Source organism: Nocardia sp. FDAARGOS_372 (assembly GCF_002554515.1).
GTDB lineage: Bacteria > Actinomycetota > Actinomycetes > Mycobacteriales > Mycobacteriaceae > Nocardia > Nocardia farcinica.
Window position 1 is genome coordinate 6180986 of the sequence record NZ_PDDW01000001.1, and the last position, 57671, is coordinate 6238656.

Consider the following 57671-nt stretch of genomic DNA (forward strand, 5'->3'; position numbering starts at 1 on the left):
CCTCAGTTGTCCGCCACCGCAGCACCTTTGACCCGAGACCGCCTGGAGCCGGACATCGATTCACCGGCGACGCGGCTGCTCACCACACGCGTCGACGGCACGATCGTCGGCGCGCTGGCATTGGTCATGTACTCGATCCCCACCGGGCTGCGCGCGTATCGAAGATGTCGTCGTCGACCAAGCCTCACGCAGCCCGGTGCTGGACAAGCACTGACCACAGCTGCGCTGACCATCGCGCCATGGAGCGCGCACTGTCAACCTCACATCGACGCCGACGAAAGCCGCAGCCGATACACCTGTACCAGCAACTCGGATTCATCGCACGCCAGTCCACGACCTACCGTGTGAACCCCTGACAGAGGTCGAACCGTCACGTCGCAACGCCGACCAGACCGAAGGACACGTATGGACAACGCTCAACCGACGGCCGAGGCCCAGATCCGCCAATATGCGATCGCTCTGGCCGCCCTCGCTCACAACGGCCTCGTCTTCGCCACCGACGTCTTCGACCGGCAGCGCTACGAACAGGCAGGACAGATCGCTCCGGACCTGCTCACGCTCATCAGCAACAGCACCGTCGAGAACCTACACAAGAACGTGTTCCTCGAAGACGGGTACATGACCCCCAAAGTCGATGTCCGAGGCGGCGTCTTCGATGACGAGGGCCGCATCCTGCTCATCCGCGACCGCAGCGACGAAAAATGGACTCTGCCCGGCGGCTGGTGCGACGTCCTGGAACCCCCGTCGCTCGCGGTCGAGCGCGAAGTCGAGGAAGAATCCGGAATCAACGTGCGCGCCACCAAACTCGTCGCGCTGCACGACCGCGACGTACAAGGACACCAACCCGCGTTTCCCTACCACGTGTACAAGCTGTTCTTCCTGTGCGAGAGCGTTTCCCACGGCCAACCCAGCCCGGTCGAGACCATGGAAATCGGCTGGTTCGACACCGACAACCTGCCCGAACTGTCGACCACCCGGGTACTCGACTCCCAAATCCGCCTTCTTCACGACCACTGGAACAAGCCAGAACTCCCAACTGCGTTCGACTGACGAACCGTCATCACCCCGGCTACATCGCGACCGCCGCCGTAGTCCGCCCGGATACGCGACTCGTCGCTGCTGGGCGATCCGCGATACCAAGAACCCCCACCGCCCGTCGAGGAAGGTGAGGGTTACTTGGGTATCGGAAGGCTTGACATAGTTGATAGCTTCCAGCGTTGAGTCTATGCAAACCCGCCCGAACGCGCCTATTCGCTTCCCTGAAACGGGCGCGTTCCGAGGTAGCTGCGTCGGGCTCGCTCTCCGGGTCACCGTGCTCGCCGGGTAGTCGGCTGAAGCGGCCACAGGCCGCGACGAAACGCGAGGGAACCGTTTCGTACCCGGTCACGTCTAACCAGGCATGACACAAAACCAGCACGTAGTGATTCGGCCGGTGCCGCAGTACGAACCGGCGCTGGAATCTGAACCCACCTGCAATCCCGCCGCGAAGTGGGAACAGCATCTAGCCGTGCTGGAGAGGCCCGAAGACCCTGACCGGTAGTAGCTGGCCAAGGGTGCGCTGCCGTCCTGTCCGGACGGCAGCCGCGACCCTTCTCGCCCGAGGCCGGGTCAAGGGTGCACATCTCAGATTGTCGGGGTTCGGAGTGTAGCCACTATCACTGCCCCACCCAGTTCGATGACACCTTCGCTCACTAGCTGTCCAAAGTCCCAGGTCGGGCGCGTTCTTATATCTTCGATGTGACCAGCCGACCTGAACACACTCAAGTGGACTGGTCACTGCGGCCCTCGATACGCCTACGAAAATGCAGCCTGTCCGCCTCGCCCGGCACATGCTCGGTCCAGAAGCACTCGTATCCGGCCTTCTCGATGGCACTCAAGCTGTCAGGGTTGTTGGCGCGGATCATGCAGCGAAAGGATCGCACCCCTCTGGCGACCTCATGCTCGCTGATGGCCTGCTTGGAGGCCGAAGCGTACTTACGACCACGGTGGCTCAAGTCGATGTATGTCGCTGTCCCCAGGCAGGGGTAATCGGTGGGGTCTTCCGTCTCAGCGCTATCAGGATCAGGTTGGTCCTGGATCGACGCGAAGACCACTCCCACCGGTTGATCGTCAGCGAAGATGACCCAATTGTGCTGCCTCCTGGATTTTCCGGGACGAACTTCATTACCGAGGTGGACTCCAGTTTCGACTCCAGGTTCGTAACCGAGAACGAAATCCGGCGCAACCTGCTTCGCGAACTCCTCGGTGCCCGCCCAGGTGCGGACCTTCGATTGGACAGCCTCCGGGCACTCGGTGAGGTAGCGCAATTCCACCATGAAGGCGACCGTACCGAACTATCAACACTGCGGCTGCGGATCCTCAGCATGGAGACAACCTGCAGGCAGCGTGGATCTCATCGTGCCGTCTACTCGAATTGGTTCTGAAGAGATCTCGTGCTCATCTGGGACAAGGTTGTATGGCTCAGACATCCGACAGCCCTCGTACGTGACGAGGGCTGTCGGTTCGTGGGCTATCCCAGCAGCGCGGTGAGCTGTTCGCGGATTCGCTGGGCTGCGGTCTCAGCGTTGTGGTGTCGGTGGCGGATTCCAGCGACGATGTGGTCGGGTGCTTTCGACAGGAAGGCGTCGTTGTTCAGCTTCTTCTCGGCGGCTTCGATTTCCTTGAGTGCGCCGGCGAGTTCTTTCTCAAGGCGACGTTTTTCGGCCTCGACGTCGATTGCTTGCGACAAGTCGAGGCTGACGCGTGAATCGCCGACTGGCAGCGTGGCGGTGGGATCGAAGTCGGGGGTCGGGGGATCGAGGCGCAGCAGTTGCCGGATGGCTGCCTCGTGGTCGGCCAGTGCCGCGGTGAGGTCGAGTTTGGCGGGCACCCGCTGGCTAGAGCGCACACCCTGCTCGGATCGGAACCGGCGAACATCGGTCACGAGCTGCTGGAGCTGAGCCACCGTAGCCTCGGCCCCGGCGTCACGGAAACCGGAATCTTGCGGCCAGGATGCGATGACGACCGATTCTTCGCCGGTGAGGGTTGTCCACAGTTTCTCGGTGACGAACGGCACGAGCGGGTGCAACAGTCGCAGCAAGGTGTCGAGGACGTGCCCGAGGACCCTGCGCGACGCCTCGGCGGGCGGACCGCCTTGGGCGAATACAGCTTTGGACAGTTCCAGGTACCAGTCGAAGGTTTCGTCCCAGGCGAAGTGGTACAGCAGGTCGGACAGTTTCGCGAACTGGTAGTCCTCGAAGTAGTTGTCGACTTCGGCGATCACGGTGTTCAGACGCGACAGGATCCACCGGTCGGTGACCGACAGTTCCTCAGCCGGGGGGAGCGGCCCGCTGGTGGTGGCGCCGTTGAGGAGGGCGAATCGGCTCGCGTTCCACAGTTTGGTGGTGAAGTTGCGGCTGCCCGCGACGGTCTCTTCGGCGATGGGTGCGTCGGTGCCGGGGTTGGCGGCGCGGGCGAGGGCGAAGCGGAGGGCGTCGGTGCCGTAGGCGTCCATCCAGTCGATCGGGTCGACCACGTTGCCGAAGCTCTTGGACATCTTCTTGCCGTGTTTGTCGCGCACCATGCCGTGCAGGGCGATCTCGGCGAACGGAGGTTGTCCGGTGGCGTAGAGCCCGAACATCATCATGCGGGCGATCCAGAAAAACAGCAGGTCATACCCGGTGAACAGCACTGTGTTCGGGTAGAACTTGGCGAGGCTTTCGGTCTGGTCGGGCCAGCCCATGGTCGAGAACGGCCACAGGGCCGAGGAGAACCAGGTGTCGAGAACGTCGGGGTCCTGGGTCCAGCCCTCGGGAGCGGTGTCGTCGGGTCCGACGCAGATGGTCTCGCCGGTGGAGCTGTACCAGATGGGGACGCGGTGTCCCCACCACAGCTGGCGGGAGATGTTCCAGTCGCGCAGGTTGTCGACCCAGTCGAAGTAGCGACCGGCCAGCTCGGGTGGGTGGATGGCGACGCGGCCGTCTCGGACGGCGTCACCGGCGGCTTTGGCCAGCGGTGCGACTTTGACCCACCACTGCATCGACAGGCGGGGTTCGATGACGGTGCCGCAGCGTGAGCAGTGTCCGACAGCGTGGGTATAGGGCCGTTTCTCCGCGACGATGCGCCCCTCGGCGCGCAGGGCGGCGACGACAGCGCTGCGGGCTTCGAGCCGATCGAGCCCTTGGAACGGGCCGGGAGCGGTGATGATCGCGTGTTCATCCATCACCGTCAGCGAGGGCAGGTGGTGGCGTTGGCCGATCTCGAAGTCGTTGGGGTCGTGGGCTGGGGTGACTTTGACCGCGCCGGTGCCGAATTCGGGATCGACGTGCTCGTCGGCGACGACGGGGATGCGGCGCCCAGTCAAGGGGAGTTCGATCTCGCGGCCGACGAGGTCGCGGTATCGGGGGTCGTCGGGGTGCACGGCGACAGCGGTGTCGCCGAGCATGGTTTCGGCGCGGGTGGTCGCGACGACGATCTCGTCCTCGCCGTCGCCGTAACGGATGGACACGAGTTCACCGTCGAGGTCCTTGTGGTCGACCTCGATGTCGGAGATCGCGGTGGCGCAGCGCGGGCACCAGTTGATGATGCGTTCGGCCCGGTAGATGAGCCCGTCGTCGTAGAGGCGTTTGAAGATCGTCTGGACCGCGCGCGAAAGGCCCTCGTCCATCGTGAACCGTTCGCGGTCCCAGTCGACGCCGTCGCCGAGGCGGCGCATCTGGTCGGAGATCGCGCCGCCGGACTCGGCCTTCCATTGCCAGACGCGTTGCTCGAACGCTTCACGACCGAGGTCGTGGCGGGAAAGTCCCTCTTTGGCGAGTTCGCGCTCGACCACGTTCTGGGTGGCAATGCCCGCGTGATCCATACCGGGCTGCCACAGGGTCTCGTAACCCTGCATGCGTTTGCGGCGGGTGATGGCGTCGATCTGGGTGTGCTCGTAGGCGTGGCCCATGTGCAGGCGGCCGGTGACGTTCGGTGGCGGGATGACGACGGCGTAGGCGGGTTTGTCGCTGGCGGCGTCGGCTGTGAAGTAGCCGTTGTCTACCCACCGTACGTACAGTTCGCCCTCTAGTTCTACCGGTACGAAGGTCGTCGGCAGGGTGGTGGGGTCGATGCTGTCTGTGCGGTGGGTTTCGGTCACGGTGGACCAGCATATTGGCTGAGCATCGATGCTTTCACGGCCGCCGGTCGGAGTCGGGTTCGGGTTGGGCTCGGTCATGGAATCCCCAGCACGTTGATGGGACTGCCCAGGGTGGCTTTGCGGCCCCGGGCGAGGGTCAGGGCTTGGTCGAGGTCGACTGCGGCCATGTGGAGTAGATCGGTCAATCGGTCGGGTTTGCTCGCGCAGACGAAGCCGGCGAGTTCGGCGGCGGGCCGGTTGTCGGCGAGGATCGTCTGGAAGTAGTCGAGGTTCTTCTCGACGGTGAGGCGTACCGCCTGGAGTTCATCGACCTGAGCGACCGACAGGCGCGCGAATCGGGCGTGCACCCGGTATTCGTGGAATGGGCCCGGGATGCACGCGATCGTGTTCGGGTGGCCGCGCCGGTGCCGGGCGGCGAGCAGGTCGATGGCGAAAGACCAGTCCTGCCATTTGCGGATCCGAGGGTCGTAGCCGCCCGCGGCGAGGGCGTCAGCGCGCCGGTACACGATCGACATCGGCGCGTGGTGTTTGCGGACCAGTAGCTCTTCGCGGCACGGGTATGCCGAGATCGTCAGGCCCTGGAAGGTGCCGAACATCTGGGAGTAGGTGTGGACGAATGCTAGATCGGGCTCGGACTCCAAGAGCCGGACTGCCCGTTCCGGGTAGCTGCCAGTAGCGAGGAGCGTGGTGTCGTCCGCCAGTCGGTCGTCGGAATCAAGCGGAAGGACATACGGGTATTGGGCAGCATCCAGCCCGGCGTTGCGGGCCGCCTGCGCCCCCTGGTTCTCGCCGAGTCGCACCACGCGAACCTCAGGCAAGGCCGAACATGCATCGAGGCTGGCCAGGGTGTCTGGGTCGTCACTTCCGTCATCGATGACCACGACCTCGCCGCGGAACGACAGCCGTTGTCGGAGTGTGGATTCGACGGCTTCGCGCACGAAGTTGCCGGTGTTGTAGCAGGGCACGATCACGGTGAGCCCGAGCGTATTTCGGCTCATGAGCGGACCTGGTTGTTGGTGGTGCGGTAGGCGCGGACGGTGATCTTGTTGGCCTCGAAGTAGTTGCCGGGGGAGTCGGTGTTGCGTTCGCAGTGCCGAGTCAGGCTCATGTGGCAGCTCCATCCGTGGTAGAGCCGTTCGATGGTGGTGCGGAAGGTGTCGGCGGTGTAGGCGGCTTCGTTTTCGATCAGTACCCGGCGGCCCTGCCTGTCGGTGCGCGTGATGTCGGTGAACACTTCGAGAAAGTGACCGGTGCCAACGGTTGCTCGCTGGACGCAGCGGGTCAGGATTTCGCGGACCTGGTCCTGTCGTAGGTAGTGCAGGACGTCCTTGGCTATGACGACTCCGAATCGTTGTCGCACGGGGTAGTTCTCGATGCGTTGCTGGACCAGTTCGATCCGGTCGGCCCAGTCGTCGGGGCCGACCAGGCGGGTGCGCATGATCTCCGTCGGGACCTGGTCGACGGCGACGACGTCGAAACCGGCGCGGGCCAGGGCGACGGTGTAGGTGCCCATGCCGTAGCCGAGGTCGAGCGCGGTTCGCGGTGTGTGCGGATCGAGGGCGTTCAGGAATCCGGCGAACCGGTCGGACACTGGTGCCGACAAGCGCTCGGCCGTTGCCGCGTGGCTTGACAGCGCGGCGAGATAGAAGGCGGTGACTTCCTTTTGCGAGCGTTCTGTGCACATAGGTTTGCTCCTAGAATCCGTCGACTTCCACGATCTGGCCGGGTATCCGTAGCGATAGCGCGAGGGCCTCGGTGACGCGCATGGGCAGGTAGTGGTCTTGCAGGCGGCTGCGAGTTTCGGTGCCGCGCAACCAGTTCTGCATCAGGGCGCGGTTGCTGTCGCTGTGGAAGAGTCCGTCGAAGGTCTCGCGGGTGACGTATTCGTCGGCGGTGAGCAGCGAGGCGTTTGCGCGGGTGAGGATTTCGGCGACCGCGCCGATCTTGTCGGCGTTGGGGCCCCGGGGGACGTCGTAGCAGTGAACGTGGACCGAGTACAGCGTTGAGAGCTGGGCCTCCAGATCGACACTGCTGGTCCGGCCGTTCTTGTTGTACACCCCGTCCGGAAAGGTCGACCAGTTCCGGATCGATGGTGTCGTCTGCTCGAAGGACAGCGTGCCCAGGGTGATTGTGGCGTCAGTGTCGGCATCGACGAGCCGGAACGTCGAGGTGATGTCGGTCTCGCCGAAGCGTCGCGGTTCACGTCGCAGCACAGCGCATTTCGCGTGGCCGCCGAGCAACTTCGTCGCCCGCGAGGACACCCTGCTGCCTTGGTCGGCGGGAAACGCCCCAAACGAGCTGATCTGCAACCGCAACGGCCGACCAGCGAAGAGCAGCTTGTTGAGTGCAAGGACCTGCACGGCGAGGTCGATGTAGTGGTAGCTGCCGTGCATCAGCATCCCGTACCCGTACCGGTAGGGGTGGTCGTCGCGGGTGACGAACTCGTGCTCGAGATTCCAGACACCACCTGCGGCCCGTAGGTGGAACGAGGTCACCGGCGCCCGCCAGGCGAGCATCCGTTCCCGTAGTGGTGCGATGAGCCGATCGTTGTAGATGCTGTGATAGCGGCTCAACGTCATCACCGAGTGCCGTGACCGCTTGGCCGAGGCGCCTGCGATCAGCTCGGACATGGTTGACGAGATCTGGGTGGGATCGAATGCGCCCGCGTTCATCGGAGCCAGGACTGGTTTCTCCACCAGCGAGGCGATGCCCTCTTCGACGCAGCGGCGCAGATACGGCTCGTGCGAACCGACCTCGGTGGCGATGTAGGCCAACATCGGCAGCCCGGGAACCCGCAGGAATCGCAGCGCGGTGAGTGCGGAATCGAGAGCCAGTGCGCGATCGCCTCGATCGGCCTGGACGAAGAACTTCATGCGCGGCTGCGGATCGGCGCCGAGCAGGCGAGCCTCGATCACCTCACGCTCGGATTCGAGGTCAATCAGCGACCAGGAATCAAGATGGCCCTCGTCGATTGCCGTTTTGATCACGGGCATGTACTTGTTGCGGACGATCTCGTCGTATCCGATGACGACCAGCTGGTGGATGCTCATCGAGTCCTCCATTCTCACGCGGCGGTTCTCGATGTCCGTCGCCTGGTAGGTGGGCCACCAACGGCGTCTGCGTGCCGGTGGGGCGTTGAAGGGTGTGAAGCGTGATGGCTTGAACGTCCGATCACCGCGCCGAGGGGCGAACGACAAATCGGAAGGTCTCGCTCGTGGGAGTGGCTGACGCTCCTTCGGCTAGCTCTGACGGTGGCCAACGGCGGCGTAGGCGCTGAGGTCGTACTTCGGTGGGTGAAAGGCCTGATGTGCCAGGTCGCCTATGTCTGGCCGCCAGTGGTGCGGTGCGACCAGGCCGGGCTGCAGTAACTCGTAGCGGTCGAGCATCGCGGTCACCGTTGCGCGGTCGCGCGGCTGATAAGGGAGCCCGTTTCGGACGAGGTTCTCGGCCGATCTACGGACTTCCACGCTGAAGACGTCGTCGGTGAGGTGGCTGAAGATGATCCAGGTGTTCGCTGGGAGTCCGCTGGTCAGTTCCGTGAGCACGTCAGTCGCGTTGGGCAGGAGTTCAGCGGTGCCGGACAGACACAACGCGATCGGTTGGTCGAGGTCGAGGAACCCGGTGATCTGGTCGAGAACGGCGGCGGTGTCGGTGATGTCGACCAGGGCGAAGCGGCGGTCCAGGCTGCGTTCGAGCAGGGCGCGGGCGTAGACGGCGACCAACGGATCGTGATCGAGGTAGAGAACGCGCCCGGTCTCGCCGCGGTGCGTAGCGGCATCACCCACGTCCGGAGGCAGCGGCATCCCGCAGCCGAGGTCGACGTACTGGTGCACACCGTGTTCGGTGCTGAGGACATGGACCGCGCGCAGCAGGAACCGTCGCGCCTCGCGCAGCGCGACGACGAACCTCTTGCTCACTGTCGCGGCGACGACACCGTCTATGTCGTAGTTATCCTTGCCGCCGAGCAGCTTGTTGACCACACGGGCGCTGCTGGGCACGTCGTAACGTAGCGCGACGCCAAGATCGGCCATGTCGAACAACTCCCGTGATGAGAAGGGGGCTGCCGGGCCCGACCCGTTCTGGCCGTGACGAGGGATACGGCCGAGCGGCGGTCGGGCCCGGGCAGCGGGTCAGGTGGTCAGATGCCGGGGCCGATGTGCTCGGCCAGGGCACGGTCGAGCAGGGCGCGGGCGTGCTCGCCGTAGAAGGCCTGGTCAGCGAGCAGGTCGAAGGTGCGCAGCGCGAGGGCGATCTCGTCCGCGCCTGTGGTCTCGACCGATCCGGTCACGGTCTCGATCGCGACTGCGGTTTCGTCGTGGATGACGAAGTTGTCGGCCTGGCCGATGAATTCGGCGTCGAGAGGGATGATGCCGATCTCGACGTTGTCGCGGGTGGTCAGGATGTCGCCGAGCTGGCGGATCTGCGCCGCCATGATCGCGTGGCTGCCGACGGTGCGCCGCAGCGCAGCCTCACCGATCAGCAAGTGAAAGCGGTGCCCGGGGGCGTCGAGCACGGCCTGGCGCTGCATCCGTGCGGTCGCGGTCGCCTCGCTGTCGTCGGGCAGGCCGAGGGCGGCGCTGCACTTAGTCAGGATCGCGCGGGCGTAGTCGAGGGTTTGCACCAGACCGGGCAGGATCTCGGGGCTGTGGCTGCGCTGGTATTTGGTCTCGGCTTCGATGTCGATCAGGCTGCGCTGCAACGTTTCCAGACCCGTGTTGTCGGTGGCGTCGTACCAGCTGGAGTAGGACATGATCTAACCTCTATTCTGCTTTTCGGTGGTTCGGTAGGCCGATGGAAGTCCACCGGGAGTGGTTGCTGGGTATTGGGGTAGCGCCCCCGGAGGTGCCGGGGCCGTGCCTCCGGGGGCGGTTCCCCACCCTCGGGTCGACCGGCCGGGTGCCCGGCCAGGGAACGACCCGAGGTATTCGGGTGGTCAGGCGCGGGCGATGGAGCTGATGCGGGTCGTCCCGTCGAGGTTGCGGGTGGTGATGATCTGGCGCGGTGCGAATGGCTCGCGGTCGGGGTGGTATTCGGTGACGGTGACCGCCCACAGGTCGGCGTCGCCGAGGCTGACCAAGGGGGAGATCGTGACGCAGTGGTGGGTGCCAGCCGGTGTCGCGTCGATCCCGGCCTGCAACCGGTCACCAGAGCGGAGCAGGGCGTCGTCGGTGAGGAACCGGCGTGCCTGCTCGGCAGAGCGTTGTACGTAGTAGGCGTAGTTGAAGCCCAGGATCGCGCCAGGGCCGGTTTCGGTGTTACCCGGCCCGAAGCCGGTCACCACACCCGATGGGGAGGTGATCTCGGCACAGGTGAAGGTGGGCGAGCCCGCGGTGCTCTCGGGCGCGGACACGATCGCGATCGTGGTCAGGGCTGCGAGGGTGCCGAGTACCGTCGCAGCGATCCAGCGGCGGTTGTGTGAGCGAGGCGTGGCAGTGGTGTCGAATTTGGCATACATGGGGATGGGGATTCCTTGGCTCGGGCGGGTTGTCGGGGGTGGCCCCGGAGTCGCCGGGAAACAACTCCGGGGCCGCCTCGGCACGGGGCCACGACCGGGTGAGACGTCTCGGGTATCTCGCCGGGTCACGTGCGGAGGCCATTCGGGTTGGTCGGGGCCATGACGACAGGCGTCAGGGCTGGAGGTAGAGGCGTTCGTTGGGCAGCCGGGGCAATCCGGTGCACCGGCCGGGGTATACGGCGACGGTTCCAGGGCGGTGGGCAGCCACGTCGCAGACGAACACCAGCGCGGCGGTGATACAGGCAGCGAATTCCATTCGGACGTTGGACATCAGGACCGTGAGACGAACGTCGGGTTCGTCCGGACGCGGCGACCGCCTGCTGTCGGAGCTCATCGCCGAGCCGTTCTGGGCAGGAAGGCTCGCGCGCACTCGATCACTACTTCGCCCGAAGGCCGGAAGGTCCCGGTTGCCGGCGAGATCCAGGTGCGGATCATCGACGAGTCTGGGACGGGGGAGGGCAAGGCGATGTCTCCGTCCCGGATGACCACGACGCGCGCCTGCCACAACTGCGCGACAACGGCAGGGTCATCGATCGGGCGCAGATCGGCTCTAACCAGGAAGGTCCACATATCCGCCCGGGGGTGGCCGATGATGGAAAGCGGCGCAACCCCGCGCACGTCGAGGCTGGTCTTGACGCGCTGAGCGAGCATCATTACCGCACCGATTAGCCTCCCTGCCTGCATCGTGATCCGTCCCGTGTCAGGGTCGACCACTGTGGGCAGCGAGCAGATGCGACGGTAGAACTCGCAGCGAGAGCGTGGTGTCTCGGCGAAGGCAGCAGCCGGAGAAGCGCTTTGGGACATTACAACCACCCGTCTTGAATCATCGCCTCGAACACCCGAGTCAGAACGGCAGGCGTCGGCTTGGGAACGGGCAGGGTGTATGCCTCGATCGCGAGCGAGTGGTCATCGCATCCCGGCGAAGACTGAGCGGCGGCGCAGACCAGACCGGCGTTTTCGAGGTCAGCGATGCTATCCAGCAGTGTTTGTCGGCCCTGAGTCTCACGATGCTGACTGGACAGGCTGGATGTCGAAGGCACGGGAACGGGCTCGCGCAACGAAGGGCCGTCGCATGCGACGACTTCGCGGTCGGGCACGCAATCGGTGTTCTGATCGCGTTGGTACTGGGAAATCGGACCGCTATCAGGCGACTGGGACTGGGAGCACGGCCCATCTTCTGAGGCGTGGTTCAGGATCGTCCTGCTCATCAATCCCCCTGGTAGGGCCCGGCGGGTGTCACACTCGACCGCTGCTCGAAGACTCGGGTAGCCGGAGTGGACCTGCTGCAATTGGGTAGGTCACGTCCAAGCATCCAGCGTCGAAAGCGGCAGGAAGAGGGCAAGTTATGGGGCAGATTAGGGCGATGACAACGCGCTCGCTGCGTTGCGTTTGCCGACTACACTCAATGGCGTCCCCGTACTCCACGCGGAGGTGCCGTGCCCCCGAACACTCAGTTGCAACAACGCAGGGAAGGCACGCCGTCACGGTTTGTGCCAGGACAGACGATGACGCGGGCTGAACTGGCTGACGCGATCAATGAGCACGTATGGCAAACAACTGGCATACGGCGCGACTTGGATGCGCATGCAATCGCGAGATATGAACGAGGAGTTGTGCGTTGGCCGAACGCTGACTACCGCCGCGCGATGAATGACATCCTCGGGGCGTCGGACGCTGAACTCGGGTTTGTCGCCTCCCGCCGTCGCCAGCCAGATGAGGGGCAACCCGACGGCACGCTTGCGGTGAACCTGTTCAGCCCGTTTGGCCCGTCAGCTGATCCGACGGCAATGGTGACTTTCTCTGATGCCGAAAGCTCGCGACCCGCTCGAGTTGGCAGTAGCGAGATCAATGCGATCCGCGCCGCTACACAGACCGCCGCAGAGACGGAGAACCTTCACGGCGGGGGTTCATCAGCAATTGTCATCGCGAGCCGCGAGCTGACGAAGTTCGCGCCGTGGGTGCACAGCTCGGTGAGCGCTAAGCTGCGCCGTTCCCTATTTGAGGCGGTCGGTAACCTGAGCAGCGTCGTAGGCTATACCGCGTTCGACGCGGGTGAGTTCCTTAATGCCGACCGCTGTTTCCAATTTGCCTTATGGTGTGCAGATTCGGCTGGATCATGGGACCTGCGGGCGAGTGCGCTCGCTGATATGGCGCGGCGGTCCGCGTTCGTTGGTGACCCTGACAGCGCACTCTCCCTGATTGAACTCGCACAGGTCCGATCCGACCGCTTGGCCTTCACCGTTCGGGCGATGCTGAGTGCCATGCGCGCACAGTACTTTGCGGCCTTGGGCCGTAGCGGTGAGGTGGTAGGTGAGGTTGCCCGCGCGGACGAGCTCTTCGCAGCTCGGACCCCCGACAGCGACCCACCGTGGATGTGCTTCTACGACACTGCCGAACATCTCGGAAGCACAGGGAAAGCACTTGCGCTCGCAGCCGAGGCGCTGGACTCGATCGACGTCGCCGCACCTAGGCTTCGCTACGCCATCGACATGCACGGCTCCGACTACCTGAGGTCGCGCACCTTCTCAGAGATCCGACTGGCTGCGCTGACGATGAAGCTCGGAGACCCGCGCGAGGCGGCGGCGCTCGGATGCGAAGCGGTAGAGCACAGTCGGACGCTGAGGTCGGCGCGCATCGCAACCGAACTTCGTGGGCTGGCGGCTGTGGCAAGTACTCACCGTCGCATCACTGACGTCGGCGAGTTGCGAGCGATGATCGCCGCCACAGCACCACGTAGGCGAGCGAAATGAACAGATCCGAAGCTGCCGAGCGGGACGCGCGGGCCATTTTCAAGCAGGCGGCGGCTAGAAGCGGCGTCGATCCGACGCACGCGGAACTCGTACGGGCCGGGTCGAACAGCATCTTCGTGGTCGACGACCTCGTTGGTCGGGTCGGCAAGGTGGGGTCGGCGGACTCGGCTTTGCGGGAGTTGCGTATCTCCCAGTGGCTGAACGCATCTGGCTTGCCCACGGTTCGAGTCGCTGACGTGGCGAATCCGATTTCGGTGGTGAACGATCGTCCGGTGACCTGGTGGGAGCGTATTCCGGACCATCGCGCGGCGAGCACGACTGAACTCGCAACCGTGCTTCGCCGACTGCACGCACTCGCGCCACCGACGACATTTACGCTTCCGGAGCACCAGCCACTCGCCGGCCTGCGTGGAGTCATCACGTCCGCAGATGAGCTCGGGAAGAACGACCGTGCATGGCTTCTGGAACACCTCGACACTTTGTCCAGCAGGTATCTGGCTCTCGGCGAGCCGATGCAGCGCAAAGTGATTCATGGCGATGCCTGGCAGGGCAACGTCGTTGTTCCGCTCGACGGTGTCCCGATAGTTGTTGATTTGGACCGTGTTTCGTTGGGCCGCCCCGCATGGGACCTCATTCAGGTAGCTGCTGACCGCACCGACTTCGACCGCTTGTCAGAAGGCGACTACCGATCGTTCGTGGATGCGTATGGTGCTGACGTCACTACCGACCCGGCCTTCCGGCTGCTTGCCGACATTCAAGAGCTGCGGTGGGTTGTCTTCGCCCTGTCGCAGTCCTCGAGCAGCGAGAGCGCAGCAAACCAGGTACGGCACCGGCTGGCGTGCCTCCGCGGAGAGATCGCACGGCCCTGGCGTTGGGCCGCACTCTGAATTGCCCGTGCCGCTGCCTCCCTGGCTGTGCGTCGCGCCGATGGGACTCACCGCGGTTGCACGGGGGTTGTCGGCGCGGTGCGTTTCAGCAGGCGATGGCGCGTGTGTTGTAGAGGCCGTGGACGGACAGGATCTCGAAACATGCTCCGTACTGGTCGATTTCGAGGTTCAGCTGGATCGGGTGCGCGTCGCCAGGTGGATGGAGACGGAGTGGGATCGCGCGATGCCAGTTGTAGCTGACCTGCAAGGGTGTGGCGTCCCATGCTTGCCGGAACCCGGGGTTGTCGCGCAGCGTCCGGAACAGTGCTTGTGCTCGGGGTGAATCGCGGTAACGGCCAAGCGCGGCGCGCAGGTTGCGGATGTTGTAGGGCAGGTGTTCGTGCCAGTCCTCGATGAGGTCGCGGGCGGTGGGCGAGAACATCCACCGCACGATGTTGTGGTCGGCGTCAGCGAGGCCGGGCATGATCCGGTAGAAGACCTTGTTGCAGTGCAGGACGTTCTGGAGTGGGTCGAGGTAGGCGCCCATGACCTCGCATCGGTCGAGGTAGTCGAGGTGGTGGTGGACGCCGTCGTTGGTGAGGTACCGGCGCAGGCCGTTGATCGGTGGTAGCTCGGCGGCGGGGTGCAGCAGATCTTGCAGGTGTCGCTGTTGGTCGGGGGTGAGGTCGTCGAAGAAGGCGAACAGACCCTTCTGCACCTTGGGTCCAGGCTTGGTGCGGGTCTGAATGATCTGGTTGAGGCGGGAGATGCCGAATCCTGCTTTGTTGGCGGTGGATTCGCGGGATAGCTGGCGCTTGTGGCGCAGGAATTCCAGCGTGTCGTGGAAGTCGGGCATCCCGGATAGCACGAGGGACATGTCAGTGGTCTCGCTTCTGCGGCGGGATCAGGACGATGGCGACGGCGAGCGCAGCACACGGTGCCGGTGGCTGTCGGTGTGGATCTGTTCCGAGATGGCGGGTGTGCTGGGGGTTGCTGGTCATGGTCGGGCTCCTTCGTTGGGATGTCTCCGCCCGGGGCTTCCGGGGGAGTGGTCGTAGTGCGATGGAGGGGTCAGGTGTCGCTGCTGGGCTGCTCGTACGGGTCGGGGTAGACGAAGCAGAACCTCAGGTCGGGAGGGCCTTCTGCTCCGACGCCGAGGTGGATGCGGATGGTGCGTTGCTCGCCGGTGTCGGGATCACGTACCTGCAGCGGCTGCACGGTTTTGTGGCCGTAGGCGACCTCGATGCTGTCGGCCCATCTCTGCCGGAAAGTGGTTGCCGCGCTGAGCTTCTCGTGCAGCGTTCGTGCGCGGGGACTGTGCCGGTAGATGCCGAACTTCGCGCGCAGAGACGCGACCATGTAGGTAGCGGCGGCGTCCCAGTGCACGAGGAGAGGCTCGGCGGTGGGTGTGGTGGTGCTGGGGTGGAAGAACCACTGGCTGAGGTTGTCGTCGTAGTCGGCGAGCTCGGGCAGCGTGCTGCGGAAGCGCTCGCTGGCGTAGACCACGTTCCACAAAGGGTCGAGATACGCACCGACCAAACCTCGTTCATCGAGACGACGCAACGTCGTGCGGTGCTCGCAGGCGACGGGGCGGGCTCGTAGCTCCTCGATCGAGGGCAACGGTAGCGGCGGCCCGGCGAGTTCGCGGGTGTAGCGGGCCTGGGACTCGTTCATGCCGAGCCCGGTGATGAACTGCTCGAGCACTGTCGGCGAGGCCGAACGCTCTCCGCGTTCGATCTTCTTGATCAGGTCCTCGCTGACCTGGAGTCGGCCGGCGGCCTCGGCCCGGGTCAGGCCCCGCGCCTCGCGGACTTGTCGGATCCATCGGCGCAGGTCGGGTAGCTCGGATGTGGTGCGGCGGGCCTTGCCTCGCCGCGGTCGCCGGGTCGAGCCGGTCCGCCGGTTCATGTGTCAAGCCCCTCCTATTTGAGTCTTCCGTCGCCCCTCCACCACGCGATAGGCTGAAGAGTTAACTCCCCCGAGTTGATTAACTTCTACCAGAAAGGGAACAGCCCGGCCACCGATCATTCACTGTGACCTGGCTGACAATTAGCTACGGACCTCCGCGCGGGGCGCGCGGAGCGTTCTGGGCACCCTTTCCCCGATGCGGGACACCCGCCGGAAAATTTCTTTGGTGACACTTTTTGTCCCTGTTTCGCTGATCGGCGCAGGCCACCGTGTGTGTGCGTGGTGGTACAGAAAATGGTACCGATTTTTGTCCCCGTCAAAAGGGTGGCGCACCAGTGGTTTTCGGGGTTGTGATGGTGAGGCAATCGCTCCTCCTCGGAAAGGGAAGTCATGGACCTCTACACCATCCTGTCGGTTCTCAGCGCCGGTGCGTCACTGGTCTCGAACGTGCTGGCAATCGCCACGCAGGTGCTGCCGTTCTTCTGATCTAGGCTGATCATTTTTTGACTACTCAAAAGATGATCAGCTAAGCCTCTCGGCTGCGGTCCCCGCCGGGAGCCGGGAATCTCCCGGCGGGGACCGGCAACTTCATTCGCCTCAAAACTTCCTATTACTTCTCTGCTTCATTCCTTCATTCCTTCCTTTATCTGAAAGGAGTCATTTGTCATGTCCAAAAACGGTGCTACATCGTCAGCGGTCGTGTCCGTCGGGCCGCTCTACGGTGCCGGAGGCCGGTGCATTCGCCGAGGCCATGAGGGCTGGATGCTGTGGGGTGGCCGTGCGGTCGCTGCGGGTGTGGTGCCTGTGCTGATGGTGTTGGCGGTCCAGCCCGCGAGTGCGATGGCGCCGTTGGCCCCGGTCGCGGATCAGCCCGGTGTCACCGCCCCGGCCCAGCCCGGAACGACCGCTCCCGCACCGCCTCCGGCCCCGGTCGAACCGGAACCGCCGGTGTATGTCGAACAGCCACCCGAGATCCGCAACGGGCCCGAACCGCGCCCGGAGCCCTCGTCTGCGCCCGCCCCGCCGGTGTATCTGATGGAGCTGCACTCGCCGGAGCCGGTGGAGCCGGTCGCGCCGATCGAACCGCCCCCGGACACGATCCGGATCGGGACGGCGGTGTTCCCCGATCCGGAGTGGTTGCCGCCGGAGGTCGGCGACACGATCAACACCGTCAGCGCTGACCTTGAAGCCCAGGCCGCGACGTTCCTCGACTCGGTTGGGCTGCCCGCCGGGCGCTCGGACCGCGTCGCCGGTGCCACCGTCGCCGGAGCCGGAGCGGGTGGCGCGATCGGCGGCGCGCTCACCGGTGCACCGGCGGCAGCGGTCGGTGCTGTCGTGGGTGGTCTCGCGGGAGGCACGATCGGCGGGATCGCCGGAGCCGCGATCGGCACCGTGATCGCGATCCCGGTGATCGGCACCGTCACCTCCGGTGTCGCCGGTACCGCGTTGGGCGCGGCGGCCGGGGCAGCAGCCGGGGCAGCCGTCGCGGGTGTTCCTGCCGCCGCGATAGGTGCATTGGTCGGTGGCACGGTCGGTGCTGGGTTCGGCGCCGGGGTGGGAGTCGGACAACCATGATCGGTCTACGCCTGCCCACCACCGTCGTCACCACCACCGTTCTCGCCGGTGCCCTCTGCTTGTCCTGCGTGGGTCCGGCGACGGCGCAGCCCGAGGTCGCCGGCCAGAGCTGCCCGGCGTTGTGGATCCTCGGAGTCCAGGGCACCAGCGAGTCCTCCCCAGGCGCGTCGGCGACCGCTGACTCCGGCATGCTCGGCCACCTGCTCGGCCCCGTCGCCGCCGACGACCCGAACCTGGTGCAACGCACCTACATTGCCTATCCGGCCTCCTTCGGGGGAGCGCCTGGCACCGGTGGCGGCACCGATCCGTACTCGGCCTCGGCCAATGCGGGCCTGAACGCGCTGCTGTCCGCATCCGAGGATGTCGCCGCGACGTGCCCAGCAACCTCACAAGCGGTAGTCGGATATTCCCAAGGCGCGCAGATTGTTTCGGGGTTCGCGCAGATGGTCGGGGCCGGGGAAGGCCCAGTGGCGCCTGCGCGAGTCGCCGCGGTGATCCTGTACTCCGATCCCGACCGCGCGCCGGGCTCCCCGGTCATTACGGGCCGCCCCGGGCAGACGACCCCGGACCCAGTCCCCGGCACTAGCGGGGCAGCGGTGTCCCGGATCAACCTGACCAGCGCTGTCGCCTCCGGTGGCGGGATCGCTACCAGCGCCGGGGTCGACTACGGTGCGCTCACCGGCAGGGTCGCCGACATTTGCGTCGAGGGCGACCTCAGCTGCTCGGCACCCGACCGAGCCGCCATGCTGCGCGTCGCGGCCCAGCTCGCCGCCCAGGCCGACCTGCGCGACCCGATCGCCGCCGTCGCCTCGATCCAAACCCTGCTGTCGAGTGCCCTCGGTGACGCCTGGACCACGGTGGTGCTCGACGACTTCCAGATCGGACCAGGCACAATCGCGTACGTGCCCGCGGCGAGTCTGGCGCAGCGGCTCACCGATGCCGCCGACTCCCGCACCCCTGCACCGGGCCCAGCTGAGATCGCCGCTGCGAACGCGCGGTGGGCCGAAATCTCCGCCACTGTCGCCGCCAACCCGCTGACCACGTTGCCGCCGCTCGCGGCCGGATTGTCGGCCGCCTGGGGCCAGCTCGTCGCGGACAACGCCGACCTGATCGATCCTGCGGTGTGGTTGCGCTACACCGACATTCCCGCCCGCCACACCGGCTACGTCGCATCCGGGCACATCGCCAGCGGGGCCGCGTGGCTGACCGCCGCTGCCCACGACCTCGCCGGAGCCAACCAATGACCATCAGTGACTTCTACACCACCCCCGTCCTGCCCGAAGGCGTCCGCCCAGGCGACATCGTGCGCCTGCGACCGGTGTTCGTCCCGCAGCTGGCGGGTGCGGCCGGGGCCTGGCAACTGGTCTACGTCTCGAGCGATTCCCGCTCGCAGCCGATCGCGGCCTCGGCGATCATCTTGATCCCCGAGGCCAAGCCGAAACCGGGAACCGGCGCGATCCTGCTCTACTGCCCGCCGTTTCGCGGACTGGGCGGCCACTGCGCGCCCTCGCAACTGCTGGCCACCGGTACCGAGTACGACCTCGCCGGCATCGACGCCGCACTCGCGCGAGGCTGGGTCGTCGCCGTCCCCGACGGGCAAGGACTCGGTGCGGGGACGGGCCCGCACACCTTCCTCGCGGCCCGTGCGGCCGGTGCCAAACCCGTGCTCGATCTGGCTCGTGCGGTCTACCGTGCCTCGGACCTGGACCTACCGGTCGCACCAGTGGTTGCGTGGGGATATGCCGACGGCGGCCGGATCGCGGCCGTCGCGGCGGAGCTGCAGCCCTGGTATGCCCCGGAGGTCGACCTGCGTGGTGTCGCCGCTGGGGCGGTCTTCTCCGACCTGGCGGTCCTGGCCCCGTTGGTCGGCCGCAACACCCGCACCGGACTCGCGGGCCTGGCGTTCGCCGGGCTGATCGGGTTGTCCCACGCCTACAACCAACTCCCATTACGGCACGTCCTCAACGAAGCCGGGCTCGTCGCCGCCGCCGAGGCCCGCCACCTCACCGTCGTCGAACTCTTGCAACGGTTCCCCGAGCCGCTGGCCCACTGGTGCCGCGAACCCGATCCGTGGAATGACCACTGGTGGCGACGCGTCCTCGCCCTGGAATCTTTGGCCCATGTGAAAACGGCTGTGCCGCTGCACCTTTACCACGGTGAGCTGGATCTGGTGGTGCCGGTGCGCTCAGGGCGGCGCGCCATGATCGCCTACCGGCAACGTGGCACGAACGTGGACTGGCGCGAGTACGACGGCGACCACCGTTCCACCGCGCACTGGGCGATCTCCGATGTCCTGGCCCGGCTCACCGAGGACATCGCCACCGGCCCTGTGCCCCAGCCGATCCCCGCGCAGGGCGAGGCCGAGGCCAGGCGAGGCGCGTGAGCCGCCCCTGAACCCCTCCGGGGGAACCCGCCCACACCCTGGCACCCCCACTTCCCCCACCCCAGGGTGCGGGCGGGCCCCGGAGAACCCCCGATGTGAGGCGAGGCGAGATGAATGGCGAGGTACCCGCGTAACCCAGATGACGACGACAGCGACGACGAGACCTGGGTCGACCTCCCCGCGTCCCCCGGCCTGCGCCTGGTGACGGGTACCGGCTCCGATCCGTCCGTCGACGAGCCAGAGCCGCCCTCGGGCGAGTGCTGGGCCTACCCGCTTCGACATACTCCCACCGCTGCCGAGGGCGGTGGGTTTTCCGGCGGGTGGGGCGGCATCGGGCACCGGCTGCCGGGCGGGGCGTGGGCCGCCCTGGCGGCCCTGGTCGCCGTCCTGGCCGCTGTGCTGGTGGTCTCCGCCGACGAGGGCGGCGATACCGGCCATCAGGCGACGGTCACTACCGCAGCCCCACCCAGCTCGACCACCACTGCGCAGGGCCCGTGCACCGGGCTCACGGGCACCGTGGTCACCGACCGCGCCGGTGATCGCGCCACCCTGGAAGGGCTGATTGCTTCCTTCGAGGCCGCCTACTACATCGACCGAGACGCCGCGAAAGCGATGCTGTTGCTCGCACCCGAGACCGGGATCACCGTCGAGGGACTCGCCGCGGGCATCGCCACCATCCCGCCCGGCACCCGCCACTGTGTCGCGATCACCCCGATCGCAGCGACCGCCGCCACGGTGCACATCGTGGAACTGCATCCGGACCGGACACGAACCGACTACCTCCAGCTGATCAACACCCGCCCCGCCGAACCCGGTGGTGCGCTGGTGATCTCCAACTTCCAAAAGCAAGGATAAGAGGCGGATACCGATGATGAGGCCGGGCTCGCAGGCGCCGTATCTGATCGCTGTGGCCGGACTGAGCCCGCGCGCCGGAACCACCACGACTACCGTCGCGCTGGCACACGCGTGGCCCGGCCCCGAGCCCGCCCTCATCGTGGAAGCCGACCCCGCAGGCGGTCAACTCGCCGACCTGCTCGATCTGGACCCGCATCTCGGGTTGGCGAGCCTGGCCCGGCGCACCGTCACCGGCCAGCCCGTCAGCGCGAACTCGCTCGCCCAGCATGTGCAGTACCTGCCCGGCGGGGAGGCGTTACTGGCCGCGCCGCCAAGCCACGACCCTGCTCGCCCGATCCCGGCCGCTGAACTGCTCACCGGGCCCCACGCGAGCTGGCAGGGATTCGGGGCCACGGTGTTCGCCGATTGCGGTGTCCCCGAGCCGGACTCGCCCCCGCATCCGGTCATCGCCGCCGCCGACGGCAGCCTGTTCGTCGTGCGCGCCGACCACATCGACCCGCACGACGCCGCCCAGCGCATCCTCGACCTCACCCGTCGACGCCGCCTGCGCGGGATCGTGGTCATCGGCGGCAGCACCGCCTATGTCGCCGCGATCGGGTTCCCGGTCGTGGGCGCCCTGCCCGCCTCACGCGCCGGTGCCCGAGCGGTGCTGACCGGCCGCCGGGCACGACGGCACCTGATCACCCCGGCCCGTTCCATCACCACCGCCGTCGACATCCAGCTCCGCGATGACGGCCGCCACGACCTCCTCGCCCACCCGCACACCACCCGAGCTGTCAGACAGTCCCGCCCGAGACACCGCGACGAGGACGGGCCGAGGATCTACAGCATCGACGCCGCACCGATGCCCGCCTCGCGCACCCGTGCGACCGAGCCCGACAACACCGAGCTGCTCCCACCGCTACCAGCGACTGCCCCGGTACTCGCGGCCGAGGCCGAGGATGCCGGCCACACCCGCGAGGACGACCTCGCCGCGGCACCCGAGTCCAGCATCGGCCCGGGGGCCGAGGCCGAAGGCGCCGACATCACACCAGTTTCGGAACCCGCAGGAGATGAGCCAGCGTTGACGGTGCGGGTTTTCGGGCCGACACGGATCTTCTGGCGTGATCCCGATACCGGGGAGAGCGTCGAGATCACCGTGCAGTTGCAGCCCCGCATCCGCGAACTCGTCGCCGTCCTGGCCCTGCACCCAGACGGGCTCTCGCGCCAGCAGCTGATCGAGCTGCTGTGGAGCACACGCTCCCGCGACAAGGGCGGCAGCGCACTCGCGAACACCCTGAGCCGCCTTCGCGCCGCGATCACCACCGCCACCGGCGGGCAGATCACCGACATCCTCGCCGACGACCGCCTCCAATTCCGGCTCTCACCCCAGCTGGTCGGCGTCGACTACTGGGATTTCAACACAGCAGTGGCCGCGCGCCGCCGCGCACGCAGCGACGTCGACCAGGCCGACGCCGCCCGACAGATCGCGGCCCTGGCCACCAGCGAGCTGGCCAGCGATCTCACCGACACCTGGGTCGAAGCCCTGCGCGAATCGGCCCGGCGCACCTCGCTCAACGCCTTGAGCTGGCTGGCCACCCGCAACACCGACAACGACCCCCGCGCCACCCTGGGAATGCTCGAGACAACCGTCGAGAACGACCCCTACAACGAATCGGTCTGGCGGGACCTCCTGCGCCTACACGCCCGCCTCGGCGAAAACGCCGCACTCACCCGCACCTACACCCTCCTGACCAGAAAACTCGCCGAAATCGGCCAGACCCCGAGCCGCGAGACACGAGAACTACTCGACCGACTCCGCCATGCCGAGAAACAATAACGAACCATCGGGAATTTCTCTGATCGCCAATTATCGTTTATCCTATAGGTGCGAGTTCTGCTGGCGAATATCGCGCCGACAACCGCAATACTAATAGCGTTCAAAATGCGGAAATCGTCGGCGTTTTTATGGTTGACGATTTCCTTCTGTTCAATTCTGGAATTGTTGACCGCCTGGGTGGCTCGATGGATATCGATCCGTGGAGTATTCGATGGCCAGGTTCGGTGTGCTGATCCGTGGGGGAATCAAGCCAACCCTCCCCGCCGCCGCATACCCGCAGGTGATGGGCGGTTTATCCGCGCGGATACCAGCGTGGATTGTCTATACACAAAGCTGTATAGACATGCTCGGGCGGTGTCTCGCGGTCCGCTCCCTGTGTCCTCCTGTGTGTCGTTATCTGTCTGCCTCCCGTTCCATGCATCTCCTTTCTCGTTCTATTCCTCATTGTCTTTTATTCTTCCTGGCTTTTGTTGTTCGAGTTGCGGGTGGGCTGGCGAGTGCGTGTGTGTGCCGCGTTCGGGGATTGCCTAGTCGGACTCGCGGTTGTCCGGAAAAATTCCGGAAAATTGAGGCATTTTTGGGGTTGTGAGGCTGTTCGAGGTCGAGCTAGCGTCGACCACGTTCCCGGAATTCGCCGGGAAATTCGCAGAAATCCGAATGGCGGCCACGCCGCACGCATGCCGAAAACCGGCGCGAATTCGGAACGGAATTGCAGGAGTCGCAATGCCCACCACACCCGCCCCCGCCGCCACCACTGCACCGGCCGCCGGTCGCCTGCCCAACGGCGAACTGCGCCGCATGGTCGCCGCCGCGCTGGCCGCCGACCCCGTCCGCGAACAGTCGCCCCGCGAAATCGCCGCCGGGCTGAACCGGTCCTCGGGCGCGGTCGGCAACGCCCTCGAGGCGTTGACGGCCGCCGGGCACGCCGAACGCACCTCGGCCGCGCCCCGCCGCTACCGTGCCACCGCCACCACGGCCACCGCCGCCGCCCCGGCCGCTACTACCCCGGCCCCGGCCGCGCCTGCCACCCCGGCCCCCAGCAAGCCGAAACCGGCCCGCCGCACCAAGAAGACCGCCACCCCGGTCCCGGCCGCGCCCGCCGCCCCGGCGGCCCCGGCCCGCACGGGTAACACGGTGGCCCGACCGAACGGGCAGGACTACCACCTGCGCAAGCTCGCCGGACGCGCCGATGTGGAGGTGTTGCAGACCATGCGCGCGGCCGAGGTGCCGGTGCTGCTGTACGGGCCGCCCGGTACCGGCAAGACCTCGCTCATCGAGGCCGCCTACGGGGACCTGCTCACGGTGCAGGGCGACGGGGACACCACGGTCGCCGATTTCGTGGGCGAGTACACCCAAACCCCCGACGGCCGATTCGTGTTCGTGGACGGGCCCCTCGTCCGCGCGATGAAAGAGGGCCGGGTCCTGTTCATCGACGACGCGACCCTGATCTCGCCGACCGTGCTCGCGGCGGTGTATCCCGCGATGGACGGCCGAAAAGAGCTGGTGGTCAAAGCAACCGGCGAGGTGGTCAAAGCCGAGCCCGGTTTCTTCGTGGTGGCAGGCCACAACCCCGGCGTGCACGGAGCCATCCTTTCCGACGCGCTGAGTTCCCGGTTCGCGTTCCAGGTGCGAGTAGTCAGCGACCTCGACCTCGCCGCCCAGCTCGGGGTGGAACGGCGCGCGGTGAAAGTGGCGCGCGAGCTGGCCGCCCGGCAGGCAAAGGGCGAGGTCGGGTGGGCCCCGCAACTGCGCGAGCTGCTGGCGTTCCGCAAGATCGCCGCCGCCACCGACCCCGACACCGCGATGGCCAACCTCCTCGGGGCCGCCCCGGAAGAGGACCGCGACGTGGTGGCCGCCGTGATGAAAACCGTGTGCGGCACCACCCACACCCCGCTCGCCCTCGGCCCCCGCCTCTAACCGCGCCGCCCACACCTGAGCACACGAAAGGTATTGCCCGCCATGACCGGCCACGTGATCACCGCTCCCGCCCCCGCTAGCCCCGCCGCGCCCGCCACCCCGGGCACCGGCACCGCTTCCGCCCCGGCCCCCGCCGGGGCGGGGGCGGCCCCCGCCGCCACGCCTGCCACCCCCGCCCCGACGTCTGTGTCGGTCACCGGCGGATGGGCCACCCTGTCGGCCGCCATGACCGCCGAGGTTCCGCCGATCGCCGACCGTGACGACCTCACGGTGAGCATCGCCCCCGGTGCCGCGTTCGGGCACCCGGCGGTGTTCGTGCCCGCACTGCGCGCGATCGAACTCGACGGGTCCCGACTCAAGATCGACCCGGCCGCCGCGCGCCCGGCCCGCAACAGTGACCGCAACAACTACCCGGCGGTGTGGGGTGCGTTGGTGCACGAGTGCGCGCACGCCAAACACTCGGTGTGGCGGGCCCCGTTGCTGGCGCACCCGGAGGTGGTGAAGGCGGCGGATTTGCTCGAGGAATCGCGTATCGAGGCCGCCCAGATTCGCCGCCGCCCCGATGACCGGCATTGGTTGCGCGCCAGCGCCACCGAGATCGTGATCGGCGACAACGGCGGCGCGAGCGCCGCCGCGCACCTCCCACGCACCACCTACGCCGCCGCCCACAACGCCGCCCTCGTGCTCGGCCGCATCGACGCCGGGGTTCTGACCGAGTCCGAATGCGCGCCACTGGTGCGCGAGCTCAAGTCCATCCTCGGCACCGACACCCTCGCCGAACTGCGCGCGATCTGGCGTGAGGCGCACACCGTGGCCGATGCCGACACCGCCGCCATGCTCGAACTCGGGCGGCGCTGGTTCGACATCGTGGGCCCCGAGCCGCACGCCACACCGGTACCGAGTTCACTGTTGGGTGCGGCCATCGAGGCCACCGCCGCCGCCATCGCCCGCGAGGTCGCGGCGAACCCGGTACCCGCCGACCCGGCCGAGTCCGCTGCCGCCGCGCGCCAGGCTGCCGCCGCCTCTGCCGAACACGCACAGCTGATGGCCGAGCACGTGTTCGGCGACGGTGCAGCACCGGCCCGCTCGCGCACCGTGGCCCGCACCCGTACCCCGCTGACGACGGAACAGACCGCCGCGCGGGTGCTGGCCCGCGCGCTGGACACCGCCGCCGCCCGCGAACGAGCAAAGGTGAAAACGACCTCGGTGGTGCCGCCGGGGCGGGTGCGGATGCGTGGTGTGTTGGCCCGGCAGGCTCAGCTCGCGGCCGGTGCCATCCCGACGGCCGAACCGTTCACCCGCACCGCCCGCAAAACGAGCCCGTACCCGCCGCTGCAGGTCGGCATCGCGTGCGATGTGTCCTCTTCGATGCGCGCGTTCGCCGCGCCGGTGTCCTCGGCCGCGTGGATCATCGCCCGCGCCGCCGAGCTGGCCGCGATGCCCGCCACCACCGCGACCGTGACCTTCGGCGCGAAGGTCACCCCGGTCACCTACCCGGGCACCGCCCCCGCCCGGGTCGCCGAGTTCGGTTGCCCGGACAAATACCACGCCCTCGCTGCCGCGACGGTCGCACTCGACGGGGCCCTCGGCTTGTCACGGCCCGGCGCGACCCGGCTGCTGGTCGTCATCTCCGACGGCATCTACCGACCCCACGAACGCGAGGCCGCCCAGCGCCGACTCGACGCCGTACGCGCGGCCGGGTGCGCGGTGCTGTGGCTGGCCCCGAACACCGGCAGACGCCCCGGCCGCCCCGGAGCCCCGACTCCGCTGAACGGGGCGACCGTGCACGTGGTCACCGACCCGGCCACCACCGCCACCGCGATCGCCCGCGCCATCACCGCCGCCGTACGCGCCGCCTGAACCTCCGGGCCCCGGGCGCACACCGCGCCCGGGGACCCGGACCGGGCCGCGCTGGTCCCACCGGCGCGGCCCAACCATCACCCACCCACCCGCCCCGCACCCCGGGGCGGCACCACACAGGAGACACCGTGACCGATCCCGCGATTCCCACCACCGCCGCGCTCGACGCGATCTACGTGATCGCCAACGCGGTCACCGGCGACCAGTTCGTCATCTACGGACTCGGCCCGCATGACGGGCGCGGCATGTTCACCGTGGCGCACGTGACCGGCGGCACTGGCGGCTACGCGGCTCCGCGTATCCATCTCGTGCACCCCGACGACATCGCCGCCTACGCCACCGGGGCCGCCAACAGGCTGCGCCAGGGTTCCCACGGGCACGCCGCGACCGTATGGCTCGACCGGACCACCGGCACCCTCCACGAGCGCCTCACCCGATGAACGCGCCAGTGACCCAACCGAACTCGAACCGCGAACAGGAGCACCTCGTGAAAGACACTCGCACCCACGACGAGGACGGCGTCATCAAACCGGGAGCCAAACTCAGCGGCAACGACTACGTCGTGGTGAGGCTGCGCGAGGGCGACGACCCGCCCGGCCGGATCCTGCTGGTACGCAACCCGAGCCGCTGCCACCACGGCTACACCCTCTGCATCGAGTGCGCCGAGAGCTGGGAACTCGACCACCACGTGGACTACGAGCTGACCGGCGGCGGACGACGACTGCGCGAGGACCTCGACACCCAGCAAGCCGCACCCGCGAGCAACGACTCCGCCGAGGACGACCCCGGCGAGCCCAGTACCGAGATGGTCGACTCGTCGCTGGCGCACCCGTGACCGGCTTGCACGTCGAGTCCGCGGCCTCGCCCCCCAACGGGCCCGCGGCGAGGCCGCCGGCCTGAGGTGCCTCGCACTCCGTGAGCCAATGGACGCGAGTCGAATTCCATTCGCGCCGAGGCCATTACGGAATCGGGAGAGAGGAATTCATTTCGGGAACCAATTTCCACATTCCGCTTGACATCACACGCCCTATCGAGCGGTCATGGAAACCGGAACGGCACCGACCACCCGGGGAAATCGCCCCGATCGGAACGCATTCCGTCCCCACCCGGGGACATCACCGAATTCACCAAACCCATTGTTGGAAGGAAACCCCATGTCGAAAACCAAGAACACCGTCGTGGCCACCGCAACGGCCACACCCGCCCCGGAAAACGGGTCGCGGGCCGGTGCCGTGCCAGTGCCGCGCCGCGACAGCACCCGGGCATTGTGGGCGGCGCTGCGCGCCCACCCCGACAGCACCACCGCCGCGCTGGCCGATCTGGCTGGGATCGGCCAGTCGACCGCGCGGCGGCTGCTGGCCCAGTGGGAAACCGCCGGGTGCGCCCAATCCCACACCGACCCCGAATCGCCCCGGGCCGCCAAGACCTGGACCCAGGGTGCGGGCACACCCGCCGCCATCGAACCGGACCCGGCCGCCCCCGCCCCGCCTGCCGAACCGGAACCGGCCCCCGCCGCGCCCGCCGACCCCGGCCCGGCCGAACCCGCCACGCCCGAGCCGGTTTCATCCGAGACGGCCGCACCGGTCGCCTCGTCTCCCGAAACCACCGAGCCCGCACCTGAATCCGCCACCGCGACGACGGCGGCGGGAGTGCCCACGCTGCACAGCGCCGAGGCACGGGCGCTGTGGGAGGCCCTGGAGACCCATCCCGGCAGTACCTCCGCCGAGTTGGCGAAAGCCGCACGCATCGACATCGGTGCGGTGCGGCATCTGCTGACCGAGTGGGAACTCGCCGGGGCCGCGTGGGCGGCCACCGACCCGGGCAAGTCACGAACCAAGACGGTTCGCTGGACCGCCGGAGCGAAAACCGACCAGACCCCGGCTGCGCCCGAGCCCGTCACGACCGAACCTGCGGGCACCGCACCGGCCGACCCGGCGACCCCGGAACCCGTTGCGCCCGAACCGGCCACGCCCGCCGCACAGGCAACCCCGGCCGACCCCACGCCCGACACCACGGCGGAGACGGCCGTAGCGGCCCCCACGGGCGACGAAACCGCCACCGTGGCCCCGCACCCCCCGGCGGCGGCCGACAACGGTGCTGCGGTGGACGCGGAGTCGACCGCTGAACGCCTGCCCGCCGGTGCGCTGCGCGGGCAGGTCGAGGACTTCCTGCACGAAAACCCCGGAAAGGAGTTCACCCCACACCAGATCGGCAAAGCCCTGGCTCGGTCCAGCGGCGCGGTCCACAACGCCCTGGTCAAGTTGACCGATGGCGGAACCGCGCGCCAGACCAGCACGGCCCCTAAGAAATTCACTCTCGCGTCCTGAAACTGGGCGATGCCGGAATCCCCGGAGAAGGTAGCTCCGGGGAGTCCGACACCGCCCGCTCAATCTAACCTTTGAGAAAGGTGCTCGACTATGTACTCCACCCCAACCCCCGCCATCCTGGGTGCGGCCCTGTACCGGGTGTACGCCGACTCCAGCCATGCCCCCGACAGCCTCGAGCTGTGGATCGCCATCGCCGAGACGGCGGTGCGGGAACTGCAGATGCCCGTGCTGGCCTCGCTGGTGCCGTGGGTGCCGATCGCGTTGCGCTACGAGCAGGTGACCACCGACGGTGAGTTCTTCCCGCACAGCGGTGCGGTGCGTGTCATGTCCGGCCCGTTGACGGGCACCCTCTACGGCGACCTCGAGACCGCCGCTCGCGAGGTGGTCGTGGCAACCCTGGACCAACTGCCCGAACAGGAAAGCGGGGACACCAGCGACGGCGGCAGTGACGGTGACGAGCAGACCGTGACCGTGTACAGGGCGTTGCCGTCGTGGCGGTTCCGCAACGACAGGGGCCCGGCCGCGCCGGGCCTGCGCGCGGTGCCGCCACTCATCTCCTGACCCGCCTACCCGCTGAAACGGCCCGTGGTGCCGAGCATTCCGCTCGGCACCACGGGCCGTTTGCTGTGCACTGTGCAGGACAGCGGCTACCTGGCTGCGGGCGATGGCCCTGTTGGGTCTGGTTGGGGCAGTACGTGCCCGGTTGGGCACTTTGCTGGTGGCGACGATCATGAGTGTCGCCGTTCGGGGGCGGTGCACCGTGGCTCGTGGTGGGTTGTCGCCGTTGTGCCCGGCCGTAGTGTCAGTGCTCGGCGTTACTGTCGGGCCATGTTTGGTGGGCGATATCGCGGGCCGTGGGACCGGGCACCGAAACCTGGATCATCAGTCTCGGAAAGGGACACCTTCGCAGCATTGAATCTCGTGCTCGGCACCGGTGTCCTCGGGCCACCGGGGTGGGTGAAGCCGGACATGGCGTTCTCGATCCAGGGCGAGAGAGGCGAATACGACCTGCTCGTGGAGTATGACGGCGAGTACTGGCACCGCCACCACGAGCGCCGCGACCTCGCCAAATACCCTCGTGACGGGTACGACTTCGATGTGATGCGGCTTCGCCTTCAGCCATTGCGCAGATTGCGACCGGCCGACATCAGCGTTCCGAGCCGTGTCGATGCGACAACATGCGCGAGGCTCGCGCTGCTACACCTCGCCCACCGTCCGCCGCCCTTCCTGATCTCGGAGCCGCTATTGGAACGGATCGGCTTCTACCTGCAATTCTGTGCGAGGCCGCTGGGCGAGGACGACATCGCGTGCGGGCTGTGCGCCGAGCTCGACCACCTCCTAACCAAGGGCCTCGGGCCCTACCCCGAGGGGCGTGGCTGGCTGAATGAAAGCCATCCCTCGCTGTGGGACTTCATGAACCGGGCTCGTGAGTTGTCGGAGAGGTGCCTCGAAGCCGAGGGCTTGTGGGTGCCTGACCCGGACGAGCGCGGATGGGAACAACGGGAGGTCGACGCTGTGTCTCCGAAGTTCAGGCGACGTCACCAGATCGCGCTCGGGCATCACAGCGTTCGCGACGTCGAGGCTGCCTTGACCGAGTAGTCGATCTGTGGACCTGCGTCGCAGCGGCCGATAAGTGGCGAGCAAAGTGCTCGCCACTATCGGCCGTCCGATCAGTCGTCCTCCTCGTCCTCGTTGCGGGTGGCGGCAGCGTCGGCCCGGTCGGCGAAACCAGACGTCGCTGTCGGTGAGCCCGGATCGCGATCGGCCGCAGCGCTGATGCGATCCGCGGACTCGCGGTCCATGTCTTTACCCACGACGATCACCTTCCGAAAGAGAACGGGATTGTTCGCGCCCGTGTCCTGGGAAGGAGCCGTCACCGGCGGGTGTGCGGCGAGCCCAGGCATAGGAGCGCTCTCGCGGTCTCGTTAGCCTGGGTCGAGGTGTGCACGACGTCTACCGCCGGATTCCGGTCGCCGTGAAGGCCGCCGCACGGTGCGCCGACTCGCACGGTGCGGCGGTTCGTTGGTCATAGTCTCGCCACGTTTCGAGGCACACCGACCGCTGAGCGTGCCTTACCCGAGAACCGCACCGCCGACGCCCGGCGAAGGCAACGTCGACATCCCGTCTCTCCAGTATCGCCGCACGCCTCCGGCCCGGCCACCCCCACAAGCGGCCGTTCTTCGGCAGACCGCGTCCGCCGCCACCGGCCGCTGTCTGCCCGTCCGAGGTTGTCAGTCCATCTCTCTAACATGCCCACCGTGACTACACGCAGGGGAGTAAGGGGCCGAAACTGATGAAAGAGAACTGGAGTGAATTTGTACCGTTCCTGGCGGTACTGACGATGTTGCAGCTCGGCTCAATGGGGATCGCGAAGACGATCGGAGCAATGCCATACAAGAAACTTGACAGGTTCGCGAAATGCATCGAGGGTGCAGTCAGCTTGGCTTCCGCGTCAATCATTGGCATTGTGGTGTGGTCGGTAATGGTCGAGAAGCCCGGCACGAGAATCGTTCTCGATTCTGAGGAGTCACGAAGCCAGACCGTGTCAGACATGGCCGGTGCCTACGTCTTTCTGTGTGTGGTGTTTCTAATTGCAATATCGGTGTTCAGCTTCGGATCCTTCAGGGCCAAACTGGTTACCGGTGCATTCGTCATATTTGCCCTGTTGGTAAATGTTTCTGCGCTGACGAGTTTCAATTTTGTCGGATATCTTAGGTCGGCGACCGTGATCGCCGAGGCTGTGTTGCCTACGGTGATCTCGGGCATAATCTGTGCACATATTGTCTGGATCGTCTCGCCGTCCGGGTGGCGTGCATTCGTGCGCCAGCAATTACTCAAGGTTCAGGGCAGCCTGGCTGCCCGCAAAAACCGGACTATTCAATGGCTTGAGCCATCGGCGGACTGACCAACCATCAAGTCGACTAGGGCCGCAGCGGTGCTTGATGTCGCTGGGCTCACCCGGCCGCCTCGGAACATTCCAGTGGGATCCTGGCAGTCCTCGTCGGGTCCTTCGGCAGGCAGTGCACCTGCTGTCGGCGTAGCCTCGACATGATCCCCGGCTCATCCCCTCCGAGCCGGGGATCAGGTCCACCCGTGAAGCCCTCGCCGCGTGCCCGGCAACTATGACCGGGCACGACGGGGAGGACGCCGGTGACGAGGCCGACCTTTGCGGTGAAGGTGTTGCCGTTGTGGCGCTTCCGCGATACTGGTGCCCCGGCCTCGTTCACCGATCCGCCGCTGCACAGCGCATCGGACTGCGCGGCGCACGATGCTCGGGGTTGTCGTGGCAGCGGCTATTTTGTGCCGTCGATAGTCGCGACGATCCAGTCGGACAACGCCGGGGCGACGGTGGCGTAGCGGGTGGAGTCGAACACCGTGGTGTCGCCGTCTCGCGGGTCCACGCCGGTGCCTGTGGTGGTGCTTGCCGTGTCGATTCCGAGGGTGGCGGTGTAGGTCTGGGTGAGTGTGGGGAACGTGGTGCCGGTGAACGCGGTTGCGGTGGCTGCGAGTAGGTCGGCGGCGATCGGTGCAAGCCCTGTCAGGGTCAAGAACGCGGCGACGGGGTCGCCTTTCGCGAGGGTCTCGGCGGCGGTCCAGGCGATCTCCTGGGCTTGGCCGATGTCGGTGGCTATGCGGGAGATGTCGAGTCCGGCCAGGACGCCGACGATCTCGGCCGCGATCAACGCGACCCCGGTGGTGTCCAAGGGTGCGGCCAGTTTCAAGGCTCGGGCGACCAGGCGCAGATCGAGTCCAGCGGTCATCTGGACGAGCGGGTTGAACTGGTTGTTCAGGTCACCCGAGACACGGTGCAGGCCGGGCACGTCATTGCTGGCAAGCAGTCCGGGCAGCTCGGCGAGGTCGGCCAAGATCGCGGGCACGTTCGCGGTGAAGCTGGCCAGGCCGCGCAGGACGGTGACGACCTGGGCCAGGACTTGGGACACGCTGATCTGTCCGGTCGAGTCCGACCCGATGCTGATGGTCGGTGTGCTCGTCGTGGTGGCGGGGGCTTTTGTCGTGGTGGTGGGCGAGGTAGTGCTGGTGAGGGCTGGGGTGGTGGTCGTGGTGGCGGTGGTGAGGGCGCGGCTCACCGCGGCGAGGACGGGCGAGGACTCGGCGGTGGTCGAGCAGTAGCTGTCGCCGTCGAGGCACAGAGTGCGGACCCGATCGGCCAGCTCGCCGAAGCCCTGCGCGCGTGGCCCGGTGACACCCTGCCCCGAGACCGGGGTACCGAGCTGGGCGGTGGCCGGGTCGCGGCGCGGGTCCGAGACAAGAGCGACCGCCAGCACTCGCGAGGCCGGGATCGGGCCGCCTCTGTTGCCGAGGACGGTGGCGAGGTCGCCGGCGACCTCGGCGCCTTGGCCGTAGCCGGCCACAACGACTCGCGTGTCCGAGCACAGCCCTTTCACCGCCGCGGTGAGGTCGGCTCCGCTCACCGACCCCGCACCGGCGGAAGGCGCGAGGGCGCGAACCTCGATGTCGGTGCCGTAGCGGGCGGTGAGTGATTCCCCGAGCTGGGTGAGGATCCCGTTCGTGGCCTGTCCGGCGGTCGAGGTTGTCTCGTAGGTGCCCGGTGCCAGTAGCGCGGTCCAGCGCGGGCACTGGGTACCGGTGCGGTCGGGTGTTGGTTCTGCGGCGGCGACACCGGCCGTCATGGTGGTCGCGGTGACGGCCGTGCACAGGACGACGCGGATGGTTCGAGAGTGGTTGTGGCGCATGGATGTTCTCCGTTCGGGAGTTGGTGTTCAGGGCGCGGCTGGGGAGTTGTTGTTGTGGGCGGGTGTGGGTCGGATGGCGGTGTAGTAGTCGTCTCCGGGCCACCGGTAGGGCGAGACTTGGACGGGTTCGCTGAAGGTGGGTGCGTGCACCATCTGGCCTGCGCCGAGGTAGATGCCGACGTGGTGGACGTCGCCGCCGGTGCTGTAGAAGACGAGGTCGCCGGGGGCGAGTTGGTTCTCGGGTACCGGTGTGCCGGTGTGGACTTGGTCGTAGGTGGTGCGGGGGATGGAGATCCCGGCGGCGCGGTAGGCGGCTTGGGTGAGTCCGGAGCAGTCCCAGCCGCCGTTCACCTCGGGCCCGTTGCCGCCCCACACGTACGGCAGGCCGAGCTGGGCGCAGGCGAAGGAGATCGCCTGTGCGGCTGTCGGATTCACCGGTGCGGTGGTGGTGCAGTCGCCGCCGGAGGTGTCGGGTGTGGTTGCGCGGTAGCGGGCCGCCTGGTCGAGGACCTGGTCGACGTACCAGTCGGCGTGGTTGTAGGCGAAGATCGCGCTGTACATGTCCTCGGGCGCGCCGGAGTCGCACAGGTAAAAAGCGGCGGCGTGGATGGCGTCGGAGGCGTTGTAGCGCGAGGGCGGACTCGCTCCACCAGCGGGCAGCGGATGCCGGGCGATGACCGAGTCGAAGGTGGGAGCGAGGAACTGCATCGGCCCACCGGCCCCGGAGCTGTTCTCGCCGGAGGAAACTCCCGGCAGGGTGGAACGGCCGTGGTCGGTTTCGATCTTGCCGATCGCGGCCAGCACCGACCAGTCCAGGCCGGAGCAGTCCCCGGCGGCGGCTTGGTAGAGCACGAGCATCTCGGCTGGAATGTCTTGCTGGGCTTCGGTGCTCGGGGTCGAGCCGGTGCCAGTCGAGCCCCCGGGGGCGGGTGCGAGCGCGTGGTCGAACACGACGACGGCGCTGACGACAGTCGCGATGACGACGGTGAGGAACACGAACGCGCCGAATCCTGCGCCGAGGGTCTTGACCAGCATCAGAGCTTCACCACGACTCGGAGCGGGGCGGCTGGGGTGGCGGTGGGGAGAGGGTGATGATGCCGCCCAGCGCGGTCGGTTCCGGGTCGATCTCCTCGGCCGGTGGCGTGCGTCGGGGCCACGCGGCGGCGAGGTGGTGCAGGCGTTTGCGTTCGCTGTCGGTGCCCAGCGGCAGCCACACCTGCTCGGCGGGGCTGGCCTGCGCGCCGGGCGAGACAAGTTCAGCGGCAGCGGTCGCCACGGGCATGGCCTCCGGGTCGGGGAGTCGCTCCCACGTCCGGTGCAATGCCGCGCGGGTTCTGGTCTCTCGGGCGATGCTCGGTACCCAGAACAGGACCGGGGTGATGAGGCCGGTGGTGCGGGCCAGCTCGGCGAAGCCGTTCAGTTTGGCCGCGACCTTGGACAGCTCTCGGGTGGTGTCGAGGTCGTATTCGAGGAAGAAGTCCAGGGTCGTCTCGGCGTAGGTGTAGCGGCCGAAGGCGTCGGGGTGGGCGAGGTCTCCCCAGAGGCGTTCGCAGCGGGTCTGCGACCACCACGCCCGCACGTGTGAGGGTTCGCCGCGCTGGTCGCGGGCGGGGTGGGCGATCAGGGCGGTGAACCAGTCGGCCACGCCGAGGGTGTGGCTCAGGTGCAGGCTGTGGGAGACGGCGAGGGCGCGTTGGTGGTTGTAGCCCAGCTCGCGCAGGGTGATCCCAGCTTCCGCGGCGAGCACCCCGGCACCGACCGGGGCGAGGACCCAGTGCATCGGCGCGCTTCCCCGAGTCCGCAACGGCCGGAACCTGTCCACCACGCCGTAGCGGTGCAGCAGAGTCAGGCGTCGCAACGCCTTGGCAGGGGTGGGGAAGGCGAGGGCGGCGAGCTGGTTGGTGGTCAGGACGCGGTGCTCGTGCAGCATCCGCAGGAGCCACCGGTCTCGCTCGGTCAACTTCCCGACGAGCGCGGTCAGGTCGAGCGGTCGGGGTCGGGGCCGGGTATCGGGTCGTGGGCGGCGGCTGTCGGCTTGCTGGGCGGGGCGGGAAAGCATCTGTGGCACTGCCTTTCTCGGGTGGTCAGGTTGGACGGGTGAGGGTTGGGCGGCGGGAGGGCTGAGTCAGTCGGTGGGGCCTAGGGCAGGCGTGGAGGCTGGGGCGGCCAGGCGGGCACGGGCGGCGGCGGCGATCTCGCGGGCGCGGCCCGGGATCGGCGGGTCGAGCGGGCGGGTGGTGAGGGTGAAGGGGCGGGCGTTGCGGCCGTCGACCAGCAGGCGGGCGGCGGCGTGGAAGGCGTCCAGGTGTGACAGGTCGTGTTCGGACAGCCACGGGTCGGTGTGTCGGGCGAGATCGCGCGCGTCGTCGGGTGACACGGCGAAGATGACCTTGTTTCGGGCGTTGGCCGAGATGCCGTCGCGCAGCTCCCGCGAGAGTTGGCCGAGGTTTTGGTGGGCCAGTAGCAGCGACAACCGAAGTCCTCGGGCTTCGGCGAGCATGTCTTCGATCGGCGTGGACAGGTTCAAGAAGTTCTGCGCCTCGTCGAGCACGAGGGCGGCGTCAGGCCGGTCGGCCGACGGCACCCTGGCTCGCGCGGTAACGGCCTGCCAGGTCCGCGCTACCAGCAGCGACCCGACCAGGCGCGAGGTTTCCTCTCCGAGTGAGCCTTTCGGCAGTCGGGCGAGGCAGATGCCGCCGTTGTCGAGGATGTCGGCGAACTCGACCGTGCTGGGTCCGCCCGCTATGGCCGAACGCACGAATGGGCGCAGCAGGAACGCCCGAAGTTTGTTCAACAGCGGGCCGGTGAGTTGGGCGCGTCCGGTGTCGGAGAGTTTTTCGTAGGCGTCCCAGAATCCCCGCAGGACGGGGTCTTTGGTGGCGCGGGTGACTCGGGATCGGAAGGCGGTTTCGGTGAGCAGTCGGGGTAGGTCGGCCAGGGTGGCGGTGCCGGGTTGTGCGCAGAGGGTGAGCAGGCTGGCGCGCATGATGTCGTCGGTGCGTGGTCCCCACCATTGGTGGAAGATGCGGTGGAAGACGGTGACGAGGTTGTCGACGGCGAGATCGGTTCCCGCGCGCCCGATCCGGCCGATATCGAGCGGATTCACACACGGCGGCGGAGCGGGGGAGTCGGCGTCGAAGAGCACCACCCGCTCACCCATCCGCGACGGCAGCCGAGACAGGACGTCGGTGACGAGGTCACCTTTGGGGTCGATGACGATCACCCCGCGCCCGGCCTCGGCGTCGTCGAGGATCGTGCGCGCCAACAACGTGGACTTGCCGACGCCGGTGGGGCCGAGGATGTGCAGGTGGTGGCGGGCATCGGAGATCTTCACCGCGACCGGCCGGCGAGTACCGGTATCAGCCATCCCGAGCGGTTTGGTGTGCTCGCCGCCGACGGGGATGTCCGGGGCGGGGGACAGGGCGCGGGCTCCGGCGCGCTGCAGGCCCGGTAGCCCGTCGTCGGTGGGTAGATGCGCGATCGTGGCCAGCTCGGGCACCGACAGCACGTCCCCACGCCCGAGCCGCCGTTGCCGGATCAATCGCTCCAGGCGGTAGGGGCGACGGCGTCGCCGGTAGTAGTTGTGGTCGGTGCAGGCTCCGAACACGGTGGCGAGAGCATCAGCGCGCCCGCGCGCCACCGCCCTCGCCTGTGCCGCCGAATTGACCTGCTCGGGCTCGGTGGAGATCGGGATCGAGGCGGCGTAGCGCACGATCGTCTCCCAGTGCGCGCCTCGGGCTTTGGCCGCTGCCGCGCGTGCGGCGGCACTGTTCTCCAGCGACATCTGCCGGTCGGTGCCTCTTCCGTGCCCCGCCCCACCTCCAGCGGCGGTGGCGCGGGCGTCGCGCGCCGATCCCGTGCCGGGTGTGAGCAGGTTCAGCGCCTCGCACAGCAGTCCCACCACGACTCCCGCTCGAGTGCTGGTGCTCGCCGCGGCGCGGGTGGCTCGGGCGACGCGGCGGCCGGTGACGGGGCGGGCGAGGATCTGCACACAGGTGGCCTGACCGGGGGCCAGGTCGTCGGCGGCGGTGATCAGGTTGCGCACCAGATCCCCGGAGTGGTCTGTGCTCAACGGGAGTCCTTCGCGGCGGCCGAGCCGCAACTCCCCTCCCGCGACAACTCGCCGCACACCCTTCACCGGGGTCGGCAGCGGATGCCGGGCAGGTTCGAGGGTGTCGGTGTGTGCGCCGGGCCAGGCCGAAGCGATGGCGCGTTCGATGAGTCCGGGTGGGATCGCACCCGGCACCCAGAGCCGGATCGCGGCCCCTTCCTCTGGGGTGACGGTGTACTCGAACCCGAGATGTGGTTGCCCCAGCAGGGTTCTCGCCCAAGCGGGGCGGAGTTGCCCGATGAGGTGAGCCCAGAAGCTGAGCGCGCCTTTGGCATCGACGTCGGGTGGAGTGAGCACCGTGATCTGGCGGGCACGCGCACTCAGCCGGCCTCGCCGCCACCGGGCCACGAGCCGGACCGCGGCGAGCACCGCGACACAGGCTGCGACGACGAACAGCCCATCGGTCGAAGTGACGGTGTGGTGCAGCGTCTCGGCGAGGTCGCCCACGGCCCGGCCGGGCGCGAGGAGCGCCCGACCGAGCCACCCGTGGCCGGGGTCGTGTGCGGTATTCACGAGGCAACCGACCCGGGGTCGATCTCGGTGGACGGCAGAGTCGCCGCGCTGCCGAACGGGAATCGGCCTGCCGCGCGGCGGCGTTCGCTCGCCTCGTCGGCGTCGGGCTTGCGCAGGATGATGACGTCCTCGTGGGCGATGAGATGCATCGGCAACCCGGCCGCGCGCTGCTTGACGATGAAGTCGCGCTGGAAGAACGAACTGCGAGCAATGAGTTCGCCCTCGGACAAGCGACCCAGCAGCGCCACGCACCGCTCCACCGGCACGAGTCCGGCCAGCTCGCCGCAGGTGTAGAGGTGGGCAGGCAAAGGCACGAGTTCGGCGTGCTGCCGCCACGGCCGCGCGGTGATCACCACATACCCACCGGGAGCCAGGTATTCGGACGCACCGGCCAGGATCTTGGTGAACCCGGACAACAGGCGGCCGAGGCCGACGTTGGCGAGGTTGCCCCGATCCAGCACCGCGCCGTAGCGGTGGTTCTTCTTGAGAACCGGGTCTTTGCGGTTGGCGCGCACGTGCCCGTGCAGAGAATCGCCGTAAGGCGGGGAGGTGATGACCAGACGTGCCTGACCGCGCAGCTCGGCCGGGATCAGCTCACCCAGCTTGCGGGCGTCGCCGTGGAAGACGTCTGCGGCGAGATCGATCCCGGCCTCGCGAGCGAGCTCGATGTTGGTACGCGCCAGCTCCGCCCACCGACCCTCGTACTCCACACCCACCGCGCGGCGGCCCAGATGCAGCGACTCGACGAGGGTGGTGCCGATCCCGCACATCGGGTCCAGCACGAGGTCCCCAGGACGGGTGTAGGTGGCGACCGCATGCTGCACGATGGCTGGGAACATCTTCGCGGGATGCGCGGTGCTGTCGGGGTGATAACGGCCCCGCCGCTGCGCGGTGGGCGCGGTCTGCGCGGTGGCCCACACCGACACCGGCGCGACGGCCGGACCGGTCTGTACGGGGCTGCCGGAGTCGATGTCGGTGGTGTCGGTGGTGGCCGGTTCGAGCGTCATTTGGATGTCCTTCGCGTGGGAGTTGCGTTGGGGCAGTGGGTGTGCGGGCTCAGCCATGGGCGGGCTGGAGGAAGACGAAGACGTCGGTGTGCGCGACGGTGTGGCGCGTGTTGCCGGAGGGAGCCGGGGCGGGAGTCGCGGTGACGGTCTGCCCGGAGATGGGGGCGGCGATGATGTGCTGGAGGTAGAGCAGATCGGCGGCTTGGGCGGCGGCCACGACCGGACCGGCCGGGTCGAACAGGACCCCGGAGTCGCTGTGTCGGCAGCGGGAGAAAACGACCAGCAACCCACCCATCGCCAGCACCTCGGTCGCGAGCGCAGTGATGTGTTCGGCGGCGGCGATCGGGTCGAGGTGATCGGCGAGCAGGCTCGCGACGACCAGATCCACCGGCTCCTCGTGCAGGGTTCGGTCGGTGGGGGTGTCGAGTCCGTGGCGTCCCAGTTCACCGATCGTGGACAGGGCGGCGGCGGTGTCGGGCTCGACGATCCGCAACGCCCCTCGCGTGACAGGGGCGGGCCAACCCAGCAGCATCACTCGCGCGCCGGGTGCGGAGAATTCGGTGATCGTGTGGACCAGAGCCCGATCGGGCCAACGGTCAGCGGGGTCCAGCGGCTCGGACCCCAGCGCCCACAAGGTCGAGGGGACGCGCACGACGGTGGAGCTGGAACGGGGTCGGGACGTGGCGGGCATTGCGGCCTCCTGAGCGAGAGAGCGGTGTGTACTCGCTTACTTCCGCCAAAAAGCCGAAATCGGGACACAGTCACCCGATAATTTTTCTGAGAATTTCTTGAGGCCGAAAATCCTGCCCACCGGGACAGTTGTCCACCCAGTCGGTCGGGAACTTTTTTAAGTACTTTTTCGCCAGGTTGCCGACACTGTTCGATTGCTCTATCCAGACCCTATCTGAAACATATCCGGTTCATATCCTGGGGGTATCCGTGACTTCACAAACCTAGGTAGACACCTATATCCGCGCGGATATCCAGCAGCCCGGCGGTGGCGCGGCGAGCGATTGCGAAGCATTCGCCGACTCGCCCAGGATATGACTTGGATATGTTTCAGATATGGTTTGGGTGTTGTCAGGATATGGTTTGGATAGGTTTCGGTTATGGCCGCGAGGTGTCCTTGCGAGGTCGGAATTTCTCGACCGAACAAGGAGATCTGTAGTGACGAATTCACACGTCGCGACATATGCAGGACCGGGCGCAAAGCCGAGCTCGCCGCTTGCAGTGGTGTGGGCGGGCTTCGACCGGATCGCCGCCGAAACCATGCCCACCGAACCCCACCCGATGCCGACAGCACCACCCGACCCCGCCGACCCGGTGCGGACGTGGGGGCAGTTGCGTGAGCGGCTGTGGCATCCGGGCACCCCGATGGGAGAGGTCGACGCGATCTGGGTGTGGTTGCTGCAACGAGTCCGCGCCAACGACGACAACGCGATGCTCGTCTGCGCCGGGCTGGCCGCGCCGATGCTGTCGCGGACCGCCAGCGAGTGCGTCTCCTCCAACCACCCGGCCCGCCACGACATCGAGTCCGAAATCCTGACCGCGTTCCTGGCCCACCTCCCGCGCGTGGGGCTGGAGCAGCCGGGAGTCTGGCACCGATTGCGATGGGGCGCTTACCGTGCGGCGCTCGCGGCAGCAACTAGTCAGCGAACCGGCGCAACTGTCGTCGGCGACCTCGACCGTGACCTGGCTTCGCTGGGGGAGCGGGGCCAGGCGATGGTCTCGGGGCCGGGTCATCCCGAGACGGTGCTGGCCGATGCCATGGCCGCTGGAGTGATCTCCGCCGACGCTGCCGAACTCATCGCCGCGTCGCGGTGGGAGGGCCGGTCGCTGACCGCGCTGGCGGCCGAACGTGGTGTGTCGCTGTGGAAGCTGCGCAAGCAGCGCCCTCGCGCCGAACGCGCCCTGCTCGCGTGGCTGAACGACCGGGTCCGAGACCGAGATCCCGAGTGCAGCGGCCCGGTCGAAGCCGAGGCGGTGACCGCCCTCGCGCCCCCGGACCCGTCACCGCGGCGAGGTCGCCGGCCGAACCCACCCTCAGCGGTCCCGGCACTGTCGAGCACCGAGAACGGGCGGGTGGCGGCATGAACACCAACCGGGGACACGTCAACCAGACCACGCCACAGTCGGCTCGGCAGCATGGACGGCGTTGGCTGCGGGTGCTCGTGGTCGCGGCCACGAGCGCAGTCCTGCTGCTGATCGCCGGATCTGCCTCGGCGGCACCACCCCACACCGAGGTACTGGCCATCGCCTCGTCGTTGGGGGAGGTGATCGACAACGCCCGCAACTGGCTCGTCGGCATCCTGGCCGGACTGGCGACGTTGTTTCTGACCATCGCCGGAGCCCGCTACCTGCTCGGCGGCGGCGACCCCAGCGAGATCGAGAAGGCCAAAACCGCCTTCCGCGCCGCCTGCCTGGGCTTCGCGCTGGCGATGCTCGCACCGGTCATCGTCGCCGTGCTCAAGTCCATCATCGGAGCCTGACCGTGACCACCTCGGCCCAGGCACCACCCGCACTCGCGCGGCTCTCGCGGACAACGCGCATCGCTGCCGCCAGCGCAGCGGCCGTGCTCGCCGCGATCCTGATCGTGCTCACCAGTCCTGGCGGGGCAGCCGCCCAACCCGTCACCCCGACACCGGCTCCGCCGGTGACCACCGCACCGGCCACCCCCACGCCGTCAACCACTCCACCGGCCACGACAACCCCGCGCCGGTGGGTGACACCGCCCTCGACCACCGCCCCACCGACGACGACCGCGCCCGGCACGACAACGGCACCCGGCTCCGGTTCCGGTTCGGGGTCGGGGTCGGCGGAGTGCGGGGTCACCAACATCAACGGGTGTGTGGAGAACGCGGTCGATGGGTTCTTCCGCCGCATCGTGGAGACCTCGCTCAACCCGCTGCTCGAGCTGCTGTCGCAAACCCTGCTCACCACACCAGAACCCGGGCAGATCCCCGAGATCGGGGCTTTGTGGAACCAGTCGTGGCAGATCGTGCTCGCGCTCTACGTGCTGGTCGTGATGGCAGCCGGGGTGCTGTTGATGATGCGCGAGACGGTCCAAACCCAATGGTCGATCCGTGAACTCGCCCCCCGCTTGGTGATCGGGTTCGCGGCCGGGGGATTGAGCATGATGATCGCCACCGCCGCTATCGGTTTCGCCAACGCCCTCGCCGGTGCTCTCGCTGGGGACGGCGTCGACTCCAGAACGGCCGCTGACGCACTGACCGAGCTCGCGGTCACCGGACCGCAGAGCCAAACCATGCTGATGCTGCTACATCTGGCGTTGGCGGTGATGCTGCTCGTGCTGCTCATCTCCTACGTCATCCGAGTCACCATCACGATCCTGCTCATCGTGGGCGCGCCGTTGGCGTTGATGTGTCACGGGCTGCCCGGCCTCGACGGTGTCGCGCGCTGGTGGTGGCGCAGCTTCGCCGCCTGCTTGGCGATCCAGGTCGTGCAATCACTGACGCTGGTGACCGTCTTGCGGGTCCTGCTGACTCCCGGCGGGTGGCACCTGTTCGGCCCGAATGCGAACGAGATCGCCGATCTCACTGTCGCTTTGGCGTTGATGTTCGTGTTGATCAAGACCCCGATGTGGCTGTTGTCGGTGCTCAAGATCGGGCAAGGACGCAGCTTCCTCGGCTCGATCGTGCGTGGCTTCATCGCCTACAAAACCCTCGGGATGCTCAAAGGGGCCACCGCGAGCACCGCTCGCACCGCCGCGACGGGGGCATCGGCACGGCGAAACGCGCGACCCGTCCGCGCTCCACGAGCACCCCGCACCGCCGCCAGCAGTGGACCACCCGATCTGTACGCGCGGGTGCGATCGACACGCGACGGGCAGCTCATGCTTCCCCTGGAAGGAGTCCACCGCGTCGCCCGGCAACCCAGCCCGGCACCGGCCCAAGCGACCGGCACGCCACCGCCGCGCCCGAACCGTTCGGCGAGGGGACGACAGCTCGCGTTCGACTTCGCCCCGCCGGACCCGTACCGGGGCATCCGCGCCGGGACTGGTGGCCAGTACCCGCTCCCGATCCTGGTGCGGCGGGTCCGAACAACGCCCCCGCCTCCCGAGCTGTCGCCGCAGCGCCCTGGTCGCCGCGCAACACCGCAACAACTCGCCTTCGACTTCACCGAGCCCACCCCGCCCGACCCGTACGCGCGTGTTCGCCCGAACCGCAGCGGCCAGTACCCGCTCCCGTTCCCGGTCACCAGGGTCAAACCTGTTGCACCGCCGCCGAACCCGCCACAACTTCCCGGACCTGCGCGTCCGGCGGGTAGGCAGCTGCATTTGCCCATGCCGGATCTGCCCGTGCGCCGCCGTGCGCCCCGCGCCCCGAGAGGAGGAACTCTCCAATGAGCACCATCGTGCGTATTCCCGCCGACGTCGACCGCTCCGACCGGCTCGTGGGCCCGTTCACCGCCCGCCAGCTCGCCGTCCTCGCCATCACCGCCGTGCTGCTGTATTCAGCCTGGGCCGCCACGCGGTCCCTGTTGCCTTTGCCGGTGTTCGGTGGTGCCGCTGCCCTGGTGTTCGTCGTCGTCGCCGTCGCGGTGCTCACCCGCCGCGACGGCCTCTCGGCCGACCTGCTGCTCGTCGCGGCCATTCGTCACCGCCTGCGCCCACGCCATCTCATTCGATCACCCGGCAGTGGCACGCAGGCCCCAACACCGCGCTGGATGACATCGGGCATCAAAGGTCGACGTCCCTGTCTGCCGGTGCCCTCGGAACTGTCGGCGCATCAGGCCCGCTTGCCCGAGTCGGTGTCGGGCGGCGGCGGGGTCGGGGTGATCGACCTCGGCGCCGACGGCCTCGCCGCCATCGCGGTCGCAGGGACCCTCAACCTGAGCTTGCGGACCCCGGCCGAACAGGACAGCCTGGTCGGCCAGCTCGCGGGCTGGCTGCACACCCTGCGCCAACCCGTCCAGATCCTCATCCGCTCGGCCCGCCTCGACCTGACCGAACACATCACCGGCCTGCACTCCGCCGCCGCGCAGATGTCGGCCGACCTCGCCGCGGCAGCCCTCGATCACGCCGACCATCTCGCCGAGCTGGCCGCCCGGGAAGATCCGGTGCACCGGCAGGTGCTGCTCGTGTGGCGTGAACGCACCGAGACCCTGCCCACCAGCGGGCTGCGTGCCCGGTTACCCGGACAGCGCCGAGCCCGGTCCGCTCTTTCAGGTGGCGCGCGCCGTGCGGCTGAGTCCCGGCTGCTGCGCCGGATGAACGAGGCCGCCGATGTGCTGTCCCCGCTGGGGATCTCGGTGACCGCCCTCGACCACGACGCCGCCACCGCCGTGCTGGTCAGCTGCACCAACCCCGAGGGCTTGGTCTCGGCCGCCGCCGACATCGCCCCCGCCGACACGGTCATCACCACCGACCCCGAGAGGCGAACCCCGGACCCGTTCGCCGGGGACGGGCTCGACCGGTTCGCCCCGGAATCCCTGACGATCGGCACCAGGCATCTCGAGATCGGGTCCGACTGGAGTGCGACCCTCGCGGTCACCGGGTACCCGCGCGAGGTGACGGCCGGCTGGCTCGCGCCCCTGCTTTCCCACCCCGGCAGAGTCGAGGTCGCCGTCCACGTCGAGCCGGTCGACCCCGCCACCGCCGCCACCCGGCTGCGCCGCCAGCAGGCGCGCCTCGAATCCTCCCGGATGCACGATCTCGGGCGGGGCCGCCTGACTGATCCGCAGGTCGACGTTGCCGTCGAGGACGCCGCTGATCTGTCGGCCCGCGTTGCCCGGGCGGAGGCGCGCTTGTTCCGGGTCGGGGTGTATCTCACGGTGCACGCTGCCTCGGAATCCGAGCTGGCCGATGAGGTTGCCGCTGTGCGGGCGTTGGCGGCGAGTCTGCTGGTGGACACCTGCACCCTGTCCTACCGGGCGGCGCAGGCATGGGCGACGACTCTTCCTCTCGGGTTGGACCTGATCCGGGTCCAGCGGACCTTCGACACCACTGCCCTCGCCGCGGCATTCCCCTTCGACTCACCGCAGCTCCCTGCCGCCGATCCGGCCCAGGCCGACCGGCCCCAAGGCGTCCTCTACGGTCGCGACGCCGCCTCCGGGTTGTTGTTCGTGGACCGCTTCGGGGCTGAGGCCCACAACCACAACCTCGTCGTGCTGGGCCGCTCCGGTGCGGGCAAGTCGTACCTGGTGAAGACCGAGATTCTGCGGGCTCTGTATCGCGGGATCGAGCAGGTCATCATCGACCCCGAAGACGAATACCGGCGCCTGAGTGAGGCCGTGGGCGGCACCAACATCCGCCTCGGTGCACCCGGAGTTCGGCTCAATCCGTTCGACCTGGAAATCCACACCCGACCCGACGGGAGCCGCAGCGCCCCGACCGATGCGCTCACTCGGCGCAAACTGTTCTGCCACACCCTGATCCAGGTGCTGGTGGGGGACCAAACCGCGGCGCAACGGTCAGCGCTGGACGCTGCTCTCGCCGCTGCTTACACCGCCGCCGGGATCACCGACGACCCCGCCACCTGGACCCGGCCCGCGCCCACGCTGAGCGACCTGCGAGACCAGCTTGACCAGCTCGCCGTGCCCGCTGCCGTCGAGTTGGCTGCCGGGCTGCACCCCTACACCGGCGAGGGAGCCTATGCCGGGCTGATCGACGGGAACACCACCACCGAACCCGAGGGCGCGATGATCGTGTTCTCGCTACGGGAGCTGCCCGATGAAATGAAAACCATCGGCACGCTGCTGGTTTTGGACGCGACGTGGCGGAAAGTGTCGAACCCCGGTCATCGGCGGCCCCGCATGATCACCGTGGACGAGGCATGGCTGCTGCTGCGCGAGCCCGCCGGGGCGGCGTTCCTGTTCCGGGCCGCGAAGAGCTTCCGCAAGCACTGGGCCGGACTCACCGTCGCTACCCAGGACTGCGCGGATGTCTGCTCGACCGACCTCGGGCGCGCGATCATCTCCAACGCCGCCACCCAGATCCTGCTACGCCAAGCACCCCAGGCCATCGACGAGGTCGCTACCGCCTTCCACCTCTCTGACGGCGAGCAACAATTCCTGCTCTCCGCGGCTCGCGGTTCGGGACTGCTCGCGGTCGGCGGCACCGACCGCGCGGTGTTCGGGTCTTTGGCCTCGCCCACCGAGAACGCGCTCATCACCACTTCTCAGGAGTTCCTCGCATCGGTCGAGCATCACCACGAGAACTTCAGCAGGGTCGAGATCGTCACGACCGCTGCCGACACAGTGGCGACAGCCTGCAGAAGCGGCACCGGGGAAGGCGAGTATCAGAGCTTTCCTCGGATGGTGAATCGGCCACGCATTGAAGGTGAATTATGATGAATGTTTCGAGAGAGGCACCCGCCGCACTTCCTCTACCTCAATTCAACGATGAGCACGAGCCGACTGCTGACGCCCCTCACGTCGCAGTATCTACCCTTGACCACTCCGGCAAAGTCGCAGACCGTTCAGCGCTCCGACACCTCGGCTGGTGCCATGGACAACGTATCACTATGGTCATTACCGAGGGCATCGTCAAAATTGCCGAGAAAAGCGACGGTGGACAACTAATCGCAGCACACGGTTACTTGCGACTTCCAGCGGAGATACGAACTGGTGCGCGGATCAACCGCCATGACCGCATCCTCCTAATCGCGATCCGCGAGTCCCGAGCCCTGCTGATCTACCCGTCAATGCGTGCGGCCACAGCCTTGAGGTCCTTCACTCCGCTCGTCTGGCAACAGCGATGACGACCGGCGAGATCGAAGCAGCACGGCTACTGCTCGCCCGACTTGGGCTTCGCGCGGAAGACCTTCTCGGCGACAACGGAGCTCAGGATCGCTCAACTCCAACGTTCTCGGACTACATCCAACGTCTCGAATCTGCCTGCGCTTCAGGAACATTACGCACCTATGCACCCTATTGGCGTCGCATCGCGAACGCATGGGGAGACCGACAGATCACCGAACCATCCCCTCTCGAGATCAGGGAAATGATCGAACACTGCAAACGAGACGCGATCGTCCGGCGGAACTCCCGAGGAGGTCGCTCAGCCGCAGAGCATATGGTTGGTGCGCTCCGCGCGCTCTTCCGCCAAGCCCAGGCCGATGGCTACTTAACCGCCACCGACAACCCTGCCAACCGGATCGCCAAGCCGCGTCGGCTACCGAGTAATCGCCACGCGCTGTCCGGCAGTCTCCTTGCCGACATCGCGCGAGTTGTCGCCACCACGGGCAACGATCCCGACCTCGACACTCTTATTCTCCGTCTGCACATCGAAACTGCTTGCCGGCGAGGTGGTGCGCTTGCGCTGCGGCCGTGCGACCTCGACACGAAACAATGCCTCATCAAGCTCCGAGAAAAGGGAGACACGGTTCGCTGGCAACCCGTCACTCCATCATTGATGCAAGCGCTGACCCGCCACCGTCAGCGCGGATTCGCGCCTGACGAGCAACTGCTCCGATACCGAAACCGAAAGCCCATCACGGCGCGCCGCTACGACTACATCTGGACGAGAGTCGCGAAGCACCTACCTTCGGCAGCCTCCCAACAAGTCACCGCGCACTGGCTTCGTCACACCACGCTCACATGGGTCGAACGTCATCGCGGATACGCGGTCGCACGAGCGTTCGCCGGACACAACGATGGTGGTGTAGGAAATGCTGGTGTGACTCTCACCTATGTTCGTGCATCGCTATACGAAGTAGCCGAAGCGCTCACCGCGATGACCGGTGAACCGCACCCTCTGGTGAACGAAAGGGACATAGAGACAAGTCCTTTGGCTGCTTGAGTGGTACGCGAATCCGAACGGGCTGAAAGGCAGCCGAAACTCTCCGCCACTGACCACATGCCCCCGTACCTCCGGTCTATCGCTGGGGTGGCTGGATTATCAACCCGTCAATTGGGTGGCCCCGTCAGTTGCCAGTGGGTGCGGCTCGGCAGTCAGGACCGAAAGAGCTGCTGCTACCTCGTGGAGGTTCGCTTTGACGTATGTCGCGGTGGTGCCGCCGGTTTTGCCTGAGTGACCGGCGTATTCCCGTGCAACGGCGTAGCTGAAGGTGCGCTCGACCCAGGTCAGAGTGGTATGCCTCAGCCAGTGTGTCGTGACGCCTTGACTGGCGACCCACGGGAGTTCGAGTCCGATGCGGTGCCAGAGGTGGTCGTAGCGTCGATGGGTGATGGGCTTCCCGTTGCGGTATCGGAGTAGTTGCCCGGATTGAGGACTATGGCGCTCGCGGCCGTGGGCGACGAGGTGGCTCATCAGAGTCGGGGAGACCGGTTGCCAGCGGTCGGCTCCGTCCTTCTCGCGGAGGAAGACCAGGCACTGGGAGGTGTCGAGGTCGTGCGGGCGTAGTGCGAGGGCTCCGGCTCGGCGACAGGCAGTCTCGAGGTGAAGGCGCAGGATCAGAGAGTCCAGGTCGGGATCGTTGCCGGTGGTGGCGGCGACGCGGCAGATCTCGGTGAGTTGGTCGGCCGGGATCGCGTAGCGGTGGGATTTGCGGCGTACGGGGAACGCGAGTTGTCGAGCGGGGTTGTCGCCGGGACGGATCCATGCTCGATCTTCGGCGTACCGGTATACACAGCGGACGGTGGAGATGAAGTGCTCGACGGCGCTGGTGCCGCCGCGAGAGGCCCGGTTGGTGCGGGCTGTGGTGCGGATCGTGTGTGCCATGGCCTCCAGATCGGGCTTGGTGACCTCGTTCAGCCTGCGGTGGCCCCAGACCTCTTCGAGTCGGTTCAGATGGGTGCCATAGGTACGTCGCGTACCGGCTTCGAGGGTCACGCGGACCGCCGGGACGATTTCGGCGAACGTCGGTACCGATGCGGCAGGAGTCACCAGGTCCGCGGGCGACAGCCCCATCTGTGTGAGTAGAAGGCGCGCGGCGGCGATCGTGTCGCTCGTCGCGGCGACCGTGTTCGGGACGAACACGGGTCACCGGTCCAGGAGGGCGAGCTGGGTGGCCAAGACCCTGCCCGTCGTGGATGGCGGATGGATCAGGAGCTGTTTGCGACTGCGGCGTCCAGCGAGCAGGACACGCTGGCCGATCAGCAGGCCGACTCGGCGTCGCTGCCGGTACGGGATGCGGAAATAGCGGTCAGCGGTGACCTGGACCGGACCGTCGGCGGCTTCGCCGACGAGCAGGAGGTCATCGAGTGGGCGAAGCTCGAGGCGTGTCCCCGGCAGCCAGCCGAGGGTAGTCATCACGTGCCGGTCCAGGACTCTGCCCGCGTCGCCGACCGTCGATATGCCGTACAGCACGTCGTCGTCGGGGATCGGGTCGGGTCCCGGCGTCGTCGGCAGTGGGCCGCGGATCAGCTGTTCCAGTGGCGCCTGCGGGGGAATCAGCGGGGGGATCATCGCCGCCCCCGAGCGTGTACCGTGCGCGGTCCGTCAGGGGCAGGGATGGTGGATCCTGGCAGATCTGCCAGGAGTTCGTGCAGGTGGGTGCGCATTTCCCAGGTCACCTCCGTGTGTTCGAGTGCGCTCGAACACACGGCACGCAAATGCGGCAAATCTACCGTGAATCTGTGCGCGAGGGGGGACTTGAACCCCCACGTCCGTGGACACCAGAACCTAAATCTGGCGCGTCTGCCAATTTCGCCACTCGCGCTTGGTGGTACGACCGTGCAAACTCTACCGGCCTTCGCTGCGTTCCAGAAGTGAGTGTGGCGAGTGTCGTACTCGCCGGTAACCCTACCTGGGATTATAACGATTGGGTAACGCGCAATATGAGGAACGCTCATGTTTGTGTGTGTCGCGGTAACGGGCTTCAGCAGGGCGTTCAAACATGAGGGAGGGTCATGTTTGGCGCAGTTCTGGTACGGACGTACAGAAATACTGCGGGGTAGGGCCGGGGGTGGCGGGCAAACGTGAGGATTTCCTCATGATTCTGTGGAATCCTCGCCCCTATCAGGCCTAGCGGTCGACGAATGCCCGCGCACCCGAGCGAGCGGCGTGTCCACGAGGGCGTGTCGCCAGGAGAAGGAAGTCGAAGCGTCTTGACGATCAACGAGAGCACCGAGACCGGAGCCGGAGCGAGCGCGAAGGTGGTCAGGGCCGGGAAAGGCGCGGCCGCCGGGCGGTCGCCGCTGCTGGATCGTTTGCTGAACGGCACTCCGTACGCGCTGGCCTTCGGGGGGCAGGGCGCGCGGTGGCTCAGCGAACTCGAGGAGATCGGCCGCGACAGCGCGCTGGAGCCGGAGCTGACCGCGCTGGTCAACGAGGCCGCCGCGCTGCTGGAACCCGTTGCGCGCCAACTGCTGGTGGTGCGGCCGGTCGGGTTCGATCCGGTCGCCTGGATGCTCGAGGACGAGCTGGCCGACCCCGACGCCGACGAGCCCTCGGCCGCGCCGAGCGAGGACGTGCTGCGGTCGGCGGCGGTGTCGATGCCGGGCGTGCTGCTGACCCAGCTGGCCGCGCTGCGCGCGCTGAAGTTGCAGGGGCTGGACCCGGCCGAGCATGCGCCGGTCGCCGTCATCGGGCATTCGCAGGGTCTGCTGGCCGCGTCGGCGCTGCAGGGCGCGGGCGCCCGCGACGCCGAACTGCTGGCCATCGCGCAGATGATCGGCGCCGCCGCGGGGCTGGTGGCCCGGCGCCGCGGGCTGATGCCGGTGGGTGAGCGTTCGCCGATGGTCGCGGTGTCCAATGTCGATCCCGAGCAGTTGCGTGCGGTGGTCGAGGAGGTCGGCGCGGGCGTGGATCCCGCCGCCGCCGCGGTCATCTCGATCCGCAACGGGCGCAGGCGCGTGGTGCTGTCGGGCACTCCGGCGCAGCTGGATCGGGTGCGCCGGCGGTGCGCGCAGATCACCGACGGGCAGACCCGTGAGCGGGAGAAGAAGGCGCGCGGCGGCGCGGTGTTCGCCCCGGTCTTCGAGGACCTGCTGGTCGACGTCGCCTTCCATCACCCGGCGCTGGCCGAGACCGTCGAGCTGGTCGGCGGCTGGGCGACCCAGTGCGGCCTGGACGCCGAGCTGGCGGGCCGGCTGGCGCAGGAGATCCTGGTCGATCCGATCGACTGGGTGGGCACGGTGGACGCCACCGTCGCCGCGGGCGCGCAGTGGATCCTCGACCTCGGGCCCGGCGACCTGCTGACCCGCGTGACGGCGGGCACGCTCAAGGGCAGCGGCGTCGGCATCGTCGCGGCCGCCACCCGGGCGGGCCAGCGCAGCCTGCTCACCCCGGGCGCGGCGCCCGAACTGGCGCGCCCCTGGGCCGATTACGCCCCCAAGCCGGTGCGCCTGCCCAACGGCCGCATCGTGGTGGAGACCGCTTTCACCCGGCTCACCGGCCGCTCGCCGATCCTGCTCGCGGGCATGACGCCGACCACCGTCGACGCGAAAATCGTTGCCGCCGCGGCCAATGCGGGGCACTGGGCGGAGCTGGCCGGTGGCGGCCAGGTGACCGAGCAGATCTTCGCCGACCGAGTGGCCGAGCTGAAGACACTGCTGCACCCGGGGCGCTCGGTGCAGTTCAACTCGCTGTTCCTCGACCCCTACCTGTGGAAGCTGCAGCTGGGCGGCAAGCGGCTGGTGCAGAAGGCGCGCGCCGCGGGCGCCCCGTTCGACGGCGTCGTGGTCACCGCGGGTATCCCCGAGCTGGAGGAAGCCGTCGCGCTGATCCAGGAGCTCACCGAGGTCGGCATCACCCACGTGGCGTTCAAGCCGGGCACGGTCGCGCAGATCCGCGCCGTGCTCCGCATCGCCGACGAGGTGCCGGACTACCCGGTCATCATGCACATCGAGGGCGGCAAGGCCGGCGGCCACCACTCCTGGGAGGACCTGGACGACCTGCTGCTCGAGACCTACGCCGAACTGCGCAACCGCGACAACGTGGTGGTCTGCGTCGGCGGCGGCATCGGCACCCCGGAGCGGGCGCGCGAATACCTGACCGGGCAGTGGTCGGTGTCGCACGGTTACCCGGTGATGCCGCTGGACGGCGTGCTCGTCGGCACCGCGGCGATGGCGACCCTGGAGGCCACCACCGCGCCCGAGGTCAAGCAACTGCTGGTCGACACCCCCGGCACCCCCGACTGGGTCGGTGCGGGCACCGCCTCCGGCGGCATGGCCTCGGGCCGCAGCCAGCTGGGCGCCGACATCCACGAGATCGACAACGCCGCCTCGCGCACCGGCAGGCTGCTCGACGAGGTCGCCGGTGACGCCGAGGCCGTCGCCGCCCGCCGCGAGGAGATCATCGCGGCGCTGAACGCCACCGCCAAGCCGTATTTCGGCGACGTGGCCACCATGACCTACCTGGAGTGGCTGGAGCGTTACGTCGAGCTGGCCGTCGGCCTGGACCGGCGCAAGGACTTCGACTGCGGCAGCGACATCGGCGAGGCCATCCTCGACGCCACCCGCTCGGTGTGGCTGGACGTCACCTGGCGCGACCGGTTCGCGGAGATGGTGCGGCGCACCGAATCCCGCCTGCACCCGGCCGACCGCGGCGAGATCCCGACGCTGTTCGCCGACGACCAGGCCTTCGAGGACCCGGTCGCCGCGATCTGCACCCTGAAGAAGCAGTACCCGTCCGCCGAGCAGACCCTGCTGCACCCCGCCGACGTGCCGTTCTTCGTCTCGCTGTGCAAGACCCCGGGCAAGCCGGTCAATTTCGTGCCGGTCGTCGACGCCGACGTGCGCCGCTGGTGGCGCTCGGATTCGCTGTGGCAGGCGCACGATCCGCGCTACTCGGCCGACCAGGTGTGCGTCATCCCGGGCACCGTCTCGGTCGCGGGCATCACCCGCGTGGACGAGCCGGTCGGTGAACTCCTCGACCGATTCGAGCAGGACACCGCCTACGCCCTGGTGCGGGACGGCGTGGTGCCCGCCCCGGTCGACGCGCGCCGCGTCGCGGGCGTCACCAGCGGCCCGATCGATGCCGTGCTCGCCGCCCCCGACGTGGAATGGGCCGGGCGCACCACCGTCAACCCGGTGCACCGTCTCGGCGACCTCGCCGACTGGACCGTGGACGGCAAGGGCGCGGTGCACCCGCGCACCGGCGCCACCCTGGTCGAGACCACCGGCCCGGAGCCGGAGAACTCCTACGTCGAGCTGACCGTGCCGCTGCTCGGCCGTGACGCCGTGCGGATCCGGATCACCGTGCCGGTCTCGGTCTACAACGGCGGCGCCCCGGTGATCACCGAGGACGACGCCGAGACCGCGATGGCCGCGCTGCTCGCCGTCGCCGCCGGGCAGTCGCTGCCCGAGGTGAAGGGCAATGTCGCGCACGTGAACCTGGCCTGGACGCCGGACCTCATCGCCGACCACGCCGGTGTCACCGGCTCCGGTCTGCCCGCGGGCCTGAGCACGCTGGGCCGCACCGTGCCGGACGTGCTCGTCGGCGCCTGCTGGCCCGCGGTGTTCGCGGTGCTCGGCGCCACCCGCACCGGCGACGCGCGCTCGGTCATCGAGGGCATGCTCGACCTGGTGCACCTCGATCACCAGATCGAGCTGCTGCGCGAGCTGCCGGACCAGACCAGCATCCTGGTGGTGCGCGCCGAGTCGACCTCGGTGGTGGACACCGACATGGGCCGCGTGGTCGAGGTCGCCGTCACCGTCGGCGAGATGCGCGATCAGGGCCTGGACGTGGTGCCGCTGGCGAAGCTGACCGAACGGTTCGCGATCCGCGGCCGCAACGGCGCGGGCGAGCTGTCGGATCCGCCGCGGGCCGCGGGCACCGCTGCCGACGCGGTGGACACCCCGCGTCGCCGCCGCCGTGACGTCACGCTGGTCGCTCCGCGCGCGATGCACGCCTTCGCCGCGGTCTCCGGTGATCACAACCCGATCCACACCAGCGACAACGCCGCGAAGCTGGCCGGGCTGGGCGGGCCGATCGTGCACGGGATGTGGCTGTCGGCCGCCGCCCAGCACGCCGTCTCCGCGGTGGACCCGAGCGCGTCCGTGCCCGCACGCACGTTGACCGCGTGGACCACCCGCTTCCTGGGCATGGTCCGCCCCGGCGCCGAGATCGACGTGCGCGTCGAGCGCGTCGCGGTGGACGCGGGCAGCGAGATCGTCGAGGTCTCCTGCCGCACCGGCGGTGATCTGGTGATGACGGCGACCGGCCGCACCCGTGCGCCCAAGACCGTCTACGCCTTCCCCGGCCAGGGCATCCAGCGCAAGGGCATGGGCCTGGACGCCCGCACCCGCTCCAAGGCCGCCAAGGAGATCTGGGACCGCGCCGACAAGCACACCCGCGAGGCACTGGGCTTCTCCATCCTGGCCGTGGTGCGCGACAACCCGACCTACCTCAAGGCGCGCGGCGTCGAGCACCGGCACCCGGACGGCGTGCTGCACCTGACCCAGTTCACCCAGGTCGCGATGGCCACCCTCGGCGTCGCGCAGGTCGCGGAACTGCGCGAGGCGGGCGCCTTCGTGGAGGGCGCCATGCTGGCCGGGCACTCGGTGGGTGAGTACAATGCGCTGGCCGCCGTGGCGGGCGTGCTGCCGCTCGAGGCGGTGCTCGAGGTGGTGTTCCAGCGCGGCTCGGCGATGCACGCGCTGGTGCCCCGGGATGCCCAGGGCCGCAGCAACTACCGCATGGCCGCCATCCGCCCCTCGCAGATCGGGCTGCCCGACGACGAGGTGGTCGGCTTCGTGCAGGGCATCGCCGAGCAGACCGGCGAATTCCTCGAGGTGGTGAACCTCAACCTGCGCGGCTCCCAGTACGCCATCGCGGGCACGGTCGCTGGCCTGGAGGCGCTCGAGGCCGAAATCGACCGCCGCCGGGCCGAATTCGGCGGCAAGCGGGCCTTCGTGCTGGTGCCCGGCATCGACGTGCCGTTCCACTCCACCGTGCTGCGCAAGGGCGTGCCGGAGTTCCGGTCCAAGCTCGAGCAGCTGCTGCCGCAGGACCTGCACCCGGAGGTGCTGGTCGGGCGCTACATCCCGAACCTGGTGCCCAAGCCGTTCTCGCTGGAGCGCGAATTCGTCGCCGAGATCGCCGATCTGGTGCCCTCGGAGCCGCTGGCCGCGGTGCTCGCCGACTTCGACTCCTGGGCGGCGCGGCCGACCGAGCTGTGCCGTGTGGTGCTCATCGAGCTGCTGGCCTGGCAGTTCGCCAGCCCGGTGCGCTGGATCGAGACCCAGGACCTGCTGTTCACCGACACCGCGCACGGCGGTCTCGGCGTCGAGCGGTTCGTCGAGATCGGCCTCGGCGCGACCCCGACCGTGGCGAACCTGGCCAGCCAGACGCTGAAGCTGCCCGCCTTCGGCTCGGCCACCGTCGAGGTGCTCAACATCGAGCGCGAAGCCGCGATCGTCTACTCCACCGACACCGATCCCGCGCCGGTCGACGAGCCGGCGGAGGCGCCGGCCGCGAGCGCCGCTCCGGCCGCCGAGCAGGCCGCGCCCGTCGCGGCGCCCGCCCCGGTGGCCGGCTCGGGTGGCCCGCGCCCCGACGACATCGCCTTCACCGCCGCCGACGCCACCCGGGTGCTCATCGCCCTGTGGACGAAGCTGCGGCTGGATCAGATCGGCCCGGTGGACACCATCGAGGGCCTGTGCGACGGCGTGTCCTCGCGGCGCAACCAGCTGCTGGTCGACCTCGGCTCGGAGCTCTCGCTCGGCGCCATCGACGGCGCCGCGGACGCGGACATGGGCGCGCTGTCGGCCACCGTCGACCGCCTCGCCCGCACCTACAAGCCGTTCGGTTCGGTGCTCTCCGACGCCATCGGCGATCACCTGCGCAAGGTCTTCGGCCCGTCCGGCAAGCGGCCCGCCGCCATCGCCGAGCGCGTGAAGAAGGTCTGGGAGCTCGGTGACGGCTGGGCCAGTCACGTCACCGCCGAGGTCTCGCTGGGCACCCGCGAGGGCGCCAGCGTGCGCGGCGGCGACCTGGGCGGCCTGGTGTCCGGCCCGCTCAACGACGGCGCCGCGGTGGACGCCGCCATCGACGCCGCCGTGCAGGCCGTGGCCGCCCGGCGCGGTATCAACGTGACGCTGCCCGCGAGCGGCGGGGGCGGCGGCGCGACCGTCGACGCGGCCGCGCTCGGCGAGTTCACCGAGCAGATCACCGGCCGTGACGGCGTGCTCGCCTCGGCGGCGCGGGTCATCCTCGAGCATCTGGGGCTGGGCGATCGCGCCTCGGCGCCGGAGGCGACCGACGACTCGCTGGTCGACCTGGTCTCCGCCGAACTCGGTGCGGATTGGCCGCGGATGGTGGCCCCGGCGTTCGACGCCCGCAAGGCCGTGCTGATCGACGACCGCTGGGCCAGCGCCCGCGAGGATCTGGCCCGGCTGTGGCTCATCGACGACGCCGCCGCGGCCGCGCAGCAGGTCGACGGCTTCCTCGGGTCGGGCGACGCCGTTGCCGCGCAGGCGGTTTGGTGGCGCGAGCGCGCCAAGGGCGAGGCACGTTCCGTGCTGGCCGGCCTCTACGAGCGCATCGCCGAGGCGGCGCGGCAGACCGAGGAGCCGGGGCAGTGGTCCGGCGACGTCGCCGTGATCACCGGCGCCAGCAAGGGTTCCATCGCGGCGGCGGTCACCGGGCGGCTGCTCGGCGGCGGCGCGACCGTGGTGGTCACCACCTCGAGCCTGAACGACGAGCGGCTCGGCTTCTACAAGCAGCTCTACCGCGAGCACGCCCGCGCGGGCGCCGCGCTGTGGGTGCTGCCGGCGAACATGGCCTCCTACCAGGACGTCGACGCGCTCATCGAATGGGTCGGCAGCGAGCAGGTCGACAACGCGGGCGGCGCCAAGATCAAGATCAAGGACGCCATGACGCCCACCCTGCTGCTGCCGTTCGCGGCGCCGCGGGTGGCCGGTGACCTCGCCGACGCGGGCGCGCGCGCCGAGCTGGAGATGCGCGTGCTGCTGTGGTCGGTCGAGCGGCTGATCGGCGGGCTGTCCCAGCTCGGCGCCGACCACGACGTCGACGCCTCGCTGCACGTGGTGCTGCCGGGCTCGCCCAACCGGGGCATGTTCGGCGGCGACGGCGCCTACGGCGAGTCCAAGGCCGCGCTGGACGCGGTCATCGCCAAGTGGCGGTCGGAGAAGTCCTGGTCCAAGCGGGTCACCCTGGTGCACGCGCTGATCGGCTGGGTGCGCGGCACCGGGTTGATGGGCCACAACGATCCGATGGTCGAGGCGGTCGAGAAGGCGGGTGTGCAGACCTGGTCGACCACCGAGATGGCCGACGAACTGCTCAAGTGGTGCACCGCGCGGGCACGTCAGGTGACCGCGGCCGGTCCCCAGCAGATCGACCTGACCGGCGGGCTCGCCCGGGCCAAGCTGGACCTGCCCGAGCTGGCCAAGCAGGCGCAGGAGGCGGCGGCCGCCGCGGCCGAGGACGCCGCGGCCGAGGCGACCATCCCGGCGCTGCCCGCGCCGCCCACCGCCACCTCGGCTCTGCCGGTGCCCGAATGGGGCGAGGTGAGCGCCGATCTCGACGACATGGTCGTCATCGTCGGCGCGGCCGAGCTGGGCCCGTACGGCTCCTCGCGCACCCGCTTCGAGATGGAGGTCTCCGA

Annotated in this window: 44 protein-coding genes and 1 tRNA gene (1 of these 45 cut by a window edge); 22 read left to right on the forward strand and 23 right to left on the reverse strand. The window is 68.2% G+C overall.

The genetic code is table 11. From position 1 onward, the window contains the following. Positions 1-2: 2 nt before the first annotated feature. Positions 3-128 carry a hypothetical protein gene (locus tag CRM89_RS32080; protein ID WP_256385959.1) on the reverse strand — a complete coding sequence of 42 codons (126 nt, stop codon included), beginning with the start codon at positions 126-128 and terminating at the stop codon, positions 3-5. Between the two features lie 277 nt (positions 129-405). Here CRM89_RS32080 and CRM89_RS28645 point away from each other — a divergent pair, with 277 nt between their 5' ends. Further along, a complete protein-coding gene (locus CRM89_RS28645) occupies positions 406-1050 on the forward strand; it encodes an NUDIX hydrolase N-terminal domain-containing protein (RefSeq protein ID WP_098086756.1) in 645 nt (214 codons plus the stop codon). A gap of 710 nt (positions 1051-1760) precedes the next feature. On the opposite strand, the gene CRM89_RS28650 is transcribed toward CRM89_RS28645, so the two are convergent. The 10 genes from CRM89_RS28650 to CRM89_RS30580 form a co-directional block, all read right to left on the reverse strand. Next, positions 1761-2315 (reverse strand): GNAT family N-acetyltransferase, encoded by a 555-nt coding sequence (locus CRM89_RS28650; RefSeq protein ID WP_098086757.1) that lies wholly within the window; start codon positions 2313-2315, stop codon positions 1761-1763. A 194-nt stretch (positions 2316-2509) separates the two neighbouring features. After that, positions 2510-5116 carry a valine--tRNA ligase gene (locus CRM89_RS28655; RefSeq protein ID WP_253805110.1) on the reverse strand — a complete coding sequence of 869 codons (2607 nt, stop codon included), beginning with the start codon at positions 5114-5116 and terminating at the stop codon, positions 2510-2512. A 74-nt stretch (positions 5117-5190) separates the two neighbouring features. After that, entirely contained in the window at positions 5191-6114 is a 924-nt protein-coding gene (locus CRM89_RS28660; protein WP_172964595.1) for a glycosyltransferase family A protein, read from the reverse strand. Beyond that, positions 6111-6800, reverse strand: a complete 690-nt coding sequence (locus CRM89_RS28665; RefSeq protein WP_098086760.1) for a bifunctional 2-polyprenyl-6-hydroxyphenol methylase/3-demethylubiquinol 3-O-methyltransferase UbiG — start codon at positions 6798-6800, stop codon at positions 6111-6113. The genes CRM89_RS28660 and CRM89_RS28665 overlap by 4 nt, the downstream gene beginning before the upstream one ends. Positions 6801-6810: 10 nt before the next feature. Next, positions 6811-8166, reverse strand: a complete 1356-nt coding sequence (locus tag CRM89_RS28670; protein WP_127516359.1) for a hypothetical protein — start codon at positions 8164-8166, stop codon at positions 6811-6813. 189 nt (positions 8167-8355) lie between these two features. Then, complete coding sequence (locus CRM89_RS28675) at positions 8356-9147, reverse strand: SAM-dependent methyltransferase (protein WP_098086762.1); 792 nt, start codon at positions 9145-9147, stop codon at positions 8356-8358. Between the two features lie 107 nt (positions 9148-9254). Beyond that, positions 9255-9866: a DUF5753 domain-containing protein gene (locus CRM89_RS28680; protein ID WP_098086763.1), complete on the reverse strand. Its 612-nt coding sequence runs from the start codon at positions 9864-9866 to the stop codon at positions 9255-9257. 183 nt (positions 9867-10049) lie between these two features. Beyond that, positions 10050-10571: a hypothetical protein gene (locus CRM89_RS28685; RefSeq protein ID WP_098086764.1), complete on the reverse strand. Its 522-nt coding sequence runs from the start codon at positions 10569-10571 to the stop codon at positions 10050-10052. 390 nt (positions 10572-10961) lie between these two features. After that, positions 10962-11285, reverse strand: coding sequence for a hypothetical protein (locus CRM89_RS28690; RefSeq protein ID WP_127516364.1), 324 nt, complete (start codon positions 11283-11285; stop codon positions 10962-10964). A gap of 149 nt (positions 11286-11434) precedes the next feature. Then, positions 11435-11839, reverse strand: coding sequence for a hypothetical protein (locus CRM89_RS30580; RefSeq protein WP_127516366.1), 405 nt, complete (start codon positions 11837-11839; stop codon positions 11435-11437). Between the two features lie 438 nt (positions 11840-12277). Between CRM89_RS30580 and CRM89_RS28695 the strand changes: the two genes are divergently transcribed. After that, the gene (locus CRM89_RS28695; protein ID WP_253805111.1) at positions 12278-13381 is read left to right on the forward strand and encodes an XRE family transcriptional regulator; all 1104 of its coding nucleotides are present in this window, start codon (positions 12278-12280) and stop codon (positions 13379-13381) included. Next, a complete protein-coding gene (locus CRM89_RS28700; RefSeq protein ID WP_098086767.1) occupies positions 13378-14268 on the forward strand; it encodes a phosphotransferase family protein in 891 nt (296 codons plus the stop codon). Before CRM89_RS28695 ends, CRM89_RS28700 begins: the two co-directional genes overlap by 4 nt. A gap of 85 nt (positions 14269-14353) precedes the next feature. On the opposite strand, the gene CRM89_RS28705 is transcribed toward CRM89_RS28700, so the two are convergent. Both CRM89_RS28705 and CRM89_RS28710 read right to left on the reverse strand, forming a co-directional pair. Continuing rightward, positions 14354-15124, reverse strand: a complete 771-nt coding sequence (locus CRM89_RS28705) for a hypothetical protein (RefSeq protein WP_098086768.1) — start codon at positions 15122-15124, stop codon at positions 14354-14356. A 194-nt stretch (positions 15125-15318) separates the two neighbouring features. Then, complete coding sequence (locus CRM89_RS28710) at positions 15319-16155, reverse strand: helix-turn-helix domain-containing protein (RefSeq protein WP_098086769.1); 837 nt, start codon at positions 16153-16155, stop codon at positions 15319-15321. Between the two features lie 810 nt (positions 16156-16965). Between CRM89_RS28710 and CRM89_RS28715 the strand changes: the two genes are divergently transcribed. From CRM89_RS28715 to CRM89_RS28775, 12 genes are all read left to right on the forward strand, one after another. Then, positions 16966-17730: a hypothetical protein gene (locus CRM89_RS28715; protein WP_253805112.1), complete on the forward strand. Its 765-nt coding sequence runs from the start codon at positions 16966-16968 to the stop codon at positions 17728-17730. Further along, the gene (locus tag CRM89_RS28720; protein ID WP_098086771.1) at positions 17727-18974 is read left to right on the forward strand and encodes a cutinase family protein; all 1248 of its coding nucleotides are present in this window, start codon (positions 17727-17729) and stop codon (positions 18972-18974) included. Before CRM89_RS28715 ends, CRM89_RS28720 begins: the two co-directional genes overlap by 4 nt. Beyond that, entirely contained in the window at positions 18971-20113 is a 1143-nt protein-coding gene (locus CRM89_RS28725; RefSeq protein WP_098086772.1) for a lipase family protein, read from the forward strand. The genes CRM89_RS28720 and CRM89_RS28725 overlap by 4 nt, the downstream gene beginning before the upstream one ends. A 114-nt stretch (positions 20114-20227) precedes the next feature. Next, complete coding sequence (locus CRM89_RS28730) at positions 20228-20968, forward strand: hypothetical protein (protein WP_098086773.1); 741 nt, start codon at positions 20228-20230, stop codon at positions 20966-20968. A 13-nt stretch (positions 20969-20981) separates the two neighbouring features. Next, complete coding sequence (locus CRM89_RS28735; protein ID WP_098086774.1) at positions 20982-22787, forward strand: BTAD domain-containing putative transcriptional regulator; 1806 nt, start codon at positions 20982-20984, stop codon at positions 22785-22787. Positions 22788-23510: 723 nt separating this feature from the next. Further along, a complete protein-coding gene (locus tag CRM89_RS28740; protein WP_098086775.1) occupies positions 23511-24704 on the forward strand; it encodes an AAA family ATPase in 1194 nt (397 codons plus the stop codon). 42 nt (positions 24705-24746) lie between these two features. Beyond that, complete coding sequence (locus tag CRM89_RS28745; RefSeq protein WP_253805113.1) at positions 24747-26564, forward strand: VWA domain-containing protein; 1818 nt, start codon at positions 24747-24749, stop codon at positions 26562-26564. A gap of 128 nt (positions 26565-26692) precedes the next feature. Further along, entirely contained in the window at positions 26693-27004 is a 312-nt protein-coding gene (locus CRM89_RS28750) for a hypothetical protein (protein WP_098086776.1), read from the forward strand. Between the two features lie 47 nt (positions 27005-27051). Continuing rightward, entirely contained in the window at positions 27052-27399 is a 348-nt protein-coding gene (locus CRM89_RS28755) for a hypothetical protein (RefSeq protein ID WP_127516368.1), read from the forward strand. A 319-nt stretch (positions 27400-27718) separates the two neighbouring features. Beyond that, on the forward strand, positions 27719-28891 hold the full coding sequence (locus CRM89_RS30170) for a hypothetical protein (protein WP_107646883.1): 1173 nt from the start codon (positions 27719-27721) through the stop codon (positions 28889-28891). A gap of 90 nt (positions 28892-28981) precedes the next feature. Beyond that, positions 28982-29452 carry a hypothetical protein gene (locus CRM89_RS28770; RefSeq protein WP_098086779.1) on the forward strand — a complete coding sequence of 157 codons (471 nt, stop codon included), beginning with the start codon at positions 28982-28984 and terminating at the stop codon, positions 29450-29452. A gap of 351 nt (positions 29453-29803) precedes the next feature. Then, entirely contained in the window at positions 29804-30490 is a 687-nt protein-coding gene (locus CRM89_RS28775; protein WP_127516370.1) for a hypothetical protein, read from the forward strand. A gap of 71 nt (positions 30491-30561) precedes the next feature. Here the strand turns inward: CRM89_RS28775 and CRM89_RS30175 are convergent, their stop codons facing one another. Beyond that, entirely contained in the window at positions 30562-30714 is a 153-nt protein-coding gene (locus CRM89_RS30175; RefSeq protein ID WP_172964596.1) for a hypothetical protein, read from the reverse strand. A 470-nt stretch (positions 30715-31184) separates the two neighbouring features. On the opposite strand from CRM89_RS30175, the gene CRM89_RS28780 reads away from it, so the two are divergent. Further along, entirely contained in the window at positions 31185-31796 is a 612-nt protein-coding gene (locus CRM89_RS28780) for a hypothetical protein (RefSeq protein ID WP_098086781.1), read from the forward strand. Positions 31797-32184: 388 nt separating this feature from the next. Here CRM89_RS28780 and CRM89_RS28785 read toward each other — a convergent pair whose 3' ends face one another. From CRM89_RS28785 to CRM89_RS28810, 6 genes are all read right to left on the reverse strand, one after another. Further along, positions 32185-33606 carry a cutinase family protein gene (locus CRM89_RS28785; protein ID WP_098086782.1) on the reverse strand — a complete coding sequence of 474 codons (1422 nt, stop codon included), beginning with the start codon at positions 33604-33606 and terminating at the stop codon, positions 32185-32187. 27 nt (positions 33607-33633) lie between these two features. Further along, a complete protein-coding gene (locus CRM89_RS28790; protein ID WP_098086783.1) occupies positions 33634-34641 on the reverse strand; it encodes a bifunctional lysozyme/C40 family peptidase in 1008 nt (335 codons plus the stop codon). Between the two features lie 7 nt (positions 34642-34648). Further along, positions 34649-35566, reverse strand: coding sequence for a replication-relaxation family protein (locus tag CRM89_RS28795; RefSeq protein ID WP_172964597.1), 918 nt, complete (start codon positions 35564-35566; stop codon positions 34649-34651). A 165-nt stretch (positions 35567-35731) separates the two neighbouring features. After that, positions 35732-38230 carry a type IV secretory system conjugative DNA transfer family protein gene (locus CRM89_RS28800; RefSeq protein ID WP_098086785.1) on the reverse strand — a complete coding sequence of 833 codons (2499 nt, stop codon included), beginning with the start codon at positions 38228-38230 and terminating at the stop codon, positions 35732-35734. Further along, positions 38227-39237, reverse strand: a complete 1011-nt coding sequence (locus CRM89_RS28805; protein WP_098086786.1) for a TRM11 family methyltransferase — start codon at positions 39235-39237, stop codon at positions 38227-38229. The genes CRM89_RS28800 and CRM89_RS28805 overlap by 4 nt, the downstream gene beginning before the upstream one ends. Positions 39238-39286: 49 nt before the next feature. Further along, on the reverse strand, positions 39287-39928 hold the full coding sequence (locus tag CRM89_RS28810; protein ID WP_127516372.1) for a hypothetical protein: 642 nt from the start codon (positions 39926-39928) through the stop codon (positions 39287-39289). Between the two features lie 476 nt (positions 39929-40404). Here CRM89_RS28810 and CRM89_RS28815 point away from each other — a divergent pair, with 476 nt between their 5' ends. The 5 genes from CRM89_RS28815 (at position 40405) to xerC (ending at position 47998) form a co-directional block, all read left to right on the forward strand. Beyond that, positions 40405-41331 carry a hypothetical protein gene (locus CRM89_RS28815; RefSeq protein ID WP_127516374.1) on the forward strand — a complete coding sequence of 309 codons (927 nt, stop codon included), beginning with the start codon at positions 40405-40407 and terminating at the stop codon, positions 41329-41331. Continuing rightward, positions 41328-41726: a pilin gene (locus CRM89_RS28820; RefSeq protein WP_253805115.1), complete on the forward strand. Its 399-nt coding sequence runs from the start codon at positions 41328-41330 to the stop codon at positions 41724-41726. Before CRM89_RS28815 ends, CRM89_RS28820 begins: the two co-directional genes overlap by 4 nt. Before the next feature lie 2 nt (positions 41727-41728). Continuing rightward, complete coding sequence (locus CRM89_RS28830) at positions 41729-43603, forward strand: conjugal transfer protein TrbL family protein (protein ID WP_127516376.1); 1875 nt, start codon at positions 41729-41731, stop codon at positions 43601-43603. Continuing rightward, positions 43600-46548 (forward strand): PrgI family protein, encoded by a 2949-nt coding sequence (locus tag CRM89_RS28835; protein ID WP_098086792.1) that lies wholly within the window; start codon positions 43600-43602, stop codon positions 46546-46548. The genes CRM89_RS28830 and CRM89_RS28835 overlap by 4 nt, the downstream gene beginning before the upstream one ends. A 406-nt stretch (positions 46549-46954) precedes the next feature. Then, entirely contained in the window at positions 46955-47998 is a 1044-nt protein-coding gene (gene xerC / locus CRM89_RS28840) for a tyrosine recombinase XerC (RefSeq protein WP_098086793.1), read from the forward strand. Positions 47999-48097: 99 nt separating this feature from the next. Here xerC and CRM89_RS28845 read toward each other — a convergent pair whose 3' ends face one another. The 3 genes from CRM89_RS28845 to CRM89_RS28855 all read right to left on the reverse strand — a co-directional run bounded on the left by CRM89_RS28845 (position 48098) and on the right by CRM89_RS28855 (position 49820). Next, entirely contained in the window at positions 48098-49138 is a 1041-nt protein-coding gene (locus tag CRM89_RS28845; protein ID WP_253805117.1) for a site-specific integrase, read from the reverse strand. Positions 49139-49141: 3 nt separating this feature from the next. Further along, entirely contained in the window at positions 49142-49567 is a 426-nt protein-coding gene (locus CRM89_RS28850; RefSeq protein ID WP_098086794.1) for a hypothetical protein, read from the reverse strand. A gap of 171 nt (positions 49568-49738) precedes the next feature. Further along, a tRNA-Leu gene (locus CRM89_RS28855) sits at positions 49739-49820 on the reverse strand. Positions 49821-50208: 388 nt separating this feature from the next. Here CRM89_RS28855 and CRM89_RS28860 point away from each other — a divergent pair. Continuing rightward, positions 50209-57671 carry the 5' portion of a type I polyketide synthase gene (locus tag CRM89_RS28860; protein ID WP_098086795.1) on the forward strand. It continues 1885 nt past the right edge of the window, so only the first 7463 of its 9348 coding nucleotides appear in the window; the start codon lies at positions 50209-50211; the stop codon falls past the right edge of the window.

Bases quoted from the DNA above. Each gene is read 5' to 3' on its own strand.
- CRM89_RS32080 (WP_256385959.1), bottom strand. From the start codon at position 128: ATGACCAATGCCAGCGCGCCGACGATCGTGCCGTCGACGCGTGTGGTG.
- CRM89_RS28645 (WP_098086756.1), top strand. From the start codon at position 406: ATGGACAACGCTCAACCGACGGCCGAGGCCCAGATCCGCCAATATGCG.
- CRM89_RS28650 (WP_098086757.1), bottom strand. From the start codon at position 2,315: ATGGTGGAATTGCGCTACCTCACCGAGTGCCCGGAGGCTGTCCAATCG.
- CRM89_RS28660 (WP_172964595.1), bottom strand. From the start codon at position 6,114: ATGAGCCGAAATACGCTCGGGCTCACCGTGATCGTGCCCTGCTACAAC.
- CRM89_RS28665 (WP_098086760.1), bottom strand. From the start codon at position 6,800: ATGTGCACAGAACGCTCGCAAAAGGAAGTCACCGCCTTCTATCTCGCC.
- CRM89_RS28670 (WP_127516359.1), bottom strand. From the start codon at position 8,166: ATGAGCATCCACCAGCTGGTCGTCATCGGATACGACGAGATCGTCCGC.
- CRM89_RS28675 (WP_098086762.1), bottom strand. From the start codon at position 9,147: ATGGCCGATCTTGGCGTCGCGCTACGTTACGACGTGCCCAGCAGCGCC.
- CRM89_RS28680 (WP_098086763.1), bottom strand. From the start codon at position 9,866: ATGTCCTACTCCAGCTGGTACGACGCCACCGACAACACGGGTCTGGAA.
- CRM89_RS28685 (WP_098086764.1), bottom strand. From the start codon at position 10,571: ATGTATGCCAAATTCGACACCACTGCCACGCCTCGCTCACACAACCGC.
- CRM89_RS28690 (WP_127516364.1), bottom strand. From the start codon at position 11,285: ATGATGCTCGCTCAGCGCGTCAAGACCAGCCTCGACGTGCGCGGGGTT.
- CRM89_RS30580 (WP_127516366.1), bottom strand. From the start codon at position 11,839: ATGAGCAGGACGATCCTGAACCACGCCTCAGAAGATGGGCCGTGCTCC.
- CRM89_RS28695 (WP_253805111.1), top strand. From the start codon at position 12,278: ATGAATGACATCCTCGGGGCGTCGGACGCTGAACTCGGGTTTGTCGCC.
- CRM89_RS28700 (WP_098086767.1), top strand. From the start codon at position 13,378: ATGAACAGATCCGAAGCTGCCGAGCGGGACGCGCGGGCCATTTTCAAG.
- CRM89_RS28705 (WP_098086768.1), bottom strand. From the start codon at position 15,124: ATGTCCCTCGTGCTATCCGGGATGCCCGACTTCCACGACACGCTGGAA.
- CRM89_RS28710 (WP_098086769.1), bottom strand. From the start codon at position 16,155: ATGAACCGGCGGACCGGCTCGACCCGGCGACCGCGGCGAGGCAAGGCC.
- CRM89_RS28715 (WP_253805112.1), top strand. From the start codon at position 16,966: ATGGTGTTGGCGGTCCAGCCCGCGAGTGCGATGGCGCCGTTGGCCCCG.
- CRM89_RS28720 (WP_098086771.1), top strand. From the start codon at position 17,727: ATGATCGGTCTACGCCTGCCCACCACCGTCGTCACCACCACCGTTCTC.
- CRM89_RS28725 (WP_098086772.1), top strand. From the start codon at position 18,971: ATGACCATCAGTGACTTCTACACCACCCCCGTCCTGCCCGAAGGCGTC.
- CRM89_RS28730 (WP_098086773.1), top strand. From the start codon at position 20,228: ATGGCGAGGTACCCGCGTAACCCAGATGACGACGACAGCGACGACGAG.
- CRM89_RS28735 (WP_098086774.1), top strand. From the start codon at position 20,982: ATGATGAGGCCGGGCTCGCAGGCGCCGTATCTGATCGCTGTGGCCGGA.
- CRM89_RS28740 (WP_098086775.1), top strand. From the start codon at position 23,511: ATGCCCACCACACCCGCCCCCGCCGCCACCACTGCACCGGCCGCCGGT.
- CRM89_RS28745 (WP_253805113.1), top strand. From the start codon at position 24,747: ATGACCGGCCACGTGATCACCGCTCCCGCCCCCGCTAGCCCCGCCGCG.
- CRM89_RS30170 (WP_107646883.1), top strand. From the start codon at position 27,719: ATGTCGAAAACCAAGAACACCGTCGTGGCCACCGCAACGGCCACACCC.
- CRM89_RS28770 (WP_098086779.1), top strand. From the start codon at position 28,982: ATGTACTCCACCCCAACCCCCGCCATCCTGGGTGCGGCCCTGTACCGG.
- CRM89_RS28780 (WP_098086781.1), top strand. From the start codon at position 31,185: ATGAAAGAGAACTGGAGTGAATTTGTACCGTTCCTGGCGGTACTGACG.
- CRM89_RS28785 (WP_098086782.1), bottom strand. From the start codon at position 33,606: ATGCGCCACAACCACTCTCGAACCATCCGCGTCGTCCTGTGCACGGCC.
- CRM89_RS28790 (WP_098086783.1), bottom strand. From the start codon at position 34,641: ATGCTGGTCAAGACCCTCGGCGCAGGATTCGGCGCGTTCGTGTTCCTC.
- CRM89_RS28805 (WP_098086786.1), bottom strand. From the start codon at position 39,237: ATGACGCTCGAACCGGCCACCACCGACACCACCGACATCGACTCCGGC.
- CRM89_RS28810 (WP_127516372.1), bottom strand. From the start codon at position 39,928: ATGCCCGCCACGTCCCGACCCCGTTCCAGCTCCACCGTCGTGCGCGTC.
- CRM89_RS28820 (WP_253805115.1), top strand. From the start codon at position 41,328: ATGAACACCAACCGGGGACACGTCAACCAGACCACGCCACAGTCGGCT.
- CRM89_RS28835 (WP_098086792.1), top strand. From the start codon at position 43,600: ATGAGCACCATCGTGCGTATTCCCGCCGACGTCGACCGCTCCGACCGG.
- xerC (WP_098086793.1), top strand. From the start codon at position 46,955: ATGACGACCGGCGAGATCGAAGCAGCACGGCTACTGCTCGCCCGACTT.
- CRM89_RS28850 (WP_098086794.1), bottom strand. From the start codon at position 49,567: ATGATCCCCCCGCTGATTCCCCCGCAGGCGCCACTGGAACAGCTGATC.